At 52.6% G+C, this 57,671-nt stretch carries 49 protein-coding genes (1 of these 49 only partly in view); 22 read left to right on the top strand and 27 right to left on the bottom strand.

The window, feature by feature from the left end:
* From H6F94_RS00765 to H6F94_RS00785, 5 genes are all read right to left on the bottom strand, one after another.
* On the bottom strand, window positions 1-357 hold the 5' portion of the coding sequence (locus H6F94_RS00765) for a THUMP domain-containing class I SAM-dependent RNA methyltransferase (RefSeq protein ID WP_190800323.1). 768 nt of this gene lie to the left of the window's left edge; 357 of the gene's 1,125 nt are visible here — the first part of the coding sequence; it begins with the start codon at window positions 355-357; its stop codon lies off the left edge, out of view.
* Between the two features lie 226 nt (window positions 358-583).
* A complete protein-coding gene (locus H6F94_RS00770; RefSeq protein ID WP_190800324.1) occupies window positions 584-1,096 on the bottom strand; it encodes a hypothetical protein in 513 nt (170 codons plus the stop codon).
* A 107-nt stretch (window positions 1,097-1,203) separates the two neighbouring features.
* Window positions 1,204-1,656, bottom strand: a complete 453-nt coding sequence (locus H6F94_RS00775; RefSeq protein WP_190800325.1) for a Uma2 family endonuclease — start codon at window positions 1,654-1,656, stop codon at window positions 1,204-1,206.
* Between the two features lie 122 nt (window positions 1,657-1,778).
* Window positions 1,779-3,158 (bottom strand): hypothetical protein, encoded by a 1,380-nt coding sequence (locus H6F94_RS00780; protein WP_190800326.1) that lies wholly within the window; start codon window positions 3,156-3,158, stop codon window positions 1,779-1,781.
* 146 nt (window positions 3,159-3,304) lie between these two features.
* Window positions 3,305-3,574, bottom strand: coding sequence for a hypothetical protein (locus tag H6F94_RS00785; RefSeq protein WP_190800327.1), 270 nt, complete (start codon window positions 3,572-3,574; stop codon window positions 3,305-3,307).
* Window positions 3,575-4,467: 893 nt separating this feature from the next.
* Between H6F94_RS00785 and H6F94_RS00790 the strand changes: the two genes are divergently transcribed.
* On the top strand, window positions 4,468-4,689 hold the full coding sequence (locus H6F94_RS00790; protein ID WP_190800328.1) for a hypothetical protein: 222 nt from the start codon (window positions 4,468-4,470) through the stop codon (window positions 4,687-4,689).
* A gap of 113 nt (window positions 4,690-4,802) precedes the next feature.
* Here the strand turns inward: H6F94_RS00790 and H6F94_RS00795 are convergent, their stop codons facing one another.
* The 3 genes from H6F94_RS00795 to H6F94_RS00805 all read right to left on the bottom strand — a co-directional run bounded on the left by H6F94_RS00795 (window position 4,803) and on the right by H6F94_RS00805 (window position 7,248).
* A complete protein-coding gene (locus H6F94_RS00795) occupies window positions 4,803-5,465 on the bottom strand; it encodes a DUF3386 domain-containing protein (protein WP_242040916.1) in 663 nt (220 codons plus the stop codon).
* Complete coding sequence (locus H6F94_RS00800) at window positions 5,462-6,808, bottom strand: ATP-binding protein (RefSeq protein ID WP_190800329.1); 1,347 nt, start codon at window positions 6,806-6,808, stop codon at window positions 5,462-5,464. The genes H6F94_RS00795 and H6F94_RS00800 overlap by 4 nt, the downstream gene beginning before the upstream one ends.
* Window positions 6,809-6,912: 104 nt before the next feature.
* Window positions 6,913-7,248: an ArsR/SmtB family transcription factor gene (locus tag H6F94_RS00805; protein WP_190800330.1), complete on the bottom strand. Its 336-nt coding sequence runs from the start codon at window positions 7,246-7,248 to the stop codon at window positions 6,913-6,915.
* A 325-nt stretch (window positions 7,249-7,573) separates the two neighbouring features.
* On the opposite strand from H6F94_RS00805, the gene hemH reads away from it, so the two are divergent.
* From hemH to H6F94_RS00820, 3 genes are all read left to right on the top strand, one after another.
* Entirely contained in the window at window positions 7,574-8,764 is a 1,191-nt protein-coding gene (gene hemH, locus H6F94_RS00810; RefSeq protein WP_524537845.1) for a ferrochelatase, read from the top strand.
* 76 nt (window positions 8,765-8,840) lie between these two features.
* The gene (locus H6F94_RS00815) at window positions 8,841-9,056 is read left to right on the top strand and encodes a hypothetical protein (protein ID WP_190800331.1); all 216 of its coding nucleotides are present in this window, start codon (window positions 8,841-8,843) and stop codon (window positions 9,054-9,056) included.
* Between the two features lie 163 nt (window positions 9,057-9,219).
* A complete protein-coding gene (locus H6F94_RS00820; protein WP_199320101.1) occupies window positions 9,220-10,119 on the top strand; it encodes a DUF3386 domain-containing protein in 900 nt (299 codons plus the stop codon).
* Window positions 10,120-10,315: 196 nt separating this feature from the next.
* On the opposite strand, the gene H6F94_RS00825 is transcribed toward H6F94_RS00820, so the two are convergent.
* Window positions 10,316-10,591 (bottom strand): hypothetical protein, encoded by a 276-nt coding sequence (locus tag H6F94_RS00825; RefSeq protein ID WP_190800332.1) that lies wholly within the window; start codon window positions 10,589-10,591, stop codon window positions 10,316-10,318.
* Window positions 10,592-10,839: 248 nt separating this feature from the next.
* On the opposite strand from H6F94_RS00825, the gene H6F94_RS00830 reads away from it, so the two are divergent.
* Window positions 10,840-10,980, top strand: coding sequence for a hypothetical protein (locus H6F94_RS00830; RefSeq protein ID WP_190800333.1), 141 nt, complete (start codon window positions 10,840-10,842; stop codon window positions 10,978-10,980).
* A gap of 45 nt (window positions 10,981-11,025) precedes the next feature.
* On the opposite strand, the gene argZ is transcribed toward H6F94_RS00830, so the two are convergent.
* Together argZ and pruA are read right to left on the bottom strand one after the other, a co-directional pair.
* Entirely contained in the window at window positions 11,026-13,128 is a 2,103-nt protein-coding gene (gene argZ / locus H6F94_RS00835; RefSeq protein ID WP_190800334.1) for a bifunctional arginine dihydrolase/ornithine cyclodeaminase, read from the bottom strand.
* Between the two features lie 170 nt (window positions 13,129-13,298).
* Complete coding sequence (gene pruA, locus H6F94_RS00840) at window positions 13,299-16,268, bottom strand: L-glutamate gamma-semialdehyde dehydrogenase (protein WP_190800335.1); 2,970 nt, start codon at window positions 16,266-16,268, stop codon at window positions 13,299-13,301.
* A 537-nt stretch (window positions 16,269-16,805) separates the two neighbouring features.
* Here pruA and H6F94_RS00845 point away from each other — a divergent pair.
* From H6F94_RS00845 to H6F94_RS00865, 5 genes are all read left to right on the top strand, one after another.
* Complete coding sequence (locus tag H6F94_RS00845; RefSeq protein WP_190800336.1) at window positions 16,806-17,027, top strand: DUF4327 family protein; 222 nt, start codon at window positions 16,806-16,808, stop codon at window positions 17,025-17,027.
* A 191-nt stretch (window positions 17,028-17,218) separates the two neighbouring features.
* Window positions 17,219-18,208, top strand: coding sequence for a cyanophycinase (locus tag H6F94_RS00850; RefSeq protein WP_242040917.1), 990 nt, complete (start codon window positions 17,219-17,221; stop codon window positions 18,206-18,208).
* A gap of 278 nt (window positions 18,209-18,486) precedes the next feature.
* Window positions 18,487-21,258: a cyanophycin synthetase gene (gene cphA / locus H6F94_RS00855; protein WP_190800337.1), complete on the top strand. Its 2,772-nt coding sequence runs from the start codon at window positions 18,487-18,489 to the stop codon at window positions 21,256-21,258.
* Between the two features lie 63 nt (window positions 21,259-21,321).
* On the top strand, window positions 21,322-22,770 hold the full coding sequence (gene gltX, locus H6F94_RS00860; RefSeq protein WP_190800338.1) for a glutamate--tRNA ligase: 1,449 nt from the start codon (window positions 21,322-21,324) through the stop codon (window positions 22,768-22,770).
* A gap of 103 nt (window positions 22,771-22,873) precedes the next feature.
* Window positions 22,874-23,440: a hypothetical protein gene (locus tag H6F94_RS00865; RefSeq protein ID WP_242040918.1), complete on the top strand. Its 567-nt coding sequence runs from the start codon at window positions 22,874-22,876 to the stop codon at window positions 23,438-23,440.
* Here H6F94_RS00865 and H6F94_RS00870 read toward each other — a convergent pair.
* On the bottom strand, window positions 23,413-24,375 hold the full coding sequence (locus H6F94_RS00870; protein WP_190800339.1) for a lipase family protein: 963 nt from the start codon (window positions 24,373-24,375) through the stop codon (window positions 23,413-23,415). The genes H6F94_RS00865 and H6F94_RS00870 overlap by 28 nt on opposite strands.
* Window positions 24,376-24,463: 88 nt before the next feature.
* Window positions 24,464-25,240: an ABC transporter permease gene (locus H6F94_RS00875; protein ID WP_190800340.1), complete on the bottom strand. Its 777-nt coding sequence runs from the start codon at window positions 25,238-25,240 to the stop codon at window positions 24,464-24,466.
* Window positions 25,241-25,669: 429 nt separating this feature from the next.
* On the opposite strand from H6F94_RS00875, the gene H6F94_RS00880 reads away from it, so the two are divergent.
* The gene (locus H6F94_RS00880; RefSeq protein WP_190800341.1) at window positions 25,670-26,164 is read left to right on the top strand and encodes a P-loop NTPase family protein; all 495 of its coding nucleotides are present in this window, start codon (window positions 25,670-25,672) and stop codon (window positions 26,162-26,164) included.
* 89 nt (window positions 26,165-26,253) lie between these two features.
* On the opposite strand, the gene H6F94_RS00885 is transcribed toward H6F94_RS00880, so the two are convergent.
* Entirely contained in the window at window positions 26,254-26,571 is a 318-nt protein-coding gene (locus H6F94_RS00885) for a hypothetical protein (protein ID WP_190800342.1), read from the bottom strand.
* A gap of 301 nt (window positions 26,572-26,872) precedes the next feature.
* Here H6F94_RS00885 and H6F94_RS00890 point away from each other — a divergent pair, with 301 nt between their 5' ends.
* The gene (locus tag H6F94_RS00890) at window positions 26,873-27,217 is read left to right on the top strand and encodes a hypothetical protein (RefSeq protein WP_190800343.1); all 345 of its coding nucleotides are present in this window, start codon (window positions 26,873-26,875) and stop codon (window positions 27,215-27,217) included.
* Window positions 27,218-27,342: 125 nt separating this feature from the next.
* Here the strand turns inward: H6F94_RS00890 and H6F94_RS00895 are convergent, their stop codons facing one another.
* Window positions 27,343-29,016: an alpha-keto acid decarboxylase family protein gene (locus H6F94_RS00895; protein WP_190800344.1), complete on the bottom strand. Its 1,674-nt coding sequence runs from the start codon at window positions 29,014-29,016 to the stop codon at window positions 27,343-27,345.
* A gap of 425 nt (window positions 29,017-29,441) precedes the next feature.
* The gene (locus H6F94_RS00900; RefSeq protein ID WP_190800345.1) at window positions 29,442-29,945 is read right to left on the bottom strand and encodes a pyridoxamine 5'-phosphate oxidase family protein; all 504 of its coding nucleotides are present in this window, start codon (window positions 29,943-29,945) and stop codon (window positions 29,442-29,444) included.
* A gap of 1,119 nt (window positions 29,946-31,064) precedes the next feature.
* On the opposite strand from H6F94_RS00900, the gene H6F94_RS00905 reads away from it, so the two are divergent.
* Window positions 31,065-31,343: a hypothetical protein gene (locus tag H6F94_RS00905; protein WP_190800346.1), complete on the top strand. Its 279-nt coding sequence runs from the start codon at window positions 31,065-31,067 to the stop codon at window positions 31,341-31,343.
* A 219-nt stretch (window positions 31,344-31,562) separates the two neighbouring features.
* Here H6F94_RS00905 and H6F94_RS00910 read toward each other — a convergent pair whose 3' ends face one another.
* Window positions 31,563-32,171, bottom strand: a complete 609-nt coding sequence (locus H6F94_RS00910; RefSeq protein WP_190800347.1) for a response regulator — start codon at window positions 32,169-32,171, stop codon at window positions 31,563-31,565.
* Between the two features lie 547 nt (window positions 32,172-32,718).
* Between H6F94_RS00910 and H6F94_RS00915 the strand changes: the two genes are divergently transcribed.
* On the top strand, window positions 32,719-33,039 hold the full coding sequence (locus tag H6F94_RS00915; RefSeq protein ID WP_190800348.1) for a hypothetical protein: 321 nt from the start codon (window positions 32,719-32,721) through the stop codon (window positions 33,037-33,039).
* Between the two features lie 81 nt (window positions 33,040-33,120).
* Here the strand turns inward: H6F94_RS00915 and H6F94_RS00920 are convergent, their stop codons facing one another.
* Window positions 33,121-33,357 carry a helix-turn-helix transcriptional regulator gene (locus H6F94_RS00920; protein ID WP_190800349.1) on the bottom strand — a complete coding sequence of 79 codons (237 nt, stop codon included), beginning with the start codon at window positions 33,355-33,357 and terminating at the stop codon, window positions 33,121-33,123.
* A 699-nt stretch (window positions 33,358-34,056) separates the two neighbouring features.
* Between H6F94_RS00920 and H6F94_RS00925 the strand changes: the two genes are divergently transcribed.
* Window positions 34,057-37,764: a PAS domain S-box protein gene (locus tag H6F94_RS00925; protein WP_190800350.1), complete on the top strand. Its 3,708-nt coding sequence runs from the start codon at window positions 34,057-34,059 to the stop codon at window positions 37,762-37,764.
* Between the two features lie 163 nt (window positions 37,765-37,927).
* Here the strand turns inward: H6F94_RS00925 and H6F94_RS00930 are convergent, their stop codons facing one another.
* The 3 genes from H6F94_RS00930 to H6F94_RS00940 all read right to left on the bottom strand — a co-directional run bounded on the left by H6F94_RS00930 (window position 37,928) and on the right by H6F94_RS00940 (window position 42,431).
* Entirely contained in the window at window positions 37,928-39,040 is a 1,113-nt protein-coding gene (locus H6F94_RS00930; protein WP_190800351.1) for a YsnF/AvaK domain-containing protein, read from the bottom strand.
* Between the two features lie 306 nt (window positions 39,041-39,346).
* Entirely contained in the window at window positions 39,347-39,916 is a 570-nt protein-coding gene (locus H6F94_RS00935; RefSeq protein ID WP_190800352.1) for a type 1 glutamine amidotransferase domain-containing protein, read from the bottom strand.
* Window positions 39,917-40,691: 775 nt separating this feature from the next.
* The gene (locus tag H6F94_RS00940; RefSeq protein WP_190800353.1) at window positions 40,692-42,431 is read right to left on the bottom strand and encodes an aldehyde dehydrogenase family protein; all 1,740 of its coding nucleotides are present in this window, start codon (window positions 42,429-42,431) and stop codon (window positions 40,692-40,694) included.
* A gap of 320 nt (window positions 42,432-42,751) precedes the next feature.
* Between H6F94_RS00940 and H6F94_RS00945 the strand changes: the two genes are divergently transcribed.
* Together H6F94_RS00945 and H6F94_RS00950 are read left to right on the top strand one after the other, a co-directional pair.
* Window positions 42,752-43,009: a hypothetical protein gene (locus tag H6F94_RS00945; RefSeq protein ID WP_190800354.1), complete on the top strand. Its 258-nt coding sequence runs from the start codon at window positions 42,752-42,754 to the stop codon at window positions 43,007-43,009.
* A 51-nt stretch (window positions 43,010-43,060) separates the two neighbouring features.
* Window positions 43,061-45,454, top strand: a complete 2,394-nt coding sequence (locus H6F94_RS00950) for an endonuclease MutS2 (protein ID WP_206757705.1) — start codon at window positions 43,061-43,063, stop codon at window positions 45,452-45,454.
* 60 nt (window positions 45,455-45,514) lie between these two features.
* Here H6F94_RS00950 and H6F94_RS00955 read toward each other — a convergent pair whose 3' ends face one another.
* Both H6F94_RS00955 and H6F94_RS00960 read right to left on the bottom strand, forming a co-directional pair.
* The gene (locus H6F94_RS00955) at window positions 45,515-46,081 is read right to left on the bottom strand and encodes a lipopolysaccharide assembly protein LapA domain-containing protein (protein ID WP_190800355.1); all 567 of its coding nucleotides are present in this window, start codon (window positions 46,079-46,081) and stop codon (window positions 45,515-45,517) included.
* Between the two features lie 101 nt (window positions 46,082-46,182).
* Entirely contained in the window at window positions 46,183-46,809 is a 627-nt protein-coding gene (locus H6F94_RS00960) for a flavin prenyltransferase UbiX (RefSeq protein ID WP_190800356.1), read from the bottom strand.
* 119 nt (window positions 46,810-46,928) lie between these two features.
* Here H6F94_RS00960 and H6F94_RS00965 point away from each other — a divergent pair, with 119 nt between their 5' ends.
* From H6F94_RS00965 to H6F94_RS00975, 3 genes are all read left to right on the top strand, one after another.
* Complete coding sequence (locus H6F94_RS00965) at window positions 46,929-47,720, top strand: helix-turn-helix domain-containing protein (protein WP_199320102.1); 792 nt, start codon at window positions 46,929-46,931, stop codon at window positions 47,718-47,720.
* Window positions 47,717-49,033, top strand: a complete 1,317-nt coding sequence (locus H6F94_RS00970; RefSeq protein ID WP_190800357.1) for a glycosyltransferase family protein — start codon at window positions 47,717-47,719, stop codon at window positions 49,031-49,033. Before H6F94_RS00965 ends, H6F94_RS00970 begins: the two co-directional genes overlap by 4 nt.
* Window positions 49,034-49,113: 80 nt before the next feature.
* Window positions 49,114-50,586: an amidohydrolase gene (locus H6F94_RS00975; protein ID WP_190800358.1), complete on the top strand. Its 1,473-nt coding sequence runs from the start codon at window positions 49,114-49,116 to the stop codon at window positions 50,584-50,586.
* A 122-nt stretch (window positions 50,587-50,708) separates the two neighbouring features.
* On the opposite strand, the gene H6F94_RS00980 is transcribed toward H6F94_RS00975, so the two are convergent.
* The gene (locus tag H6F94_RS00980) at window positions 50,709-50,981 is read right to left on the bottom strand and encodes a hypothetical protein (protein WP_190800359.1); all 273 of its coding nucleotides are present in this window, start codon (window positions 50,979-50,981) and stop codon (window positions 50,709-50,711) included.
* Between the two features lie 84 nt (window positions 50,982-51,065).
* Here H6F94_RS00980 and H6F94_RS00985 point away from each other — a divergent pair, with 84 nt between their 5' ends.
* The gene (locus H6F94_RS00985) at window positions 51,066-51,248 is read left to right on the top strand and encodes a hypothetical protein (RefSeq protein ID WP_190800360.1); all 183 of its coding nucleotides are present in this window, start codon (window positions 51,066-51,068) and stop codon (window positions 51,246-51,248) included.
* Window positions 51,249-51,396: 148 nt separating this feature from the next.
* Window positions 51,397-51,882 (top strand): hypothetical protein, encoded by a 486-nt coding sequence (locus H6F94_RS00990; RefSeq protein WP_242040920.1) that lies wholly within the window; start codon window positions 51,397-51,399, stop codon window positions 51,880-51,882.
* 223 nt (window positions 51,883-52,105) lie between these two features.
* Here the strand turns inward: H6F94_RS00990 and H6F94_RS00995 are convergent, their stop codons facing one another.
* The 3 genes from H6F94_RS00995 to H6F94_RS01005 all read right to left on the bottom strand — a co-directional run bounded on the left by H6F94_RS00995 (window position 52,106) and on the right by H6F94_RS01005 (window position 57,050).
* Window positions 52,106-53,125 (bottom strand): glycerophosphodiester phosphodiesterase family protein, encoded by a 1,020-nt coding sequence (locus H6F94_RS00995; protein WP_190800361.1) that lies wholly within the window; start codon window positions 53,123-53,125, stop codon window positions 52,106-52,108.
* A gap of 454 nt (window positions 53,126-53,579) precedes the next feature.
* Window positions 53,580-56,231, bottom strand: coding sequence for a PAS domain-containing sensor histidine kinase (locus tag H6F94_RS01000; RefSeq protein ID WP_190800362.1), 2,652 nt, complete (start codon window positions 56,229-56,231; stop codon window positions 53,580-53,582).
* Window positions 56,232-56,372: 141 nt separating this feature from the next.
* Window positions 56,373-57,050: a response regulator transcription factor gene (locus H6F94_RS01005; protein WP_190800363.1), complete on the bottom strand. Its 678-nt coding sequence runs from the start codon at window positions 57,048-57,050 to the stop codon at window positions 56,373-56,375.
* Between the last annotated feature and the right edge of the window lie 621 nt (window positions 57,051-57,671).

Raw genomic sequence — 57,671 nt, forward strand, 5'->3', positions numbered from 1 at the left:
CTGGTCAACAATTGCATTTTTGACTTGGAGCGCTGTGAAATGAGTGTGGTTGAGCTGCTCATTTTTGCCGGTGGCATTCACTGCCAAGGTTAGGTCTGGTGTCAGGTATTTTGACCAATCAAGGGTCTGGATACCGCGATAGAGATCCTTGGCATCGTGGCAAGGAAACTCGTGCAGCTTCATTAGAATTCGGAACGGCAGCCTAGCCCACAAGTTGACGCGATAGAGCAGGGTGAGATCACCCTCAAAGGCAGCTCCACAAAAGCCTGGTTCTACAGAATGAGCGCCCAGTTGCTCTAATTCCTGAGCCGCGAGCGCTTCTAATCCCCGAGCAACCGTTGCAAAATACTGACCCATATCTGAAGTGTACTGTCCTCGGTGAGTGATGAATCGGCATAAAGGTGCAGTTGAGTGGATCTAAGCCAGCTTCGCATCTGCGTTAGGGGCATTCGGCAGTTCGCTCAGCCGAATTTCTAGATATGAAGTACATATAGCGTTATTTATTCTAAATAGCCAACCAAATATAGTTTTCAAGCTCAGATTTAGCTTGTTGGCAAAAGATAGGACTGCAAGTTTTTACGCTTCAATAGCTGCCGTCATCCTTAACTTCCCAATGCAAAAGCCTGGGTAGTTGTGTTACATCCAAGGCATAATTTCCAGTCCACAGGACAATCTCTAACAACAGTAGATTTTGAATCCAGGGCAACTCATCACCGAGATTCAGCCAGGTTAAGCCCTCATATAGCTGCCAAACGCGGTAAGGCAGGTATATGTATGGCACCATGACGAACACGACGGAGCGAAACTGACGAAGCGATAGACTTTCGCAGAGAATTTGCAGCACCAGCAGCACGAAGTACGACACCAGCACCAGCGCTACGCTGGAATAGCCTTGCCAAATGCTCCAAACAAGCCCCACTAGTGGCAATCCTATTCCCCCAATTTGCATAGTCAAGAACCAGACTTTGAACCAGTCTGGTAAGGGTTGCGGCAGGTCATAAGGTTTGGCATTTCTCCAGGTCCAACCTACTACTACTAGAAATAACGTAGCAGTCACAACAAAAAGGATGTTTTCGTAGAGAAGATTGAGAGGCATTGTACAGGAGAATGAATTTTCTCCTCATTCTACATATTTTGCAGCGATGGGAATGATCGCTGTACCCTTTCAGCCGAGTTTTCGGATGTGCAGCACGTATAATGCTTTTATTCTAAAAACCAACCAAATACAGTTTCCAAGTTCAGATTTAGCTCGTTGGCAAAGGAAGGAACTGGAAGTTTTTGCCCTGGCTCGTCAAATACTTCTGGTTGCTGCTTGGGAAGATAAACGAACACAGTTTGCTCATTTGGATCAATCAGCCAACCCATCTGAGTTCCATAGTTGAGACAGTGCAAGATATTCTTAGTTACTTTTGTTTGACTCTGGTCGAGTGACAAAATCTCGATGGTCCAGTCAGGAGTAATTAAAAAGGTATTGGCAATCTCGCCGTTGGTATCCCGTGGAATTCTAGCCCAAGTAAACACAGATATATCTGGAACGGTTGATCGTCCGCCAAAAGTGCAACGCAGCCCTGAAAATGCCCGTGCAATCTGTTTAGGTTTAAGGATTACATTAATGGCAGTAGAGAACTCAGTCCGAATTGTGCTGTGCTTACCCATTCACTTTATGGTGGTAGCCACGTGCAGATGAGCGTAGCAAAGCCTTGTTGCCTAAGCAAGTTCTTTCGCTCGTAGTGACTGCCTAGTTAGGGTACTTCTTATTCTTCTTGAGCTGTACTTGATCAACTGCTTTGCTGCTCTTCCGGCAAGGCTTGGGGCAAAGCTGGAAGCAATAATTCCTTCCAGCTGATAGCTGGGAGTGGAACCTCAGCCATACGAAGCTCGAAATCCAAAAGTGATGTCCGACCAGGCAGATTCTCCACCGCTTCGGAGACGAGTTCGCGGGCCTGCTCCTCATGTCCCTCACGGCGGTGCATCTCCGCAGAGAAGAGAGTTAACGCCACTTCCAACGTAGCCCCCACTTCCAATCCGTTTTTGGTGTAGCGCTGCTTGAAGTAGTCGCAACGCAACGTCTCAAACTCTTCAAGCGTCCACTCCGGCTTGTTATCTCTGAGCACGTGGAACAGCATACTCTCGATAGAGGGGGAAGCGAAGTCCCCAATATACTTGTCGAAAAATTGTTTGTAGTCGGGTTGATGATACGTAGGTGAAAAGTAGTGATGAAAGAGAAAATAGAGGGTTAGCAGAGGTAGGCGCTGCTCAGCTCTGGCAAGACTTGGCACCAACGTTTCGACTTTCTTGACTAAGGGTCGAACGTCAATAGGCACTACTGTGGTGAAAGGTTTACTGGTCAGGGTAGGGGTGACCTCTTGTAAAAAGCCGCCGAGATAACGACGTGCACTTTTATGGTCGTAGCTCGAACTCCGATTACCCCAGACCGTGAATGCCAGCGGCGCCCGAAAAGTGTTGGGCAGCTCTTTACGATAGTCAAGCGTTTCGCGCTCGCATTTTGGCGCACGAGCAACGAACTCACTGATGATGTGTCGTGCGATGCGGGCTAGGCCGTGAAACGTAAGAGTCGGCTTGCCCTCGACCCGAACGGTATCGACCTTTGATGGAACACCTGTGATATAACGTGGCAGTTCCAGAAGCCTATGCACATATTTGGAGCGGAACACGTAAGCCTGCTCTAAGGCTTTGGGCAAGTCACTACGGCGCACAGGTGAGGGCTCTCCAACAGCCTCTTCGCGAAAGAACGAAGGACTCAAATGCTCCAATGCGAACTCGCGATACCGCCTTGCTAATGCGAGATGTTCATGGGCGAGTAACACGTTGCGAACGTCTGCAGCGACGTCGGTACTAGCTCTGTCGAGTACTCTGTCAAGCGCAACACGTTTGCGCTGCTCGAAATCCTCCCAGGTCGGAGTGAAAGCGTCGAAGTCTTGACCGAGCGACTCAATGGAGGCCACGAGCAGCGCATAAGCAAGGTCTAAATCGTCAGCGATGCGATGTAAGCCATTAACATAACGGCGCACAGCGCGCATGACTGCTTTATAGGTGTGGCGATCCAGACTGACAAGGTCGCTGACGAACTTCAGCAAGCGTGCTCCGTCACTGTCTTGAGGCTCAATACGTGGCTCGAAGACACGAGCGACGTACATCTTGGGTGGATGTGGCACTCCTAAAGCGGCGTGTTGATCACGCGTTAATCGGCGTGTCCGCTCAAGATCGGACGTACAAGTGATGTTTAGGGCAAACGCAGCGACAGCGGCGAAATCTTGAACCAAGTAGTCAGCACCAACGCTGATCAAAAACTCTTGGTGCCATCAGGGCGAATCGCTTCCAGTTTCTCCTCTACCTCATAAAGCCACGGAAATACTTCGCCGGAAGGCTGCAAGATAGTTGTTGACATCAATGACCCAGCAGACGTCTCAAATGATGTCGGTAAGAGCGTTCCTCCATCAGACGTTTCAACCATGTGTTGTGACGGCGCATAGTTTCTATAGAGAACTGCACGATGACGCGTCACGTGGAGATTGTTGCTCGTGAAAAACTTGCCGGTGATGATCTGGAGCATAATACGCTTTAGTCGGATTGCACGACTTCTGGCTACCCGCTCAGAAAAGCGCTTCGCCTTCTTGTAAACGTCCCGTGCCCGTGCAGCAAACACAGCACTACAACAATGTACCCAATTTGAATTCTCCGTATATTACCCTCAGTAAAGTGGATGGGTTAAAGGTTTCAGCATATCTCTAGGCGAAAGGCTAGGAGTGTAAAGAGACAGCTTTCTTCTACCTGTTAAGGAAGCGGCAAGCTAGACGGCAACCCCTAGTAAAAAGAACCATAATCGAGCAGGCTTCTCTAAAAAGGTGCATACCGGTAGGAGCCTGCTAGTTTCAGGGCTACGGGAGCACGGATAGAACAGCTACTTTGCAGTCACAACGACTGGACTAACTGACGTAGGGACAGAAGGAGTTGACGTTACTTCCACACTTGCTGTCGTAAGGACACAAACTTATGTCCTTACTCCCGAACTTGTTGACGTTACTCCCAAACTTGTTGTCCTTACTTACGAACTTGTGGAAGTAACGTCAGCGGAAATTTTAGTTGATCTTTAATTTTGTTTACCTTTGTCATGGAGATTAGGTCAGGCTCTTGCTCCACTCGCCTCAGAAAATCCACTGAACTCTGATGCAAGTTTTCATTTGCTCACAAATTACGCTTGCCAAACCCTGAGCTTTGCCCTATTGTTTCTGTTCAGTCCAGTCTTGAAGCGCCGCCGAGGGTTGTTAGCGTCAACCCTGGGCGACTGACCTCTAGGTTGGTGTTTGCCAACCCAAAGGCTACGACGGAGTTTAGCACTGCGTCGCGGTTCACCCCATTCAAGCGGGTCAGGTGGGGACCTAAGAGAGGGAGCGAAGGGGCAATCTTCACTGGTTGCCCCTCAAAACCTATTGAGGATTTCCCTCCATGACTCAACTGTCTACTCCCGCATTTAGCGACAGCGATCTAAATATTCTGAAGGTCTTAATGCAGCGCTATAGCCTGTCTACCCTCGTCGCGGCTCTGAGTCGGATTTGCTTCTGGCAAGCAGAGCAAGCCGCAAGCCAACAACAAAACCGAGAAACCATCCGCGAATGGCGCGAGGATGCCAGCATCTTGAACAAAACCGTCGTTCAGCTCAATCACTAACCACAGAAACTACAACAAGCCCCCCAACCTCCGATCATGAGCTTCGCTCAGAACAATCGGGAGCCAGGGGGCTAGATCCACAACTTAAACCAGGACTTTAGAGAACCAGAATTTTAGAGCAACTGCAAGTTCGAGAAATTGAACTCCGTGGTGCTCTGGTTGCCCTTCTCATTCACATTGATAATTTGCTGCTTCATCAAGTAGTACTCGCCCACCTTCTCGTAGGCTTCCTCAAACTTCATCTGGCGGACAATATCATGCGTTTTCGGATTGCGGAAAACAGCCGTATATTCCTTAGAAATATAGCCTTCGCCCGTATCCTGAGACGCCAGGTGATTGATCACGAAAGCCATCGGCCCCATGACCCGACTCACCATCGAAATCTCCTTGCCCCGAACCTTATAGTTAGAGCCCATCGCATCACCCGACACCAGAATCTCAACCGCTCCAGTATTGTCGGTCTCGCCTAGATTAAAGCTGTTCTTGCCATGCGCCACATCAAAGACATTGCGCTTACGGTGCGTGACAATATCGCGTAGTTGCGTGTAAACCGACTCCTGGACTTTCTCGTCCTCAAAGCCGCTCACTTCCACGCTGTAATTGGCGTTGATTTGCACCTGGCCCCGATACACCTCATCGCCCTGCTTAACTTCAATATCAGCGCGATAGCCAGGGAAATCTTGGTCCCAAGTGTAGCGATTTTCGTAGGCTGCGCGGAACAGCTCACGAGCACTTGTTGGTTCTGTGGTCTCTGTGGTCAGAGTTGACTCGGTCAAGGGGAGCTCTCCTGTTGCTGTCTTGCTTTTACTAGTTTACGAATTCTGGCTGGATAACCCGGTTTTTGAACCTCTCGCGCCAAGACCCGGAGCAGATGAGCCTTGCTCAGAGGTTGGCCTTCCCCCGCCGCTAGCAATGCCGCCTCATGCCCAAACCTGCGAATCATGCCCCCTGACAACGGCAGCTGGGCCAGAAATTGCACAAACTCCGGGTCGCAGATTACGGCCCCCCCCTGCTGCCAAAGTTGCTGTCTCTGTAGAAGCGTGGGTTGGGCAAAGCTGATCGTGTAGTTCATCGACTGCCGCCAAGCCAAGGACAGACTCGCCAACGAGTGCACACTAAAAATGACCAGTCCCGGACCCAAGCTCGCTGCCCAGTTTGCTCCCAGCGGCTCCGTCAAATCAACCAGCTTAGAATCTCCTTTCCACAACCGCACCACAGAACCAAGCGCAGGTCGCTGAAGATCGCTCAGCGTATGGCACACCACCAGCGGCAATTGCAGATCTGTGGCCAGAACACCTGCGGCCAAAGTCTTGCCCGTACCGCTTGGGCCAACAAACAACGCCAAAGTTGGACCTGGCTCGCCAAGCTTAAGGGCACCCCGGACCCGCAGACAAATTTCCCGCAACTGGTCTTGAGTGCTGGTTGCAACCACCAGTTGGCTCCAACTCAAGGTCGGTGGCGGATCCAGCAAGGTCTGACCCAGCAACAGATCAGCAGCGGTGCGACTCAAGCGCAACGGCGAAACCAACAGTGAACTAGCCTCGCCAACCTCTATTAGACCCTCACGCAGCAAAGGCGAGGCACCACTGAGCAAGGCCCGTCCCTGCCGCCACTCCTCCTCAGAGCGACAGAACAACCGCAAGGCCAGATCTACCAGCGGTTGAGCACAAGTTTCATTTTGGAGATAGCTATAGAGGCGTTCATAACGGCGACTAAACTCTGGCGCCAGACACAGCAACGCCAGATTCTTCTCAAACACACTCAGTTTCAGCCGGTCCCGCAACTCTGGCAGCGCCAAGGCAATACCACGGCTACGACTCAGGCTGATCCGCTTATCCAGTAGGGTTTGAAATGTTTCTGACTCAACTTTCTTAGGCGTAGACTTGCGCAGGGGCAAGCCCTCTAAGTTGGCTCCATCGCCGCCCCGCTCTGCTGCCTCTGGGACCAAGATTAGTCCCTGCCACCAATGACTGCTGACTTTATCGGCACGGCCACGGGCAACTCGATCTACATTGCCAGTTTCCTTGCGTTGCCGAGCCACAGCCGCCATTAAGAGCCTATCCAGCCAGCCCAGTTCGGCTTTGAGGTACGCCCAGTTGTCCGAAAACGGCTCAATCAAGTGTAAGAGAAGCTTATAGGAAGAAACAGAAACGAAGTTCTGACCTTATCCTAGCGCTCCGATCCCCGTAGCTTGAGTGACCAAAGGCACGACTACTCGCGGAGCTAATGATTACGCACTGCACCGATGACCTTTTCCAGCTCCCGCGCCCTAGCAATATCCTCTTCAACTAGATCCAAACCCTGATCGATTAGCTTTGGCAGCCCATCGTGCCGCAAGCTGTAGTAAGCATGATGCCCCTCCCGACGCACCTTAACCAATCCACTGTTCTTAAGCACAGAGAGTTGCTGAGAGACATAGGATTGGCTGAGTTCCAAGCTGGAGTGCAGCTCGGTTACGTCACGCTCAGCAGTTGCCAGCGCTTGCACAATCCGGATCCGGTTGGGGTGGGATAAGGCAGAAAACAGATCGGCCAGATTCTCAAGAACACGGCTCGGCATTTTTAAATCACTCCCTATCCTTCTTCGCGCAAACCAGTGGGTATTTTGAACCAGGTCTCTTCAGCTAGGTTTCCCAAGCTGCTTTGAACTAGCTAAGGTGAGCCGACGGTTGCAGTGTATCCTGTTTGTATTATATGAATATTCAGAGCTTTGCATATGGAATCCTGCCTTTTTTCAGCTTTTCTGCTGATTTCTTAGAATCTCAAGTTTTCTATAGGTTTTTCTCAGAAATGTATGATTTGGCCCCGCAAGATTGCTGCACCTTGCTGAGGCGGCAAACACTTTGGTCATTTTTAGCTAATCTTAATAAGGAGTCACACAAACGGTGGCGCAGGTCATGGGTCATGTCGGTGTTCTTTTACTTAACCTGGGTGGACCAGACAGCCTGAGGGATGTTCAACCCTTCCTGTACAACCTGTTTGCCGATCCGGAAATTATTCGTCTGCCAGTGCCCGCTTTGCAAAAGCCCCTGGCCTGGTTGATTTCCAATCTGCGTGCCCCGAAGTCGATTAAGAATTATGAGCTGATTGGCGGGGGTTCTCCCCTGCGCCGCATCACTGAGGAGCAAGCGGTTGCCCTGGAGATGGCTCTACAGCGACGTGGGCAGCCGGTTAAAACCTACATTGGCATGCGCTACTGGCATCCCTACACCGAGGAAGCCATGGCGCGGCTCAAGCGAGATGGGGTTGAGCAGGTGGTAATATTGCCTCTCTATCCGCAGTTCTCGATCAGCACCAGCGGTTCTAGCTTCAAGCTGTTGGAGCAACTTTGGGCCTCTGACTCGCAGCTCGCCAAGGTTGGGCACAGCGTTATTCGCTCCTGGTACGACCGGCCTGGCTACATCAACGTGATGGCGAAGATGATCGCCCGCGACTTGGCTAAGTTTCCGCAGCCCGAACGGGTTCAGATCTTTTTCAGCGCCCACGGCGTACCCCGCAGTTATGTAGAAGATGCTGGGGATCCCTATCAGCGAGAGATCGAAGCCTGTGTAGCTTTGATCATGCAAGCGCTGCGCCAGAACCATCAAGTTCAGAACCATCACACTCTGGCCTATCAAAGCCGGGTTGGCCCAATCGAATGGCTGCAACCCTACACCGAAGATGCCATTGAGGAACTTGGCAATCGGGGTGTGAAAGAGTTGCTAGTGGTGCCCATCAGCTTTATCTCTGAGCACATTGAGACCCTGCAGGAGATCGACCTGGAGTATCGCGAAGTCGCTGAGCACGCAGGCATCGAGAACTTCCAACGGGTCAGCGCACTGAACACTGAGCCTGACTTTATTGAGGACTTGGCCGACCTGGTGCTAGAGACGTTGCGCGAGCCGCCTCTAACCCTGGCAGCAGCGAATAAGGGTCCAGAGCAACCGGTGCTAGAGTACCACGATGCCTGGAATTGGGGCTTCACAGCAGGAGCGGAAACCTGGAATGGCCGGTTTGCCATGGTGGGTTTTGTTGCAACTGCGCTGGTGGAAGTCGCCACAGGCCAGGGGTTCCTTCACTTCCTCGGTTTGATGTAAAACTGCCCTGTCAAAGCTTAGGGTAGGCAAAGCTCCGAGCAAACAAGTTTCGAGCAAACGTAGTCAGGAGACAATGATGGCTAGCACACAGAACCAAGGCAAGAGTGGTAACGCGGACCAGATCGTAGACGTGAAAGCACAACCAGTTCAAATCGAACCACAAAAGGAAACCCAAAAGTCTGACAGAGGAGCTCTCCAGTTGCGCAGCTTGCCGGAATATGTCCGCATTGAGCGCCCCATAGCTTCCAATGATCTGGGTGATGACTCTAACCTGATGGGTTACCTCGATTAGGCTTCAGCCAAATACCTGAATAGAACTTGAGCAGAAGGTCACCTTAGGGTGGCCTTCTGACGTTTTGAGAAAGCACTTTGAGAGCATTTTGAGCGCGCACTTTGAAAAAGTGAGACCAGCGTTTACGCTCAGCATCGGCAGTGAGATGGAAGCAGCCTAGAGGATGAGATCTCCACAATGGAGCCAAGCTCCTAAATCAAACCTGGCCTGCCAAAACATGCTGACCGTACAACGCCATTTACAGCCCCGTCTTCTGCGCTGGAGCCTGAGTTTGCTTTTGGCAACTTCTCTATGGTTTGGGGGACTGTTCGGGGGGTTATGCGGGGGGCTACCGGCAGCCTGGGCTCAATTGCCTGTCGAAATTCCTGAATCAGCTACCCCCACAGCGGCTCAAGACACCTCGGCTCGTGACCTATTTCGAGCTGCTTATGAAAACCGTTATACCTGGGATGAACAATTTCCGGGCTACAAAGCTGAGGTATCTCTGAAGTACGGTCAAGCGCTCTTTCACGGATTAGTTCAGGTCAATCCAGATCTCAGTGTTTTAGTCACCAACATCGAGAATGATACGGTGCGTCAGCTTGTCACTGAGCAATTACAAATGGAAGCGATCCATCGCAGGCGCGTACCCTTTGAGACGCTGCATGGAGAGCACAGTTTTCAGTTAGAAAATGCTGGCGATTCTAAGACGGTAGAAATCCGCGAAATCGGCGATCCAGCTAATGCCCGCTACAAATTACAAGGGACTGAGATTGCCCAAGTTAACCGCGTGATGGGCCAAGTCGCGGTCACTGTCGATACCTTGGGTTCAATCCAAACTCCAGAAGGCTATCTGGTGACTCATTACCAATCCAATTTCCGCGATGTCAAAACGGATGTGCCCTTAGGAGAAGATGATGTCCAAGACTTTTATGAGAAAGTCGGCCAATATTATTTGCTCACTAACCGAACCATTCGGCGCTCAGAAGCCAGTCAGACAGCTTCCAGTTCGCGCCCTAGTTCGCAAAATGATATTTTGATTCGCTTCAATGACATACAGCCCTTGTCGGAAACTAGGGCCTAGATCAAAGCCATAGATTGCAAACTGTAGAGAATCAACAGAACGATCAGCGTCACTGTTGCTCAATTTGAATTAAGCAGAATCCAACAGAATTAGCCATCAAACAACGGCTGGAAGCTTTTGCTTAGCAATCGTTCCAGCCGTTAGAATTTGGTTGAGATTTCAGAGCTTTAACTACAGCTCAGCAAGCGAACTGAGTTTAAACTTCCTGCTCTTCCCCATAGCGCACAGGAGTTTTGGTTTCTTCCAGGACTAATCGACAGTTCGGATTGCCTTTGAGTAGCGTGACCTGTAACCCCTCCATCAGCAGAGCCGGCAGCGACATAGCGGCGACGAGCTTGCGAAGCGGATCAGGCAAGAAAATCACAGCAAGACAAATCACGAAGGTCCCGACCGCCGCCAGCCAGCGAGTATTTCGTTGGATGCGGTAGCCACGGATCACTGCGTGCAGGTCTTTGATGTCACCGTCTCTCATAGTTCTCCTTGTGTCGACCAGGGGACCTGATGGGCATTAATAGCAACCCCCCCTAGGGGTGTAGAAAGAACCATACGGCCCCAAGACGATCTCTTTGCAGAGTTCTCATAAAACTTCACGTTCAGACACCATGCAGGCAGCATTTCTACCTTTTCATACTGTTTGACTTCTGACAGTACAAGCGATAGGATAGGTCTAGACGGTAAGAATCCAAACAGTCTAAGCCTGGTATAAACCCAGGAGGTCTTATGAACTCCTCTTTAAGAAAGCTCACGCTAGTCACTTTGTTTGTCCTGTCCCTGGCCTCAGCCGCTAGTGCCACCGTGCCAGAGGGTATTCGCACTGGGCCAACTATCCCTGCGCCTGTTTTAGAGCCCGCGAACCGTTAGCCCAAATGCCCAAGTCCCAAAGATAGATGAGGGCGCGAGTGAGGTTTAGACCATCACATAGGCATCGACCAGCTTGCGCAACTGCTGCACTAGCAGACTCAGGAACAAACCAACATCGGTGACCACACCAACCGATTCCACAGAGCCACGGTCAGCCAGCTTAGTGACAACAGCAGGGTTGATATCGACGCAGACCATCTTGACGCCAGCGGGGGTCATGTTGCCTACGCCAATCGAGTGCAGCATCGAAGACAGCATCAGGATCATGTCTGCGCCTTCGATCAGACGAGCGTAGTCAGCCTGAGCCTTGAGCAGGTCCATCTCGGTATCAGGCAGGGGACCATCATCGCGGATCGAACCAGCCAGGGAGAAGGGAATATTGTGCTTTACGCATTCGTAGAAAATGCCGGACTTGAGGATGCCCCTCTCCACGGCCTGGGCAATGTTGCCACAGCCTCGGATCGTGTTGATCGCTTTGAGGTGGTGGCGATGGCCGCCACGCACACTCACCCCCCGTTGCATATCCATGCCGAGAGAGGTGCCCATCAAGGCTTGCTCAATGTCGTGAACAGCGATAGCGTTGCCGCCCAACAACGCTTGCACATAGCCCTCCCGAACTAAAGAGGCTAGGTGCGTGACACCACCCGTGTGCACAACCACCGGGCCGGCGGTGACTACGACTTTGCCACCCTGGTCACGGATGCGACGCAGTTCCCAAGCGATCTGCTCGACCACCAATTCCACCCGGCGCTCGCTGGATACGCCGGAACCCATAAAGGTAAATTCCTGGCTCTTGCCATCACGGGATTCTGGTTTGCGAACGGTACGGATGCCATCCACACCGCAGATTACCTGCTCGCCAACTTCGAGATCACGCAGCAATTTGCAGTGCGCCACGGATCCCTGAGCAGTACGGCTCACCACAATCGCGCCGTCCATGCGTTGCCCTTGAACTTTCACCCACTCACGCTCAACCCGAACCTCGGTGGGGTAGATCGTAGTGACGTAGAAGTCCTCAGGTGCCACCCCAGCTTGGGTGACCACTTCCAGATTGATGTCGCAGACCTCGCGCTCTGGCAGCACTGCGCCCAGGTCGATGAGCTGGCTCATCAGGCGCTCCATCACATCATGGTCGGGCGCTGACACCTTAATTTGGGCTAAGGAAGTGCTCTGGCGCTGCTCGCCCAGATTGAAGTTAAGTACCTGGAAGCTACCGCCCCCTTCCACAATCAAATCCAGGGCCTTGCTGATCAGGCCAGAGTCCAACAGATGGCCTTTCAGTTCAATCGTACGGGCCTCCACTGCCGCCATGGCACGGGCTTCGGCGCGAACTGGCTCGGTCACGCGCAAGGTCAGACATTTGGCGGCACCCCCGGCCTTGAGAAACTCGGTCAGCGGCGTTTCGACAACCTCGAAGCCCGCTTCTACCAAACGAGCCTTCAGTTCCTCGCTAACTTTGTTTACAATAATCATCTGCCCAACATTGACGGCGTTGCAGGCGAAGTTCACAGCATCCGGCTCGTCAATAGCAATGCGCTTTTCAGGTGCCACACGCATCTCGATTAAACGGTTGGTGTAGGCGTCAAAGGCAGGTGGATAGTAGAGCAGATAGCCACCGGTAAGCGGACAGAAGCAGGTATCCAGGTGGTAAAAGCGCTCATCAACCAGACGCAGAGAAACCACTTCGATATCCAGCCATTTCGCCAGATAGGGATGGGAGTCTAGCTCCGAGCGGAAGCCGTAACCTGCCCAGAGCCAACGCCCTTCCCGGTCTAGTAGGGCATCCCCCGCGCCTTCAAAAGGCAGTTCCAAGGGCAACTCGTGAACCCTATAACCAGACTCGTTGAACCACTGCTTGAAATAAGGTTCTTCACCTTGACGCTCCTTATGGAAAAAGCGGCTGAGTACCACGTTGTCGCCCAGCACTAAGCCAGCATTGGCAGTAAATACCATATCGGGCCAGCCCTTCTCAGGTGTGACCAAATCGACTAAGGCACGGTCTTTGAGAACGTGGTAGAGCCCTTGCCACTGCTCAACCGCCCGCTCCTGCGAGGACTTGTGAACGTTCCCCTCCATCCAGGGATTGATTACATAGTCCACGTCGTAGTGGTCAGGCGCGCACATCAGAAAACGGATCTGGGAAGTCATGGGAAGATGCCAACTCGATAGGTGAATTAGAGACGTAAATGGGGGTTGCTGGAGGACGAAATCGCAGTGCTGAGCTGAGACCTTAAAAGATTTCCACAAGTTCGCAACGCTTGTGGAAAAACTGTATACAGCAGCAAATGACTAACTCAGCAAAGCACTACCGAAAGGCACTACTGATCTGCACCTTCAATCAGCGCAAAGCCTTGGCGCTGCGTGTTTTCGGTAATTGCTCGCGGTTCAAGAAATTGCAGGAGATAATCAGGGCCACCCGCCTTTGAGCCCACCCCCGAAAGTTTGAAGCCACCGAACGGTTGACGGTCCACCAAAGCCCCAGTAATACCTCGATTAATGTACAAATTGCCAACCTCAAACTCAGCACGAGCTCTGGCTATGTGCGACGGCGTGCGCGAGTACAAACCACCCGTGAGCCCATAGTCCGTGCCGTTAGCAATTTGCAGGGCCTCGTCAAAGCTGCTGGCTTTAATGACAGCTAGCACTGGCCCGAAAATTTCTTCTTGAGCCAGCATCGAGTCAGGTTTGACGCCCGTAAAAATCGTGGGTTTGACGAAGTAGCCAGTCTCAGGGACCGGCGCCTCCAGTACGACTTCAGCTTCTAGGCGACCTTTAGAGATGTAGTCCTGAATGCGGGCTTGAGCTTCAGCGTCGATCACAGGTCCAACTTTGGTGCCTGCCTGATCTGCCGGACCCACATTTAGAGAACGGGTCGCTTCAACCAAACGAGTCACGAAGGCGTCGTAAACCGGCTCCAGCACAATGGCCCGGGAACAGGCTGAACATTTCTGACCGGCATAGCCGAAAGCCGATTGCACGACCCCGACCACTGCCTGATCCAGGTCAGCGCTTTCGTCGATGATGATCGCGTTTTTGCCACCCATCTCGGCGATCACTCGCTTGAGGTGCTTTTGGCCGGGTTGGAGCACCGCTGCATCAGCGTAAATCTGACAGCCCACCTTCTGCGAACCGGTAAATACAATCAGATGCACATCTGGATGCTTCACCAGGCGCGGTCCAATTTCTTCGCCGATCCCAGGTAGGAAATTGAACACGCCAGATGGAATGCCCGCCGCTTGCAGCACTTCATTGAATTTGGCCGCAATCACGGAGGATTGTTCAGCTGGTTTGAACACGACCGTATTGCCCGCTGCTAGGGCTGCCACACACATGCCCACTGGAATTGCAAAGGGGAAGTTCCAAGGCGCGATGACCAGAGTGACGCCTCGGGGCTGATAGTGATACTCGTTGGTTTCACCGGGCACATTGCGGCTGCGTGGCGCTTGCAAGCGCTCCATCTCCTCACCGTAGAAGCGACAGAAGTCAATGGCTTCCGAAACATCGGCGTCCGCTTCGCGCAAGGGTTTGCCCACCTCCAGCACAATCCAAGCAGCAAGCTCCTGCCGACGCTGCTCCATCAGGTCAGCAGCTTTGCGCAGAATGTCCGCGCGCTGGGTGGCACTAGTTTGCTTCCAGGTCGTAAAGGCAGTCTTGGCTGCTTTCACGGCGGCTTCGGCCTGCTCCACACTGGCCAGACCCACTCTGCCCACGATTTCCTCTGGTTTGGAGGGGTTCACTGAGTCCAGATGGTCAGCCGTGGTCACAGCTGTGCCATTAATCCAGGGGTTGTAGGTCTGAGCTAAGCGGGCACGAACCTCTGCTAAAGCCTGCTCTGCCAGCTGACGCGGTTGGGCTTGAGAGAAATCCGAGTTAGCAGCGCCGTGAAAACCTACCACTTGCAAGCCGTGACCGTCAGTCTTTTCCATCACGGGAGGCTGGAGCAGTTCTTCGCTGGGGCGGCCTTCTTCCACACTGCGGCGCAAGAAAGAGTTATTGGCCGTGTTCTCCAGCAAGCGGCGGATTAGATAGCCCATACCGGGGATGAGCTCACCGTAGGGGCAGTAGATGCGCACCCGCTGACCCATATCCACACAGGCTTTAGCGAACTTGTCGCCCATGCCGTAGAGCATTTGCAGCTCGTAGCGACGCTTGGGAATTTGCAGTTCTTGAGCTGTGGCAATAGCGACGGCCAAAGAACGCACGTTGTGGCTACCAATTGCGGCCCACAGATACTCATGGTTTTCCAATAAACGGCGGGTTAGCGCTTCGTAATTGGCATCGGTGGACGACTTCTGGTTGAACACCGGCTGCCACCAGCCGTTTTGATAGGCCTTGATCGTTTCCTGGTCCCAATAAGCGCCTTTGACCAAACGCACTGTGACCGGGTGCCCCCGTTCCTTAGCCCAGGTGATCAGGCCTTCTAAATCCTGCTGCGAGTCGCGCAGATAGCCCTGCAAGGTTAGGCCGACATCAGTGCGCGTACGAAACTCGTCTTCAAGCAGGACTGACTTGAGCGTGCTCAGGGTCAGGTCCTTGTGGGCGTACTGCTCCATATCGAAGTGGACAGCTGTGCCCAATTCTCTGGCCCGCCGCAACAAGATGCGGATCTTTTCACTGACTTTAGCGGCACTGCTGGCAGCGTCTAGCGCGTCAAACTGCGAATAGAAGGCGCTCAGCTTGACCGAAACTTGCACCAGAGGCAACGGCTCCCCATCCGCCTCGTCAATTTGCGGCACTCGCGACCAGGATTTAGACGCTTGAGCGAGTTGCGCCATCAGATCGAGATAGCGATTGAGGTAGGACTCGGCCTCGACTTCGCTAATGACTGCTTCGCCCAGCAGATCCAGCGTGAAGGCCATGCGTTCTTTGCGCAACCGCTCAATGCTCTTGATTGCCTGTTGGATGTTGTCACCCGCAATATAGCGACGCGCCAGGGTTTCCACTGCAGTTGCCACAGTGGTCGCGGCGATTTGCCCGGTGGGCGAGTCGGGTTTGCTGAAATTGAGTAGGCCCTTGAGCCCTGGCACCTCCGCCTCACCCAGGTACTCCTGGAGATGACGGGCAATTTCTGCCTTACTGCGTAATGAGGGCAGGCCATCGACAAAGCGGAACAACTGTACCCGCAAACTATCGTTGCCCATCGCCCAGTTCATGAGCTTGTCATCCAAACGCATCTGGTCGCGGAGTGCTCCTAAGAAAGAACGCTCCCCCCGGGCCCCCTGCACCAAGATCGCCTGTGCGATCTCACGAGTTTTCAACTCGTAAGCACTGCCAACTTGCACAACCACTTCAGGATGCTCCTCGTATCAAGCTTTAGGAACGGCTAATCGACCAGCAATCAAACTGGTTCAACTGCGGACCAGCTACGCATAACGCAGGGGACTAGCACGCCGCAGATAATTCCATTATCCTCCCTGTCTCCTGACTCGTTAGCACCCTGGAAACATTAAGTAAACCTTAAGAAGACGAGATTATCCGGGCGCTTTGTCTAAGCCAAAACTATGATTTCTCTAAGTAGCAGAGCTATTTAAGCGCTGGGATACTGGTAGTTTCAGCCTCCTTCTCTAGGTAGATCTATCTATATTTTAACAAAACTTAATGTTCGTCCGATAGGGTAGGCGTGAAAATGAGTGAGGTTTAGTAGTCTTGAATACAGTAAGTTTTAATGAGTGCTTTTGCTTAGACAACTTGAAACCTCAGTAAGGAATTCAGGGTTGAAGCTCAGCAAGCTCTCTTAGAGGCAGTGTGAGGTTAGAGGCCAACCTTAGGCCTTAAGTTCAGAATTCTCTGGCCAGGATTATCGAGATCGCGAGGGTTATCCAGATATGGTGCAGTCTTTCCAGTTCTCTCTGGCGACAATACAAGATGAGGCTCGGCATTTAGTGGATGCCGGTGTCCTCAATCCTCGGCAGCCGATTCACGTGCTGTGCCAGTATTTCCCGGCTCGAGAGTGGCAATGGGTCGAGCGGGAATTAGAGTTGCATGACTATCTGCTACGGGACCGCCTCAGTGACTTGATGAGTCACGAGGAATGGGGGAGCGACTAGCTGTTAACTATCGCTAAACTGTCAGGGAATGCTCACTGTCAGGAAACGCTCAAGCGGTAGCTGCTTCGAGGTGGCTATGAATGGGTTATGAATAGATCAAAAGTCTGTTGGTACCCAATGAGTTGCGTGAGCCGCGTAGCCCGAGCGCTGAATAGGGTATTTTTTATAACTAAGACAACTGCGACGGCACATTGAAACAGCCTGGCTCACCAGACCGAGATCCTAGCTTGCCCGCTCAGGCTTGGAACAGGGGTATCCAGTCTGGAGGCCCACCTCTGCGCGAACGCCTAGAGCGGTTGATTAGACTCGCGTCCCAGCTCCCCAGCATGCCGCATTTAGAGGAACACAACACCTTGGAATCGCCCCTGAGCCCATCGCTCAAAGCTGCTGTCATGGCCATCGGCGGCGCGGAGGATAAGGTCGGCGAACGTAGCATCCTAAAGACCTTTTTTAATCGGGCAGGGGCAGCTGACGCTCGGGTCGCCATCATTCCTTCCGCGTCGCGAGAGCCGGAAATTATCGGTCAGATTTACCACCAGATCTTTGAGGAAATGGGGGCGAAATCCATCGATATTTTGGACATTCGCAATCGGCGCGAAAGCGAAGATCCGCGCATGCAGGAGCGCCTAGAAGACTGCACAGGAGCCTTCATGACTGGAGGCGACCAGCTGCGGCTGTGTGCTCTAATTGCGGAGACACCGCTGGCATTACAGATTCAGAAGCGAGTCCGCTCCGGTCAGTTAGTGCTGGCAGGTACGAGTGCTGGAGCCGCGGTTATGGGCTACAACATGATTTCAGGGGGAGCGAGTGGAGAACCACCGAATCGAGGGCTTGTCGATCTGGGAACTGGGCTCGGCATCATTCCAGAGGTGATCGTTGACCAGCACTTCCATAACCGCAACCGCATGGCGCGCTTGATGAGTGCGGTTGCTGCGTTCCCTGAACGCATTGGCATTGGCATTGATGAAGATACCTGTGCAGTCTTCGAAGGCGATGGCACGCTACAGGTTGTTGGCAAAGGAACCGTGACCGTTGTAGATCCGGGTGAAGTGTCTTACAACAGCCGTGCGCAGGTTGGCGAGCAAGACCCCCTAAGCATTTGCAACTTGAAGGTCCATATTCTCAGCCAGGGCGGTCGCTATAGCCTTTATAAGCGAGCCGTACTTCAGCAAATTATTTAGATCGAGAGCTAAATTTCTAGTTCAAACGGGAAATTCAGCTCCGTCATTTCGGTATTGCATTTTAGAGAAGATCAAACATGACAAACATATCCATGCCGCTTTTATGACCTAGGCATAGACATTTTGTGATCAGCAATTCAACACTTTAAAGCTGGTCCAATTAGGATCTACTTTTGTTCCCGGATTTCGTTACTTTCGTCACCATTTGAGCACTCTATGTCAGGTCATTATGACATGAAAGCACGAATGGCCCTGACCCTCCCCACCAGTAGGCTTACATGAAGATCCTCAAGATACAGACGCTGCGCGGTCCCAATTACTGGAGCGTCCGACGACATCAGATTGTGGTGATGCGTCTGGACCTGGAAGAGTTGGCAGAGAAGCCCTCCAATCTGATCCCCGGCTTCTATGATGGTCTGGTCGCAGTGCTGCCCAGCCTGATCGAGCATCATTGCTCGCCAGGTTGCCGAGGCGGTTTTTTGAGCCGGGTTGCGGAAGGCACGATGATGGGGCACATCGTTGAGCATGTTGCCCTGGAACTGCAAAGTTTGGCAGGTATGTCGGTGGGCTTTGGGCGGACTCGCGAAACCAGCACGCCGGGGACCTATCAAGTTGCCATCGAATACAAAGACGAAAAGGCAGGCCGTTATGCCGCCCGAGCCGCAGTGCGGCTGTGCCAGTCAATTATTGAGACGGGCTCCTATGAGCGCCAGGAGCTAGAGCAGGATACTAAAGACCTCCAGGAGATTTACAACGAGTCTCGCTTGGGGCCCAGTACTGAATCGATTGTGGCTGAAGCAGAAGCGCGGGACATTCCCTGGTTGGCCCTAAACAGCCGCGCCATGATCCAGTTGGGCTGGGGCGTCTATCAGCGTCGCATTCAAGCAACCCTATCCGACTGCAGCAGCATCCTAGCCGTGGAACTGGCTTGCGACAAGGAGGGCACCAAACGCATTTTGGGCGATGCTGGGGTGCCAGTGCCTCGGGGCACGGTGATTAACTATTTAGATGAGTTAGAGGAGGCTATCGCCGATGTCGGCGGCTTCCCAATTGTGATCAAACCCCTGAGCGGCAACCATGGGCGTGGGATCACGCTGGACGTGCAGACCAAGGCAGCGGCAAAAGCAGCCTTCGATGCAGCGCGCGATGTCTCAACTTCTGTAATTGTCGAGCGCTACTACACAGGGCGAGATCACCGGGTTTTGGTGATTAATGACCAGGTGGTAGCCGTTGCGGAGCGAGTGCCCGCTTTAGTTACAGGCGATGGCAAATCGACCCTAGAGGAATTGATCGAGCAAACCAACCAGGATCCACGGCGCGGCAACGGTCACGACAATGTTCTAACTCGCATTGAAGTCGACCGCCAAACTTGGGAACTGCTCGACAAGTACGGCTACGACCTGAGCACAGTTCTGCCTAAGGGCGAAGTCTGTTATCTCAAAGCCACCGCTAACTTGAGCACAGGCGGCGTTGCCATCGACCGTACTGACGTTGTTCACCCCGAGAACCTCTGGCTGATGCGTCGGGTTGCCAAGATCATCGGTCTCGATATTGCTGGCATTGACGTTGTCACCTCCGATATCTCTAAGCCCTTGCGCGAGACAGGCGGCGTGATTGTCGAGGTGAATGCAGCGCCCGGCTTCCGTATGCACGTCTGCCCCAGCGAAGGGATTCCGCGCAACGTAGCAGAGCCAGTGGTGAACATGCTGTTTCCACCAGGCGCGCCGAGCCGGGTGCCGATTGTGGCAGTGACAGGGACTAACGGCAAAACCACGACCACCCGACTGATCGCCCATATCTTTAAACAGACTGGCAAAGTGGTTGGCTACACCACCACTGATGGTATTTACATTGGCGATTATTTGATTGAGAAGGGCGACACCACTGGTCCCCAAAGTGCTCAGGTCATTTTGCAAGACCCCACGGTCGAAGTCGCAATATTAGAGACGGCCCGGGGTGGCATTTTGCGTTCTGGTTTGGGCTTTGACCACTGCAATGTTGGTGTGGTGCTCAACGTGCAAGCCGACCACTTAGGCATTGGCGACATCAACACGGTAGAAGACCTGGCTTACCTCAAGAGCGTTGTCGTTGAAAGCGCTCAACCTGATGGCCATGCCGTGCTCAATGCTGACGACCCGCTGGTGGTCGATATGGCAAACCGCGTCAAGGCTCGGATTGCCTACTTCAGCATGGATCCCAACAATCCAGTAGTTCGAGATCATGCGCGACGGGGCGGCCTGGCAGCGATCTATGAAAATGGCTATCTCTCGATCCTCAAGGGCGATTGGACCCTACGTATTGAGCAGGCTGTGAACATTCCCCTAACTATGGGTGGTCGCGCGCCTTTCATGATTCAGAACGCCCTGGCAGCTAGCTTAGCCGCCTTCGCGCAAGGGGCTCGCATGGAGGATATTCGAGCGGCTCTAGCGACCTTCAACGCCTCCGCTAGCCAAACTCCCGGTCGCATGAACCTGTTTGACATGGGAAGATTCAGCGCGCTGATCGACTATGCTCACAATCCCGCTGGCTACACGGCGCTGGGCAGCTTTGTCAAAAATTGGTCTGGTGAGCGCATCGGTGTCGTGGGTGGCCCTGGCGATCGACGCGACGAAGACTTAGAAACGCTGGGCAGGCTTTCGGCAGATATATTTGACCGAATCATTATCAAAGAAGCTGAATCCGATCAGCGCGAGCGCCCGACGGGTGATGCGGCTCGCTGGATCACCCAAGGCATCGAGACAGTGCTAGCCCAGGGCAAGCAGCCAGATTGCCGCTATGAGGTGATCTTGAACGAAACCCAGGCGATTGAAACAGCCCTAGACACGGCTCCAGACGGAGCTTTGGTCGTGCTGCTAGCGGCAGATATTGCTGGGGCCGTCAGCCTGATCGAAGCCCGTCAGCCAGTTCGGGGAGCAACCCCGTCGTTGTCCCCTGTAGCGCCTGCCCCCACGACTACCCCAGATAATGGCCAGCAGAACGGCTCAGAAAACGGCCAGCCAGCTTATAGCGAAGCGGTGGATCCTGAGGTAATCAGCTACTCACATCCCTAAGGCAAACGCGGTTAGGGGTTGGACGGGTAAAATCAGCAGGGTAAGCCCTCTCATTGAAGTGTTGTGACTGTTCGAGTCCGTATCGCTCCCAGCCCCACCGGCAACCTACACATTGGTACTGCCCGCACCGCCGTGTTCAATTGGCTTTATGCCCATCGGCACGGCGGCAAGTTTATTCTGCGCGTTGAAGACACCGACCGAGAGCGTTCTAAGCCTGAGTACACGCAGAACATCCTAGACGGCCTCCAGTGGTTGGGGTTGAACTATGACGAGGGGCCCTTCTTCCAAACGGAGCGGATGGAGCGTTATCAGGCTGCCATTCAGCAGCTGCTTGAACGGGGTCAGGCTTACTACTGCTACACCTCTGAGGCCGAGCTAGACGAGATGCGCGAAGCCCAGAAAGCTAGGGGCGAAGCACCTCGCTACGACAACCGCCACCGCCACCTCACCCCTGAACAACGGGCTGAGTTTGAAGCGCAGGGGCGCAAGCCAGTCATTCGCTTCAAAATTGAGGAGCCCCAGGAAATCAGCTGGAATGACTTGGTGCGGGGACCGGTTACCTGGAACAGCCGTGACCTTGGCGGCGACATGGTGGTTGCCCGGTCCTCAGACGATGGTTCACCCGGTCAGCCGCTCTACAACCTGGCCGTAGTGGTTGATGACATCGACATGGGCATCACGCAAATCATTCGTGGTGAAGACCACATTGGCAATACGCCTAAGCAAATCCTGCTCTATCAGGCGCTGGGCGCGTCGGTGCCGGAGTTTGCCCATACGCCGCTAATTCTCAACGCGGAGGGCAAAAAGCTCTCTAAGCGGGACGGTGTCACCTCGATCTTCGACTTCCGCGCGATGGGCTTTCTACCAGAAGCCCTGATCAACTACATGGTGCTACTGGGTTGGTCACCCCCCGATGCCCAAGAGCTATTCACGCTCTCTGAGGCTGCTACCAAATTTGATCTTGACCGGGTGAACAGCGCTGGGGCGCGGTTTGACTGGACGCGGTTGGATTGGATTAACAGCCAATACATTCACGCCCTTAGCCCAGAAGCTTTGGTAGAACATCTCATCCCCGTGTGGCAGCAAGCCGGTTATGTCTTCGATCCAGCGGCAGACCGATCCTGGTTGGAGCAGGTAGCCGCTTTGGTTGGCCCCAGCCTGACCCGCCTGCCGGACGCCGTAGAGATGACCCGCTATCTGTTCGTGCCGGAGCTGAGCTTGGATGCTGAGGCAACGGCGCAATGCCAGCAACCTGGTGTTGCTGGCGTCCTGGAAGCAGCTCAGGCAGAACTGAAGAATATAGAGGCGCTGACACCCGAGCTCGCCACCGAACTACTCAACCGCGTCACCAAAGATCAGGGCGTGAAAAAAGGACTGGTGATGCGCTCCATGCGCGCGGTCTTGACTAGATCGATGAAGGGACCAGACCTGTTGCAGTCGTTTATATTGCTGCATCAGCACGGCTTAGCTCTGCCCCGGTTGCAAGAGCAGATCTCATCCAGCGCCGCCTAGATATTAGGCGGTAATCAGGCGTAGAAGATATCTCGAAATATCAGGCGCAGGTCTGTCTAACACCTGCGCCAAGCGTCAAGAAAAGAGTCCTAGAGGTGAGGAGATGAATTTGGCTGGTCAATTTAGCCTAGTGAATTCAGTGCCCTGGTTGCTTGGCCTGGGGCTTTTGGGGCTGCTCAATAGTAGCGATCTGGGGAGCAGTGCTCTGGCGCAATCCTCAGCTCAGGAAAATGAGCCCAATGTTCTATTTCGGAATGTCTCGCTTAGCCCTGGCTTTCGGCCTGATCCGAGCAAGCTGCATGGCTTGAGTGGAGGTGCGATCACGGCTAGCACCAAAGCAGGCAAAGCCACGACAGAGACTGGTCCCTGCAATGGCTTTGTCGATGACCGGCCTGACCATGAGCTAACGTTGTCCAGCGCCTTTAATTACTTGAACCTGCGGGTGCGCAGTACCGGCGATACCATGTTACTGGTAAAGGGACCAGGAGGAAGTTGGTGCAACGATAATGCGGCAGCCACACCTACAGCCACGACTACAAATATCAATCCGGCGATTAGTGGCCGCTGGTTACCTGGAACCTACCAGGTTTGGATTGGCTCTAAGCAGCAAGGCGAATATTTGCCCTACGTTTTAGAAATTACTCAGTCGCCGGTACCTATCCAGCCGTAACGAACAACAGCAACCTCTGGTGTTTTACCCAGGTTATTTTCCAGGTGCTTGGCGTACTTGGCAATATCGTGGTCTTTGAATCCATCCGTTCCCGGCTTTAGGAAGTCGGACATACGGCCCTGGACATTGGCCAAGAAGTTATTCCAAAAGCGAATGTCCTGGTGAATTCTGCCCTTGGGGTCGATATAGAGAAAGGTGCCGACGTGGCTATAGCCAAAGGAGCGGGGTGGCACTCGGGTCACTACATCATTGTTGTGAACTAGGCGAAAAGTTTGCGCTTTGAAGTCATGGTTAAATGTGTCAGCGAAGGCTTCATCGACAGCTCGCGGCGAACCAAAAGTGTAGAGCCCTGCAACGGGCCGTTTGAGGCCAAACCGCAGTCTGGCTGTGGCCAAAGTTGCCAGAGCACCACCTAAGCTGTGGCCTGTAATCCACAGCGATTGGTTTTTATCCTGAAACGCATCTAGGGTCGTCATCACCCTTGGCCAAACACAATCCAGGGCTTCTAAAAAGCCTTCATGGACTTTGCCAATCTTGGTTTCTTCTTTGAAAGCAACGCCAATATTCGTCGCCCAATCATTGCGGTCGGTCGTGCCACGAAACGACAGAACAACAATTTGATCATTAGCCGCAACAAACGCTTGAGTATCTTGGTCTTCGCAGAATCGAACCCGCTCTTTGGTGAAGCCCCAAAGCTTGGTTTGGGCATCAATTGCTGGCGAGTCGCTATAGGCTAGTTGGGCCGCTTTAGCTAAACAAAACGCATTAATGGGGCTGTAATCAACTGCCTGAGCCTCAAACTGCGAATAAAGCATTGAGGTAGGAGAATAGGTCATCGTTTTACCCAGAATGAGAGGTGAGGTAGCGTCAGGCAGAACAACAAACAGGATGCCCCAGCGTACGCGCTCCGATTCCAGGCTGCTGAGCCTCGTCACGAAATTTAAGATGAGCTGAGAAATGGGTTGTTCTAGCTACAGCCAATATAAACTGCGAACTAAAACCTGTGGACAAACTCGCCTAAGCCTAGGGCAAGATCAGCTGTTGGGCTTGATTGAAATACTGGCGGTACAGCCCCTGGGTCAGCAGCAGTGTGGTAATTAGGGTTGCCAAGGCCAGTATGAACATAATCAGCATTTGATAACCCACAGCGAAAACCGGGCGCACTCCGCCTAACAACTCACCTGCAAGAAATCCTGGCAGGGTCACTACACCGATCACCATCATGGCGTTGAGCGTAGGAATCAGCGCCATGCGAATTGCCTCGCGTCGATATTGCGCCACGGCCTGTTCTGGGGTTGCGCCTAGAGAAAGATGAGTCTCAACTTCGACGCGGTTACGGCTAATTGCCTGAGTTAAATGCTCGCCTGCAATGGCTGCGCCATTGAGGGCATTGCCCAGAACCACAGCGGCAAGCGGAATCACCCACTGAGGTTCGGCCAAAGAGCCAGGCTGGATCACTAGCAATAGGGTGTAGAGCAGCGGGAGCAGCGTCCCTAGAAAAATCGAACTCCAGACCAGCGGCAGCACCATTGGCACCTCTTTGCCAATCCGGTTACGCGCTTCTAGAGCCGCAACAGTGAGCAGCACCAACAGCACCAAACCCACAGCCCAGGGTTGATTCAAGGCAAACACGAACTCCAGCACATAACCTACGACTAACAGTTGCAGGATGGTTCGCCCCGTAGCCACAGCCAGGCTCCACTCCAGGCCCAAACGCTGCCAGAACGACAGCCCCAAAGCGATGACCATCAGCCCCAGCGCTAGCACTAAGCGCCCCAAATCCAGCTCGACTGTATTCACTGTGGCTCCTGACTGCTCAACCTGTCTACCATTTTCTAATACCCCTGTTTCTCTACATACCCCTGTCTCTTTGCCAGAGTGGTGAAGAGGGCTGTGATTGGCTTGCCGCTGTTGAGACAAATAAAATCGTGCTGAGTAAAGCAACCAAACTCCAGATTTCGAGCTTCTTCATAAGGTGAGGTATGGGCCTATACGAAGGGTGCTCCCAGAGTAGTCTCCCTGCCTTTGGCAAGTTGTAGCACTCTAATCTTGACTTTTGGCGAAGTTAAGCAGTTATGTAGCTTAAATTACTAGCCCTAAGGAGCTAGGCCCAAACCTGCCAGAACTTGGGAAGGAACCCCAGAGTCATTTGTCCCCAACCTGAAACTTGAGAGCCCGACCAACAGTCAAGTTGTTAGCGTTGTAAAGTGCCCTTAAAGGAGATGGCTCATGTTTTCACTCAAACCACTGGCAACAGCGCTACTTTCAACCGGCTTACTGGTGCTGCCAGTTGGGGCGGTTCCCCTTAAGACGGCACCGAGCCCTCAGACTCAATTAGCGCAGACTCCATCAACTCCGGCCCCAGCTCGACCAGCCCCTCGCAGCACCACACCACAAGCAGCAATCGAACGCTTGTTTCGGACGCCGGATCTACAGTCCACCTGGTTCGACCCTAGCTTTCTACAGCGGGTACCAGTGGCACAGTTTCAACGGTTTATTACCGGCTTTAAGTCCTGGTTGGGCAATTACCAATCTGTTCGGGCTGATGGCAACAATTTCCTCGTTGTGTTCGAGCGTGGCTCGATTCCGGCAGCTGTACGCCTGAATCCCAGAGGGCAAATTGTGGGGCTAGGGTTTGAGTGCCCTCGGTCTACATCTGTGCCTTTGAATCAAGCTCCGCCAGAACTCCGGCAGATTCTATCAAGCTGTTCCGAATTACGTTAGAGCCTAGGTTGAGTCAGCCGGAGATGAGCGAATTGCAACACTCGTCTCTGGCGACTCTGCTTTTTTCGAGTTTTTTCAGCTCAAGCTCACTAAAGCTTGTCAACAAGTTTCTCAGCGGCAGTCCGTGCTCCCTGCTTGAGTTTTTGGACTCCAGCCTGCAATTCTTGCTTCGCTTTCTTGGCTGCCTTCTTGGCTTGCTTCGCTTTCTTGCCTTTTTTGTCTTTGTTCTTCTTGTCTTTGTTCTTCTTTTTCTTATCTTTTTTCTTCTTATCCCCTGAAGCTGCGCCCACCAAACCATCAGGTAATAGGTGAGCAGCTACGCCTTGAGCGACAGTTTCAGTGAGACCTTCAGCGATGCCAGAAGCCATTATTCTGGCAACAGCTTTTGTTTCATCACTTAGTTGCATAAACCCCTGCCTTTAATCTGTTATTAACGGTGTTTTGGCTTGAAATCTTAGCAACCAAAATAGATCCCAGCGTCTGCTTAAAGAGGTAGTCAAAAGGCTAGAGCATTCGCACCCCCTGCACAGCTTCTGGGTCCAGAAGATTAAGTTAATAAAACTCTAGATTAGCTCACCATCATGAGCATAAATACACGCTGAGAAGCTTTTTTAACGAGTTTTTCAGACCTTTTTAAATCCCCCTTGAGAGGCTTTTTGAGGTTTTGCTTGCTTTGTAAAGTTACCTGATAACAACAGCACAGGGCCAATGACTCTTAGTCCCTTACAAGTCGCTACTCTGTTTGAGTTCCTGAATCGCTTTGCTAGCTACGAGAACCTTCAGCCTGGTGGAGGACCACCTGGTACTTTAAGCTTTGTGTTGGCGTTAGCAGATCTTGATGTCGAATTAGTCGTTTATGTTGGGGATGACTTTCGCTATCAGCTCTTTCGAGATGAAGCAGAAATTTTTGAGCCGCAACCGATTGAGTCGCTAGATCATTTATTCGACCTTTATCAAAAATTGGCGGCCCTGGCGGTGGATGAGGGTGCAGATATTGGTCAGGTAGATGCTCTGCTGGCAGAGGAGCGCGAGCGCTCTAAAACACCGGCGTGAGCAAGGCGAAGTGAAATTTAAGCCTGTAACCTACAAGAGCCTGTAGCCAGCCAGAAAGGGTTGAGTTGAAGGTACGAGTTGAGAGCACGAGTGGAGAATTTCAGCTCAACCCAAACGGCAGATCACTACTGGGCAGCTGAGGACTGGGTTACTGAGGATTGGGTACCCACTAGTTGTCCCAACGCTTGGGTGAGACGTTGCAGAGCCGCTGAGGTGTCTTGTTGATCGAGATGGACATCAAGGATGCAGAAACTCTCGGTATGCGCTTGGCTTTCGAGGAGTGCGGTTTCTAGCTCATCTTCGGTCCAAACATCGAAGCCTCGGCCTGCCCCTAGTACCTCTGAAAGGCTGCTGTAGCGCCAGAGCAACAGGTCGTTGAAAGCGCCATCGAGCATCGGGCGTTCTGTGCCATAACCGCCGTTGTTCAGCACAATCACGATGGGATTGAGCCGATAGCGAGCAATGGTTGATAGTTCCATGCCGGTCATTTGGAAGGCACCATCACCGACTAGCACCAGTGGACGAGTGTTGGTGTTGGCAAACTGCGCGCCAATGCTAGCAGGAACGGCAAAACCCAGAGAAGCGTAATAGGCAGGTGAAAGGAATCGGGTTTTGTCATGGACAAATAGATCGGCTCCAGCAAATAGCGCATCGCCGACGTCAGCAATCACAATCATGTCGCTGCTTAAGAACAGGTTCAGCCGCTTAAAAAGTCTTGCAACGGTGACTGCCTGTCCGGAAACTGGAGCGAAGGCGATTGGTGGCTTGGAGTAGTTGGTAATTTTCAGGTCTCGACGCTGGATATCAGCCTGGATTAGACCCTGTACAAAATCTTGTAAGCGAATATCTTCGTAGTTGTGGAACTGAATTGAGGTTTTCTCGCTGGTTACATAAATTGAGTGTTTAGGATCTAGCTGGGCGGTAAAGACGCCGAGATTGAGGTCGGAGAGAAAGGCCCCCAGCATGATCAGGCAATCGCTAGATTCTACATATTGTCGGGTGAATTCGTTGCCCATTGCCCCCTCGTAGAGGCCGATATAGCTGGGGTGTAATTCGCTAATGACGGACTTGCCCAGAATGGTTTCGGCAACGGGAATATTAGTTTTTTCAGCTAGTTGGAGCAGGGCTTCCTGTAGGCCAAAGCGATGCAGCTCAACGTCAGCTAGAATTACGGGCTTTTCAGCAGCATTAATCAAGTTAACTGCTTCTTTGAGAGCTTCGGCTAGGGTGTTTGGGTCACTGCTTTCGGGTTTTTCAACTCTTTGATAATCGGGATTGCCAGGGATGTTGACCATGTCGCGGGGCAGTTCGAGATAGCCGGGGCGTTTGTAGCGGAGAACGGCGGCTATCACGCGATCAATTTCAGCAAAAGCGGTGTTGGCATTGTCCAACACCGCAGAGGCAATCGTGAGTTCTTGAAAGACTTTGTATTGGGTATCAAACTCGCGTACTTTATGATGCAGCAGTGGGTTTTTGATACGCTCGTTGGTGCCCGGTGCACCGCTAATCACGATCACGGGGGATTTTTCAGCGAAGGCTTCGGCTGTGGCGTTAACTACTTTTAAGCCGCCAACACAATAGGTGACACAAACGGCACCCAGGCCGCGCAAGCGAGCATAGGCGTCTGCGGCAAGTCCTGCGCCTTGTTCGTCGCAGGTGTTGATGAATTGGATGGCGCTGTCTTCTAAAAGTTTGTCGAAACCGAGCACGAAGTCGCCAGGTACGCCAAAAACATGGTGAACGTTGTGTTCGTAGAGTCTTTGGATTAAATAGTTGCCAACGGAAACTGCGGTTTTCATGCAGTCCTTCCTCCTGTCAAGCAGTGAGTGTGTAGGCTGAATGCAGATGAATATTGAAGGGCGCAGGACGTATTCGGCCCTTCTTATAGAGGCGTAGCGCTTCTGTGGAGTAGCGAGTTTGGAAGCGATGATCTCAGTATACTTCTAACCTACTGACTGACTAGGTCTAAAGAAGCTGTCCCACTGAAAATCATTAAGAAGCTTAACAGTGCAGTCAAGCTCCCTAGTTTTTTAGATTTTTAGATTTTTGAGCGAATTTCAATCAAGGCTCGGCAGGTGAGCCTTGATAAGACGTGATCAGGTTTATAACTTTGATAAAAGTTAACTGCACTGATTGAAGAAGGTGGCAGTACAAATAGGCGAAGCTTTTACTGCATGCAAACTGCTAGTTCTTACACCGGCTTTGGGCTTGATCTAGGTGGCGTTTATGAGGATAGATCTTCGTCCTCAATCAGGTCATAGGGATCCTCGTCAGATATGACTGCGAGTAGTTCGATGAGGCCAGCAATCTGCCCGGTTGGGACATCTCGGTATTCTGCTTTTTCTACGCTGAGTTTAAGTAAGGCGAGGTTGGGTTCGTCTAATTCTGCGGGAAACCAGGCCTTGTGGTCTGGTTGCCAAAAGTCTTGGAGTTGGCGACGATCCTGGAAGAGTTGGGCCGCGCCTGAGACTGAGACGTAGTGCTGTTGGGTTGAGGCGGGGAAGCTAATGGTGACTTCATGGTTGTCTTCGATTTCTGCCAGTTTGTCTGAGCTGGCATGGATGAAGAAGTAGAGGTCGCCGTCGAACTGGACTTGCCTGCTGATGCACATGCGGCAACTGTGGACGCTGCCGTTGCCATCAACTGTGACTAACATGCAGAAGTCGATGCATTTCACGATGTCGTGAAGGTGCTCGATTTGTTCTTGACGGTCTAGCTCAGTGCTCATTAGTGATGCTTTCCCTGATCCTTTGTTAACTCAAATCAAATTCAGGCAAGTCCTATGGTTTGGAGTTAGAACCTTGCTGAAGTTTATGATTTGATCAATATTTGCTAGGCGATGCTCACCGAGCTAGTTGGATCTTAGTGAACTTTCAGCAATGGCTTATCTGTCGAAAGGTTGAGAGGCTATTGTTGACTTGTGTGTACTGACTTAAGTTCAGAGATTACCTAACAAAGATATACACAAACATGCAGAGATGTTGTTATGTAGTTCTGCTAGCGAAAGAGCACAAAATCAAGGCTTTATAAGTCTAAATAAATAACGTTGTCCTGTTGTTGCTAAAGCAAGAGGTTATAAGCAGAAGTAAAGACTTGCACCTTGAGAAAGATCATTAATTGGTCGAGTTGCTCATATAAGCCGAGTTCTGCGGTTTGAGACTCGTTGAGGGTTGTCTCACAGTTCCTAGCTAGTAATTCGCGCAGGCGACCTTGAGCTTTGTCTGAGACTTTAAAGTCTAGAATCCGCTGTGGCCTTGGTTGAGTGAGCTAGCAGACTACTACAGGGCTAAGCAGACTATTTTGCCCTGATATTTAGGTGTGGGGCGAAGACACAACTCTCTTAAGAGATAGTAGCCGCAACAAGACCACTTAAGCGGTGAACAGAAGTGACCAGAAGTGTATTGCTGCTTTGTATCTGGCTTGGGAGCACTCACGGGAGAGACGCCAAATGCATAGGGGAGGCTTGCATCTCATGATATTTCTTCAAGGATTAACCCTAATAGCGGATTAGAAGGTCTCTCTTGGGGAGAAGAGATATTTAGAAGCTTTAGGCGTTAGCTTCTAATTCAACAAACCAGAGGGTTTTGCTCAAATAACAAAGACAATCGAAAGACTTACCCAACGTTTTATGACAGTATCAGCCTTCTAATTAGCTTAAAAGATATCTCATATCACCAATGGCTTCAGGATCTCTGCCTTAAGGGAGGAGCTTCAAGTAGGGGATATTGCCTACTGTATATGAGCGATATCAGCATGCGCTAACTTCGGTTCAATCAGCGTTGCTATAACCGCTTAGCTTCAAGTTAGCTTCAAAGTAATCTGGGTGAAAACAACTGGAGGAAAGGGCATGCAACCGGAATCGTACGAGCAGAATAGCCTTAACAGCAACCATGACCTCAAGTCGCCTCAAAATGAATATAGCGAGGTAAGGCAAGATATTGAAGACATGCAGCAGGAGCTTCAGGAAACACGAAGTGAACTTGGTGATATGCGTTCTGGCCTACAGCAAACCCGGAAAGATCTACAGACATCTCGACAAGAACTCAGAAAAAGGCTGGACAAATTAAACGGCTTAAAGGATGGTTCTTCCACCAACCCTGTAAAAGATGAATGTGAACAGAAATAGAGCTAACTAATCTTGCATCTTAAAGTTGAGCTTTAGAAATCTGACATAAGTGAATACCCCCTGTTCCAATAAGGATTGGGGTGCTTTAAAACGATTAAGAATAGTGCTCTTGCCAACATTTTTAGTAAATGACAGCAGATTTGCCCTCCCAAAGGAGAAACTTAGACTCAAACTTCGGCTAAAAAAACTGCCAGCCACAACTTCTGCTTCAAACACAAACTACAATAAGCTCCCAACATCGTAGATTGGCGATGTAACTGGCTTTGCTAACTTGAGATGCTGCCGAACAATAGCTTCAAGTTCCCCAATCATGTAGGGCTTGCGGAGATAGTCATCACAGCCTGCTGCGATGGCTTGCTCTCTGTGCCCAAGCATTGCCTGCGCTGTCACTGCTATCACCGCAATTGCAGCAGTACTTGGGTCTCGTCTTAGTTGACGAACCACTTTGAGTCCATCATCACCTGACAATTTTAGATCTAACAGAACTAGGGCTGGTTTTAGACGCTGAACGAGATCGATGGCTGTCTGAACGTTATTTGTGCAAGCACAAGCACAGCCTAAACAGCTCAAGATTTGCGTTGCTAAAAACAGGTTGTCCTCATTATCTTCAACCACAAGCACTAGCGGTTGTTTCCCAACATTGCTTTGTTTAGGGTCAATGTCTGACATATCGACTCTTGTCCCTCGTTCAATGCCGCAATCATAACAGCATTTTAAAATAACCAGTCTTTTGAAATAAATCTCGTAACCCATGGCCGATTTAACATAAAGTGTACATTGTTCACAATCGCCGAAAGCTAAGCTGTGAGCAGATCCCGGCAAGTCCATGCTGTGAAACTTCAAATAAAATACTGATACAAGTGGTGCCTGCAAGATCAAGATAGTTCAGAGCTACGTGTCTAAATCTTTAATGAGCACCAGTAAGATTAGAGAGTTTCATAAATTTCTTTTTACTGCTTCCGATTTTTGCGCTTTAGAACAAACAGAATAAACTGATGATTTTCAAGCTCCATTGGTTCTTCTAGTGGTTCTGACTTCTAGCACAGAAAAGGCTCAAGCCGTTATGCTCAATACCCAAGTTGTGACTATTACTAACGCATCTTTTTGTAGTACAGACGGAGTATCTTACGAATTCAATGGACTGAGCGATGTTTTGGAACCGCTCAAACACAGACAGTACAGTTCAGATATTTAACTTCCTACCTCGAAGCAAGCCAGGTAATAGTCTAGAGAACCTAGTTTCAACAATGGCTGAGGTCAGGTGTGACGAGCTCATGAGGGTAATGACGCTATCCCAAAACTCAACTCTGTGGTCTGGGCAGAGCTGCTGAAGCTTTTCCGCATCGCCAACTGTCATCCCCATCTCTGACCCCCAATGCTGAGAGTCATTGCGGCTATCCTCAGTCTATTGCCAGCTGCTCGGCGTCTCCTGGTCGTTGGGAGGAAATACCTATTGATGTGGCGAATATTGTTGCGCTGCTGGCAAATGTCATTGCATTACTGGCAAACGCTACGACATTACTGGCAAATTTATTTTTTTACTGGCAAATGTTACGACATTAGTGGCAAACCTCGTAGCGTTACTGGCAAACGCTACGGCAATGGTGGCAAATTTTTATCTGAAGTAACCTCTGAAACCAATTTTCTAAATGAGAGTTACAAATCAAAGCTCACCGGCCCCGGCGCCTTCCCTTAGCAAGGGGAGGTTAGGAGGGGTTAATGGGTGTCAATTAGAAAGTAAGTGGGTTGGTATAAAACCCCAGCAGCCAGCCCGTGATCAATCCTCCTCCTGGCTTTCAGGCGGTCCGAAGTCATCAGGAAGCTCATCAATTGTGCATTCCAACACTTTGAGCAAAATCCTGACTTGACGGATGGTGAGCCTCGGTATGGCTCTCCCCTTCTCCCAGTTGGCGACCGTATCGTCTGTGACTCCTAACGCCTGAGCTAACTCTCTCTGGGTGAGCTGCTGAATAGCTCTCAGTCTCGCGAGCGGTGATTTAGATTTTCTAGCCATCCAGCCCTAAGAGATTTTCCCTAAAGTGGTTTAGGATTTTCTTGCAGGAATCCTGAATTGATTTAGGAAACCAATACACGATGGAAGGCAGGCACCTATAGGCCCAAACAAGGTGTCTAAGGTGAATCTGTCCTTTCCTCAGTAGTTTCTCATTCGCGGCGCTTCACTGCCACCCATTACAAGCATGGGGGGTCAGCTTAGCGCGTCTTGAAATCAGCAAGGACATCTAATGAACGACTCTGACTACTCCCGATTGAACCCTTGGGCCATCGTGAAGCGTTCGCCCAACCTCATTCGCAGCACCGTTATGCCCGTTTTTGACACCGCGCCGATGCCGATGGACACCTCAAAGCCCTCCAGCGCACCATGCCCGAAGTTCAGTTTGAAGTTGTCTGGGATGCCATCGAAGACCGCAGCGAACGATCATGAACCCAGTCCTGGAAATTCCCTAGTTTTATGAAAGTTAAAACGGGGGCCAAAAAACGCGCCAAGCCGCGATATTCACTAGCTCATAGTCAGCTCATACGTTTTCCTTAAGCCAAGTCAAGAATGACCTACAGAAACCAGTCTCAGAACACAGGCACCCCATACGTGCCTAGCAGATCCCGTCTCTAAGCATTCGTGCCAAGCTAACGGAAGCTGCCGCTCAAAAAGCTGGCGTTCAATTTGCCTTGCTCATGAGCACAGTTTGAGACTGCCATGAACCTGAAAACCTGCCTTCGGAACCTTAGCGCTGCGCTCAATCGTCTAGACGAGCCAGACACTCTTTTCCAGCAACTAGTTGACCAATTGGCTCAGGCGCTCTCAGCAGACTGCTGTACTCTGTGGCGTTTGGAAACCGAACAGTTCGTGTTGCAGTACCAAGCTCAACTGAACGGAGCAGTTCTAGAACCCTGGCCAGAGCCATCCTTCTCACTCTCAAGCTGGAACGAGGGCTATCAACACCTGCGCCAGCAGCAAATCCTACGAGTGAGCATCAACAATCGCCGCAGGCAGAATGTCCAGCTTTTGCCCCCCAAGCTTCAGTGTCAGGGCTTTCTGGGCATTCCCATCTTTGCCAAAAACCAATTAGTCGGCTTTCTAGGACTTTGCAAACTCCACCAACCGCTAGCCTGCAAACCCGCTCAGATCTCTTGCCTACGAGAACTGGCCGAATTAACCGGCGTTGCCTTGAGTCTGACCGACCTATTGCGGCAAGCCCAGACTGCAACCCCAAAACCAGAACCAGAGTCAGAGCCAAAACCAGCAGCTTGTGATGGACTTAGCGGTTGTCTGTCAATGGAGCAAGCGCTACGGCTCAGTGAAGCCCGTTACCGCAACATCATCGAAGGCCAGACGGAATTAATTTGTCGGCTGGGACCAGACCTTAGAGTAACCTTCGGCAATGAGGCTTACTGTCGCCAGCACCGTAAGTCAACAGCAGAGATTATTGGTCAACACCTGTTGACTGAGGTTCCAGAAGAAGAGCATCAGTATTTGCTAGATCACTTTGCGTCTCTGGGCAGGGATAAGCCAATTGATATTTCGATCAATCGCGTCATTAGTGCCCAGGGCAAAACTCGCTGGTATGAGTGGACGGACCAAGCCATTCTCGATGAGCAAGGCAACTTAATTGAATTTCAATGCGTTGGTCGAGACATCACAGAGCAGAGACAGGCAGAAGAGAAACTACGCATTAGTGAAGCCCGTTACCGCGCTATTGTCGAAGACCAAACAGAACTGGTCTGTCGCTTTACACCCGATGGCAACCTCACGTTTGTCAACGATGCCTACTGTCACTATTTCAATAAAAGCCTTGAGGAACTTATTGGTATTTATTTTGCTTCCTTCGATCCACCGGCACAGCTTCAAGAAGTAAAAGAGAACATTCGCAATTTGACACCAGAGAAGCCAACATCAATTATCGAAGAGTATTTTGTAACCAGCACTGGCGAAGTTCGTTGGCAGGAATGGACGGACAGAGCGCTTTTCAACGAGCAAGGCCATTTAGTCGAGATTCAGTCGGTCGGACGAGACATCACCAAGCGCAAACAGGCCGAGCAACAACTGCATCAGCTCAACGCCGAGCTAGAGCAACGGGTGGCTGAACGGACCGCTGCATTGCAAGCGAGTGAACAGCAGTACCGTCGCATGATCGAAACCACAATCGAAGGGGTTTGGATTATTGATGCCCAAAATCACACCAGCTTTGTGAATCCTCAAATGGCCGAAATGCTGGGCTACAGCGTAGACGAAATGCTGGGCAGATCTCTATTCGACTTCATGGACGAAGCAGGCCAAGCTATTGCTGTTGTTAACCTGGAGCATCACCGTCAAGGCATTGGAGAACGGTACGATTTCAAGTTGCAACGTAAAGACGGCTCTGAGTTGTGGACGATTGTTGCTGCCAACGCAATTTTTGACCCGGCAGGGCAATACGCTGGCGCTTTGGGCATGATCACAGATATCACTGACCGCAAAGCAGCCGAAGCCGCGATTGCCAAGCTCAATCAGGAATTGCAGCATCGAGTCACTGAATTGCAAGCTTTATTCGACGTAATTCCAGTTGGCATTGGCATTGCCGAAGATCCCAAATGTCAACAGGTTCGAGTCAATGTTACAGGTGCAGAGCTATTAGAAATTTCTCTAGAAATCAACTCCTCCTGCACTCCCCCACTTGAGACACCGCCCTCCTTCAGGTTTTTTAAGCAAGGGCGGGAACTCCAGGGAGAAGAAGGCGTGTTGCAACAAGCCATCACTTGGGGACGCAAGATCCGGGACGAAGAAGTTGACCTAATCAAGGCAGATGGCAGCGTTGCTAACCTCCTGTTCCATGCGGCTCCCTTATTGGATGAACAAGGTCAAATCCGGGGAGCAGTCAACGCCTTTATAGACATCACCGAGCGCAAGCGAGCTGAAGAGGTGCTCAGAACCCAGGCTCTGGTGCTGGAGCATATGGCCGAAGGTGTCGCGATTATCGACCACATCGAAAACACCATCTACTTTACCAACCCAGCCTTTGATGCCATGTTCGGCTACGAACGCGGCGAACTACTCGGCAAAAAAGCACCAGTTCTCAACCCCTACCCTCTCGACGAAGACCCTGAGTTCATGAGGGAACTGATCGAGAATTTGAACACCTTTGGCTTTTGGACGGGGGAGTTCAGTAACTGCAAAAAGGACGGCGCTCTGTTTACTACTCAGTCCCGCATGAGCCTGTTGGAGATTTCGGGCAAGCAGTACCGCATCTCAGTTGAAGAGGATATTACTGAGCGCAAACAGATCGAGGAAGCACTCCGGCAGAGCGAGCAGAGATTCCGTCAGCTAGCCGAAAACAGCTCGGAGCTGTTTTGGTTATCAGGCATAGAACCTGGGTCCTTGTTGTATGTCAGCCCTGCCTACGAGAAAATCTGGGGCCGTTCTCTCGAGAGCGTCTATGAGCAGCCCCGGTCTTGGTTAGAGGCTATTCACCCTGACGACCGCGAGCATGTGGTTTCTAAATTTCAGCAACGGGCCAACGGCGAAGCAACTGATGTCGAGTATCGCGTTGTGCGTCCTGATGGTTCTGCTTGCTGGATTTGGCACCAGAGTTTCCCTATCTACGACGAAACAGGGCAGTTGTACCGTTTCGGAGGCATTGGTGTCGATATCACCGAGCGCAAGCGAGCCCAGGCTCTAGAGCAAGCCAACCGGGAATTGCAACAGGCCAATGCCAGTCTCAGCCGTTTAGAAAAAATTAAGACCGAGCTGGTTGCCACGGTCAGCCACGAAATTCGGATGCCGATCACGAATATCTACACCGGCATCTCTGTCCTCAAAGATCTGCTGCCGCCGATTAGCCCTGAGGCCAGAAAAATGCTGAATCTAATCGAAAGTGAAGCTCGGCGTCAGGTGCAGCTCGTCAATAGCCTGCTTGATTTTTCTAAGCTTGACTCCGGCACTTATCGCTGGCGAGAAGATCCAGTTGACCTCAAAACAGTCCTCTTGCAAGCAGTTCAATCAACTGCTGTTCTCTACGAAAGCCGCCACGTCCAACTGCACTGCTCCTTGCCTGAGACTATTCAGGTTCTAGGCGACGCCGAGCGTTTGGTGCAACTAGTGGTTAACTTGCTCGACAATGCAGCCAAGTTCAGCTCTGAAAATAGGGGAGTCTGGCTCAGCCTCAGACGCGAGGGTAAGCACGGTGTGGTCTCGGTTCGGGACCAAGGGCCTGGTATCCCTGCCCAGCAGCAGGTTGCCGTATTTGACCTGTTTAGCCAGGTTTACCATATCAGCGGCAAGCGCCCCCAAGGTATTGGCTTAGGCTTGCACTTGTGTCGTCAGATTGCTCAACATCACGGGGGTAATCTCAGTGTCGAATCTCGTCCAGGCAAGGGCAGCACCTTCAAACTCACCCTGCCTCTACTAAGTGAGAAGCCAGATACGTGAGGAGAGCCCAAGGCGTGAGGAGCCTTAAGCGCCTGACCTATCTACATGCAAATAAACCTAGCTCTATACAAATAAAAGCTAGAGGCTTGGCATTGCCAAGCCTCTAGACTGTCGATGTGTCAGGGTTTGGCAATGCCAAACCCTGACCTAATTGCTCTAACCTTTAACGACGCTTGTCGGGGGTTCCATCCACGCGGGGGTTACCGTCAGTCGTGATGTCTAGACGTTCGCGGCGGATCTGCTCTTGAGCCTCAACGGTTTCGTGCTCAACTTCCTTCTTGATCCTGACTTCTTCACGCAGGATTGTTTCCTTGTGGATGTCAGGTGTCTCTTCGTAGACTTCTACGCGAGCCACTTCGCCTTCGCGGAAGTTTGCTTCGCCGGGGGTTACAGCCCTCGTGTCTGTGGGCGTTACCCGCTCAATCACGACCCGCTCCTTCTCGACGGGTACTGAGACTCGGGTTGTTTCAGTCTCAACGTGCTTACCAATTGCGACTTCGCCAGTCTTCACCCGAGTTTTGTCAGCAACCAGGCGCTCTTCGTACAGAGTGACGTCTGCATTTGAGCCGACTGGGGTATTAATCTGGGGTTGGGGCGGGATTGGCGGCTGAATGACGGTTGCCCGGTCGGTCGTTACCCGGTCTGTAGTTGTCGCTGTCAAAGGCGTAACTACATCTGCACGGCGGTTGCGCACTTGGTAGCTGCCTTCAGGCGCGTCGTATACACCCAAATCTTGGACGCCAGCGTTACGTAGAATTGTCGCTGCTTGCTCTACTTCGGCGCGGTTACCTTCGACCATCACTAGATAGTCACCACGCTCGACTCGGTCTTGGTAGGCACGAGCTTCTTTTTCAGGAATACCCAGTCCAACCAAAGCTCCTACCAGGCCACCGGCAACCGCACCAATACCTGCACCCGCAGCAGTGGTTGCCAATGCCGTACCTAGAGCCCCTGCGGTCATGACTGGACCAATACCTGGGATTGCCAGAGCACCAATGCCCACCAACAAACCAGTTAGACCACCCAGGACACCACCCGTCGTAGCGCCGGTTGTAGCACCCTTGTCAGCCTTATTGCCTTTTTTGCCCTTGCCACCGACATCGCGGATATCGGTTACTTCAGCGCCCGCAATCTGCTGACCCTGAGCTGAGTCGCGGGCAACGATGGAAATATCGTCCATGGCGAAGCCAGCAGCCCGAAGATCATGCACAGCCCGCTCTGCTTGGTTGTAGCTGGGGAAAATACCAACCGCTCGTTTGTAATCACCAAGAGCCATTATTTTTTCTCCTATTTATATCCAACACTGCACCCATTCATGGTGGGCATTCAAGTAGTAATCTTCATCGCTCTTTTGGTAGTTCATACCCTAATCCAAAGAGGTAGAAAGCTGAAATTTAGAGAACGCGAAATGCTAGTTTCTAGAAATAGGAACCTGCAACAAAAATCCGCAATACCTTTAGGAGTCTGCAGTTGTGTGCCCCTAAAGGTATAGACTCAGAAAATCCTGTCAAATTTAGGCTCTAATGCTGGTCTTACAACTCCCTGAAATCCAAAGCGAATCCAAAGAGAAAAAGAAACCAAATTACGCTGAGCGACGCTGCTCTTCGTGCACACCTTCAGCAAATTCTTCAACGATTTTGCGATTGAAAGCTGGGATATCTTGAGGATTACGGCTAGTGATCAGCCCTTTATCAACTACCACCTCTTGATCTACCCAATTTGCCCCTGCGTTTCTGAGGTCCGTCTGCAAGGAAGGCCAAGAGGTCACTGTCCGACCCTTGACTACACCCGCTTCAATCAGCGTCCAAGGACCATGGCAGATCGCAGCAACCGGCTTACCTGCCTCGAAGAAGGAGCGGACGAATTGCACAGCTTTGTCCTGAATTCGCAATTGGTCAGGGTTAGCGACACCGCCGGGCAGCAGCAGCGCATCATAATCATTTGGGTTAACGCTGTCTAGAGGCACATCGACCGGAAATTGGTCACCTTTGTCAAAATGATTCCAGCCCTCGACTGTATCGCTCTTGGGCGAAATGATTTGGGTTTGAGCCCCAGCTGCTTCGAGTGCCTGCTTTGGTTTGGTGAGCTCTACTTGCTCGAAGCCATCTGTCACCAGAATGGCAACTTTTTTGTTGGTAAGTTCCCGTGGCATTTTTAACTCCTCTTTAGCTCTTGTTCAGCGCTCGTGAGCTTTTTTTGAAACTAGGTTTTCAGCTTTTCTCACGCAGCTTTTCCTGCACGACTTTTATCACTGGGCTGGAATCTAAATTGATGACCGTCTTGCTCTATCAGCTCTACTCTCTAGAGACTCACAATGCTCAGGATTGCGATTCTATGTGACCCCATACCCTGCTTCTAGCAAGTTCTTAGTCATGCCTCTCTCCATCCGTTTCCGAGCTTAGACAGATAATCTTTATTCATACCTAGAAACGCTATATAAGGCCGTATTCTTAGGTAGTTCACTAGATAAAAAAAGTCTGAGAGCGAAAGTCCGAAATCAGAAAGCCTCAGATATCAACGCGAGATATCTGCTCCCTTGGCTTCTCACCGTGATAACCCTAGCTAACAACGATTGTTACCACCCTCTCTCTAAGGGCGTAGACTCCCGTCAGTTGCCCTGGAGCACCACACTAGTTGATGCGCTAATGAAACAAGGGACTTGGCAATGCCGAGCCCCTATTTTGCTTATTAGACCCATTGTGCTTATTACGCCAATTGATAGGTTGATGCTGATAAAATGTTAATGATGTAGATTCCGGCTCTACTTGCAGAGCTATACGCCCTTTTATAGCTTGTTGCCTATGTTTTCCTAGATCAGTCTATGGCAAGAGATTCTATATCTGTATCTGAATTTTGGTCATTATCTGAAAGTTTCCAGATAGTTTCTAGATAGTGATAACTGTTGAGCTGTTGCGCAGAGCAGGTCGCTATCCTCTCAAACCTGCGGCTAAAACACTCATGATTTCAGGCAACAGGGATAATCCCTTCTTACTGACTCGGGCCACTTCCAAAGCCAGCAAACGTTTTCCTAACTGCCGCAGATTTTTATGATTAGCAAACCAGGCGGGGGTCGGTTGAATGCGGAATGGTGCCCAGAGTATTGACTTCTGCGGATGGTCAAATAAGAGCGTATTGTGAACAGTGCCACGACCCGACTGAATCTCGGTTAGAGGCTGGCCTGGAAACGCACCCCAACTGGTCACCATCAGGCCATACAGAACCCCAGACCAGACATTAATGCCAATGCCGCCGTAGCGTAGGTTTGCAATGGCCCGGTCCAGTCGTCCTGCATGTTTTTTGGCAGTAGTCGGATCGATCAGAATTGTGCAAGATAGCGTGCCCCAGATGCTGGAATTAGCGAAGGCTACAGCCTGGTCTAGAAAAGCCTCCGCCTCAGCAACTGGCAAAGGCACTTCAGTCAGCACCCCACAAAATGCCTCTTCGTTCAGTGCGTATTCGCTAGCTTGAGGTGGCACATTTGGGATCAAGGTCCAAGGCACCACTTCCTCACTGCCAGGGCTTAAAGCCTCGGCTTGCGGGTAGCGTGCCAAAAATGCCTGATACCGCTGGTGGGCACCGGGGTAATAAGCCTTGCGCGGCGCAATTGCCGCCAGCTCTCGCCGGAGTTGAGCTAAGAATGCTTCACGCTGCGGCCAGCCCTCAGCCGTGACCAGAACCTTGGCTGCGGCACAGTTAAAACTGGCATTATGTACAACCATGCTGGCAACTTGGCGCGCTTGAAAGGCAAGGTCAGCCTCAGACCACTGCCCTGGCACCACCAAAACTGGCGTCACACAGCCCAGCTCAGAAGTAATAGGCTTATCAAGCTGGGGCGTCTGAGTTGATTTACGTGCCTGCTGTTCTTGGCCAGTACTGCCCCAGACAATGGCATCATGGGTTCGCTGCGAGCCAGTAATGTGAATGCTCTCAATTTGACGATGGCTACACAGATAGCTGCCCAACTCCGCGCCGCCGTAGGCGATGCCTAAAAAACCCGCTTCAATCAAAGGCGCAAAACTAGCCTCCAGCCACGGCCCCAGATACTCATTCACCGGGTTCAGTTTGAGAAGGACCACCTCGTCCTCCACAAACAACTTGTGCAAAGCATCGAGAGGGCCAATCGAAGAGATGTTGCCCGCGCCCAACACTAGCGCCAGTTTTCCCGAAGTTCTTTTCTGGCGGTAAATCGCCCCCTGGCTACTGGGTTGGCCCGGCTCCAGCCAAATCTGCGCTTCAAAACCCAGCCAGACCAAGCGGTCAAGCCAATCCTGAGGGAATACACGCACCACGGCTTGGCCATCAGGGCGATGAGTCAGCTGCCCATCAACTTGTCCCGTTGGTTGCCCCTCAGATTGCTTCTCGGATTGCCCTTTTGATTTCAAGCTGGCTTGGAGCAGCCGTAGATACATAACTGTGCTGACCGGACCCGTCAGCCACTCTTCGCCAGCCAGAGGCGCTTGGGAGTCCAGACCTTTAGCTTGACAGCAGGCATCCACCCAGGGCTCAGCCACCGCCTCAACTCGCTTCAAGCAAGCTTCTAGGTACGCTAGCCGCTCCGGAATCGGCACTTGCAGCCAGGCGTCTTTACGACGGCTCAACTGGCTGAGCATTGCCTCTAGCCGCTCTGAGGAAGTCGCAACTACCGCAGCTGTTTGAGAAGCGCTCATCGTAACCTCACTGAGTCAGCATTAGCGCCGCACATGATTAGCGTCGCACGTGGACTTTAGCATTCGTCTTTGCAGGCAGCAGGCGTGTCTCTCAAAGGTGCTCTTCTTAAAGGTGGCCTATGGAGCGCTCTCCAGTTTATGAGCCTCTGACTCAAGCGAGGGCTAAGAGGGCTAAATTGATGACCTGATAATGCCTGACGCATCATGGTCTGCATTGCATGGCCTGCATTCTCCTGGGTTTATTCTGGTTTCTACGCAGTCCGGGACGAAAAACGCAATACTTGGGGCAATAACCTTGGGGAAACAACTTGCCTGCGCCTATGGATGCCTTCAGTGCTCAGCCCCCCACCTGGACTGAGAAAGCAACCCACGCTCGCGGTTTTCAATGTCCAACTTGCACAGCTGAGTCAGTTGAAGCTGTTGCCGTCTGGCTAAACCGTCGTTCTCCAGTGCTTACCGAGTTGGGGCGGCGCAAGTGGCAGGAGTTCTATCAGTGCCGTTGTGGTTGCGTGTGGTGGGGCTGGAGCGATGAGCGACCGCCTAAAGAGCCCTTGCGTCGTCCCAATGCACCGGAATGATCCGGTCAGAATGATTAAGATGAAATAAGCGCTCTGCCTAAGATTATTTCTCTGCCTCCCATCCAGTTCGAAGCCCTAGAGCTGTTGGAGTGGCCCCGCCTGTGCCAGCACCTCTCAACCTTTGCTGCAACTAAACTAGGCTCTGCTGCTGCCCGAGGACTGCCCCTACCGGCAACTCAGGCCGACAGTGAGGCCCTCCTCGCTCAAACCCGTGAAGCAACCACCTTAGAGAACCGTCTGGCCAGTGGCTTGCCGTTGGAAGGCATCCACGATATTGGTGCAGCCGTCGCCCGTGCTGGCATTGGTGGCACCTTGGGCGGTGAAGAACTAGCTCAGATCGCCGAAACCCTCGGCGGTGTGCGCAATCTGCGCCGTGCCCTAGACGACCAGGAAGACATGCCAGTGCTGCAAGAGTTGGTGTCCCACGTGCGCACCTACCCAGAACTCGAGCAGGAAATCCACCGCTGCATCGACGAGCAGGGGCGGGTGTCAGACCGAGCCAGTGACAAGCTAGCGGGTCTGCGCGAGCGGCTGCGGCAGGTGCGCGACCAGATTTATCAGACGCTCCAGAATCTGATCCAGCGCAAGGCCAATGCCATTCAGGAGAATCTGATCGCCCAGCGCAGTGAGCGCTTTGTGATTCCGGTGAAAGCGCCTCAGAAGGATGCAGTTCCCGGTATTGTGCATGACGCTTCAGGTAGCGGCGCCACGCTCTACATTGAGCCTCATGCCGTCGTGCCCCTCAACAACCAACTGCGCACCCTAGCCCGGCAGGAGCAAGCCGAAGAAGAGGCTATCCGAGCTCGGCTCTCAGGCCAGGTCGGGGAGGTGCAGGAAGACCTTGAGCATTTGCTGTTTGTGGTTACGGCAGTTGATTTAGCTATTGCTCGCGCCCGCTATGGCCTGTGGCTGGGAGCCAATTCACCTCGCTTTATTGCCAGCGACGAGTCGATTGTGCTGCGCCAGTTGCGCCATCCCTTACTGGTCTGGCAACAGCAGCACGAACGGGGCAACGCCGTCGTACCCGTTGATCTGCTGATTCGACCGCAGATTCGCACCGTGGTGATCACAGGCCCGAATACAGGCGGCAAAACAGTCACCCTCAAGACTTTGGGTTTGGCGGCTTTGATGGCCCGCGCTGGTCTGTTTGTGCCAGCCCGAGAGCCCGTCGAATTGCCCTGGTTTGAGTTTGTGCTGGCTGACATCGGCGACGAGCAATCGCTGGAACAAAGCCTCTCGACCTTCTCCGGGCACATCCGCCGGATTAGTCGCATCCTGGAGACGATGACCGACCAATCACTGGTGCTGCTAGATGAGGTGGGCGCGGGAACCGACCCCAGTGAGGGCAGTGCGCTAGCCACCGCCTTGCTGCAAGAACTAGCCGAGCGCAGCCGTCTCAGCATCGCCACCACACACTTTGGCGAACTCAAAGCCCTGAAATATCAGGATGAGCGCTTTGAGAATGCTTCTGTCGAGTTTGATGATGTCAGCCTGGCTCCAACCTACCGGCTGCTGTGGGGCATTCCCGGTCGCTCCAATGCGCTCACGATTGCGGGCCGGCTGGGCATGGGCAGCACGATTCTGGAACGGGCTCGCGGTTATGTGGGCAGCAGTTCCGAAGCCGTGAATGACGTGATCGCGGGTCTGGAAGCACAACGACGTACCCAAGAAGAGCGGGCTCACGAAGCCGCGGACCTACTCGCCAACACCGAGCGTCTCCATCGAGAAGTTGCCAATCGAGCAACCGCTCTGCGCGAACGCGAACGCCAGCTTCAGCAACAACAAGAGCAGGCGATCGCTCAGGCGATTGCCGAAGCCAAATCAGAAATTGCCAAGGTGATTCGGCGGTTGCAAAAGGGTACCCCCACCGCCCAAGATGCTTCGGCGGCAACCGAGGCGCTCAATCAAGCTGCAGCCAAGTTTCTGCCTTCCCAGCAAGCGCCACCCAAGCGCAAGCCCAGCTACCAGCCGCAAGTGGGTGAGCGAGTGCGTATTCCTCGCCTGGGGCAGGTTGCCGAGGTTCTCAGTTCTCCAGATGATGACAACGAGCTGACCGTGCGCTTTGGCCTGATGAAGATGACAGTTTCTTTGTCAGACATTGAATCGCTAGACGGCCAGAAGCCCGAACCCACTGCCAAAAAAGAAAAAGCACCGCCTCCGCCCAAAGCCACCGAGCTACCACCTGCGGCAGCAGAACCAATCATCCGCACCTCGCACAATACCCTCGACTTGCGTGGCAGCCGTGTATCTGACGCGGAACTGATGCTTGACCGAGCCCTGGCAGAAGCGAGTGGCGCGCTGTGGATTATCCACGGTCACGGCACGGGTCGGCTGCGGCAAGCTGTCCAGGATTTTCTCAAGCAATACCGCCGCGTTGAGCGCTATGAGTTTGCCGAACGGACTGACGGCGGCACTGGCGTCACAGTTGCTTACCTAAAACCATGAATTGGGCTCCGTGCATAGTCCCTAATCCCTAATCCCTTGGCTTCAGCGCAAGCACTGGTACTACCGGCGATAGCGACGGCTGGAATCGTCGTCATCAAAGTCGTCGAAGTCATCGAAGTCGTCAAACTCTTCGTCCGGCGGCACTCGTTCAACTTTGACGTCTTTGACTTCCCGGTAGCCGTCGTCTTCCTGACGAGCGGTACGGGGGCCAGAGCGGTAGGTGCCATCCGAAGCGCGGTAGACCTCGGTATAGTTTTCGCGCGTAGGTTCAGGTTCGGGGGCAGCGTAGCTGGGATTGGGAGCCTGCTGAGTTTGCGCCCACTGCCAAGTATTGCTGCTCTTCCCCTTGCCGCCTTCTAGCTCCTGCACTCGGGCGCGCAACTCGTCGATTACTTTGGCCTGTCGGCGGTCCTGGCCGCGTCCACCACCCATCGACCACAGCAGCCCCAATAGCAGCGCCACCAATACGCCCAAGGCTAAGGCACCCAGCACCGCTACCGACAACGGCACCGGCAGCAAACGACTGCCCAAAAACACCAGCGACACCGCAGGCGAACGGTTCTGGTACATAAACAGCCCCAGGCTCACAACGAGCAGCAAGAGCGGAATCAGGCGAACGGCAGGCATAGGCTAACGCGGCAACAGGGCACAGCCCGCAATCAGGTCTCACCCTCATTATCCTCCGCCCGTACGCCCCACATCTGGTTCTGCCTCTGGCCTCAGTTAGCCTAAAGCTCGGAGCGGCCCTGCCAACGCTGGATCAGCGCATTGTCAATGTCAAACTGGTCCAGAGCCCGGGCTACCACAAAATCCACCAGGTCTTCGATGGTTTTGGGTTGGTGATACCAGGCGGGGATAGCTGGTACAATCCGCGCCCCTGCCTCTGCTAGAGCTGTGAGGTTGCGCAGGTGGATCAGGCTGAACGGCGTCTCGCGGGGCACGACGACTAGCTTGCGTCCCTCTTTGAGTTGCACGTCGGCAGCTCGTTCTAACAAATCTGAACTCAGTCCCCCAGCCAGCTTGCCAATGGTGCTCATGCTACAGGGAATCACCAACATACCCAGCGTGCGGAACGAACCACTGGCAATCGTTGCGCCAACATCACCCCAGGGGTGACAGGTGAGCTTACCGCCCTGCTCTTGGGCTTGGTCGCGCCAGAACTGAGCCTGTTGCTCCGGCTCGATGGGCATGCGGGTGTTGTACTCAGCCTGCCAGACCATTGCCGCGGCGCGGGAGGCGACCACCTCGACTGGATAGTCAATGCTCAGTAAAAACTTTAGAGTGCGGACAGCGTAGATTAAGCCAGAGGCTCCGGTGACGCCAAGAATCAGCGGGTAGCGAACAGCGCGAGTCAACAGAACCTTCTCAGTGATTGCCTATCCGCATCCTAGCCTGATGCTAGCGGAGTCTGGGCGGAGCCTGGCCGCATTGCCTTGCCCTAAAGACCGCTAAGCTGAGCATTAGGCTGTTGCGCATGATGTTAGTGCGCATGAAGGGCGTCGCGCATGAATTCTGTGGTGCACGGGTGGAACTAGACCGAACGGCCTGCTTACTGAACCTTATGCAACAAGCTGAGATCCCTAGCTTGAGGGATCTCAGCCGTCGAGCTGGCGTGTCGCGCCGCAGCCTAGATCTGCTGCGTCAGGGCCAGATAACGCGACTGCGGGTCGAGCAAGTGCTGAGCTTGAGCCAGGTGCTGAAGCTGTCGGTACAGGAGTTTTTGCAGCAGTTCAGCCCAGATGCCTTGCCCCAAGACGAGGCAGCCACTCAAACAGCAGGTGTCAAATCCGAGCCCGTCAAACCTGAGCTAGCCAAGTCCGAGCCAATCAAACCTGAGCCAATCAAACCGGATCCGGCCAAACCCGATACTGAGCTGTCTATTGAGCTGGCAAGCTTGCGCAGCGAGTATGAACGCCTTCAGGCACAACTGCAAAGCCAGCAGCAGGACTTGGAGCAGCAGTTCCGCACTCAAACTCTACAAGCGCTGGAATCCCTACTGCTGCAATGGCCAACTGCCGCCTACGCAGCGACTAAAAACCCTCAAGCTCCTGCTAAAAACCTGCTGCCAATTCTGCGTCCGCTGGAGCAACTGTTGTCAGATTGGGGCATTGAGCCGATCGGTGAGGTGGGTAGCGAAACGGCCTTTGACCCGCAACTGCATCAGCTTGAAGGGGCGGCTCAGCCAGGGGACTCGGTACGCGTGCGCTATGTGGGCTATCGCCAAGGTGACACCCTGCTCTACCGGGCGCGAGTGAGCCCTGTATGAGTTCCCCAGTCGATATTTTGATTCTCAGTAACGGTCCGGGCGAGTTGGCGACTTGGGTGCAGCCAGTGGTGCGCGAGTTGCGGCAACAACTAGGCCAGGACCGGCAGCAGGTACGCGTTTCCGTGGTGCTCTCGCCCTGTCCCCACGCCAGCGGTCAGGAAGCCAAAATCGCTTTGGGCTACGCCGAAGTGGATCGGGTGCAGGGGCCAGAGCATTTTGTCTCGTTTCTGCTGCTGGGTCGAACCCGAGATTGCCTAACCGGCAAGCCCTGGTCCTGGCGCAAGCAGGGCGTAGTGCTGTTTCTGGGTGGCGACCAGTTTTTCACCCTCGTAGTTGCACGACGACTGGGCTACCGCAGTGTGGTCTATGCCGAGTGGGAAGCGCGCTGGCAAGGCTGGATTGATGCCTTTGGGGTGATGAGCGCCAAGGTATTGCGCAAAGCTCAGTATCCAGAACGGCTGACCGTAGTGGGAGATCTGATTGCTGAAGCCGCTAACCTGAACCCGGAGCTAGAGGCAGACGTGCAAAACGGTCTGGCTCTCCAGCCCGATGCTGAACTCATCGGTTTACTGCCCGGTTCCAAACCAGCCAAGCTGGCCCAAGGCGTGCCCCTGATGCTGGCGGTTGCAGACCAGATCGTCCAAACTCATCCCAAGGCTCGCTTTGTTATCCCTGTGGCTCCCAGTTTGCAGCCGGAAAGCCTGGCGCACTTTGCCCATGCCAAACGCAACCCGGCGATGGCTTTGATAGGCGGTACATCGGGCAAGCTCATTGCTCAAGGCTCAGGGCTAGCCTTTGAAACCGCAGCTGGTAACCGCGTGGACCTCTGGACTGGTTCACCGGCCTATGCCCTACTGTCCCAATGCCGTCTGTGCATCACCACAGTAGGAGCCAACACAGCAGAGCTAGGGGCATTAGCGGTACCCATGCTGGTAGTGGTGCCTACCAATCAACTAGATGCCATGCGAGCTTGGGATGGCTTACCCGGTCTGCTAGCCAATCTACCTGTAATTGGCACTTGGTTCGCCAAACTGATCAACCGGCTGATGCTGCGGGCCTTGCGTCGTCGTCAGGGTTTGCTGGCTTGGCCTAATATCTGGGCAGGCGAGCCGATTGTGCCCGAACTGCTGGGCCACTTAACCCCCGAACTGGTCAGTCAGCACGCCCTGCAACTCCTAAATGACCCTACACAGCTCAGCCAGATCCGCGAACGCTTGCGTCAGGTGCGCGGGGAACCCGGGGCCGCTCACAAGCTGGTAAACCTGGTAGTGGCTCAGCTTCCAGGTGCCCGAGCCAGTAATCGCTTGAGCTAACTTGGCAGACTGTTAAGGGTATGGGAGGCTGGTTGGCAGCAGCCAGGTCATCAGGTTTCGTTCGGAGCAAGCTCGTCCGCATGATTACGATCCAGAACGCACTCATTGCTGTTGGCGTTGGTGAAGATGGCGCCATTGACTACCAGACCGCCACAGTTCAAATTCAAGAAGACCGCATCGTCGCCATCCAACTCGACAGCGCCAATGGCAACAATCAGAACGGGCTAGAGTCCAGCTCAGAGTCTGGTGGCGAAGTGGTAGATGGCCGCGACAAGCTGCTGCTGCCGGGTTTTGTCAACGCGCACACCCATTCGTCTGAACTCTGGCAACGGGGCTTAGTCCCCCCGCTGCCCCTGGAACTGTGGATTGCCGACCTCTACGATTTCACGCCCCTAGACCCTGAGCAGGTCTACCTGAGCGCTATCGGCACCGCAGTCGAAACTTTGCTGTCTGGTGGCACCAGCGTGGTCGATCACCTGGTCCTGATTCCTGGCCAAGAGCGGGAAACCGTAGCTGCGGCAGTGCGGGGCTACCGCGAGGTCGGTATTCGCGCCTTCATTGGCCCGCTGATTCAAGATCAGTCCCTACCAGCAGGCATTCCCACTAAGGGCACTGAGGTGCAGGTTGCAGATTACCTGCGGGCGACCCAGGCCACTCTGGAACTGATGGCAGATGTGGTCAGTGCTCACCATCGACCGGAAGAGGGCATCAGCGTTCTGGTGGCACCCACTGGCATTCAGTTGTGCTCGGATGAGTTATTTCAGGGCTGCATTGAACTCAGCAACCAACACAACCTCTGCCGTCATGCCCACCTGCTAGAAACCCGCGCCCAACAGTTGCTGGCTCAAGAGAAATATGGTTGCTCCGCAGTCGAGCACCTGGAGCGGATCGGCTATCTAGGCGAACGCACCTCGCTGGCGCACTGTGTCTGGCTGTCTGAGGCCGATCTAGAGATTATGGCCCGGACACGCAGCACGGTTGTGCACAACCCCTTAAGCAATCTGCGCCTGGGCAGTGGTATTGCCCCCGTGCTCAAATACCGGGCTCTGGGGGTCAACGTTTCTTTTGGCTGCGATGGTGCCGCCAGCAACGACGGGCAAGACATGCTGGAAGCAATCAAGATCGGTTCGATCCTGCATAACATTACTGACCCCGACTACCACAACTGGATTACCCCGTTCGAGGCGATCCAGATGGCTTCGGCGGGAGGGGCCAAGGGCTTGGGGCTCGCTGACCAGATGGGCTCACTGAGCGTTGGTCAGAAGGCTGACCTTGTGCTCTATGACCTCAATAACCTATCTCTACTGCCACGTACTGATCCGGTGGGCTTGCTGGTGCTGGGTCGTCCCACCAATGTGGTTCACAGTGCCTGGGTGGATGGCAAACAGATTGTTACTGCTGGCAGCGTGCAAACCAGCAGCGTGGAACGTCTGCGCGAAGAATTAATTCGCTATAGCGGCTACCACAAAGATCGGACGGTTCAGGGCCGCCCGTTAGTTGAGGCTCGCTACCGCGAGGTGATGGGCTTACCGCTCGTGCACGGTTATTCCTAGCAGGTTAGTCCACCAGTTGGGCTAGCTGGTGGACTGACTCACTAAATTAGGCCGCTAAATTAGCCCGTTAGATGGGCTCACTCATTGGCTTGCGATCTAGCTGCCTGCCTAGATCAGGACCTCTAACCTACGGGGCAAGGAGCAAAATCAACCGCCAGCTCAGCCTCAGCCTGGCTGACGCCATTGGGCTGGAGAATCACTGAGCAACCATCTTGAACACCCAAGGCAAACTCTCGGGATAAGGCCATGCCAGCCACCAAGTTGGGGTAGTCGAAGCTAATGACTTCCTCCGGCTCACTGTCAGTGCGACAGAGCCCTCTAGCGTAGTGGTAGCCGATGGTAAACCCCTGCTCGTACAGAGCAATTTGCACAGGCGAGAACTTCAGCTTATCCATGACGAAGGCTCCATAGGGGCTCGGGCGCAGTCTCGGGGCACAGAAGTGAGCTGAGCTCAAGATTCCAATTACTGAATAAGAATAATGAGTGGCTTACCTGCGAATTCTCCAGATATCAAGCAGGAGCTTCAGTGTCCAGAATCACCAGATAACTCCGGTCTGATCACACTGCACCGGGTTCAACTGGGGATTCAACCGGAGATTCAACTGGGGGTACAGCTGAGGTGGCTGCCCGCTCAACGAACTATTCAGCAAACAATTAACTGACAGCGAGAAGCCTAACAAAGAACTCTAGGCTGAGAATTTAGCAGCTGCCAGCGTTCAAGGTCTAACTGCGGGCGGTAGCTGTATTCAATTGCGTCACTATCTGCCCCCAGTATTCGCTATTCGTATTGGCGATTAGAGGACAACAAGCATGAACACGATGAAGCGCAGGTTGATGACTAGCGTATCGGTTTTGGCCTTGGCGGTTGGCATCGGTGGTGTTGAGTGGCGAGCGACTTCGCCTGCACAAGCTCAAGCTTGCACAGCGTTGGCTGTGGTTGGCGGCCGCGGGACTCAGGTACGCAAGACAGTTTCTCCAGCGGGCACGTTAGTCACTGGCAATAACTGGAATACAGATTTTGCCGTGCCTAACGGGAATCGCTTTCGACGGTATACAGTCACGATTTTGCCGGAGAATGATGGCCAGTACAACATTCAGATGTACTTGAAGTACAGCAACGATACGAGCGATCAGTTTTACAACCAGAACAACGTGCGACTAACTCGCGGCAGACGCTTCTACGTTTCCGGTCAGCCCCGCGATAACAGCAACCAACCGTATCAAGTCAACGTTTATGTCGGCGGCACTGTAGCCCTAGGGAATACCTATACGGCTTCGGTAGTTGGCTGCCGTTAAGTAGGTTGCCGGTGACAACTCCCTAACTGCTGACTATTGACTATTGACTACTGAACCGCTGGCAGAGAGCCGTTGCAAGCGCTTAGCTTGACTAGAGCTGAGCCGGTAATTGAATGGGTCATCCAGGCTAATATTTCAGTTCGCTTAGGAGCCTCTCAACCGACTCAAGCGGTTCTAAAGTTGTTATGCCTACTTGTTATGCCCAATTGCCATACCTAATTTTCTAGCGTAGGCCCCGCTGAGCCAGAATTTCCAGCAGCACGTCGGGAAAATCGGTGATGATGCCATCGGCACCCAAGTCGATCAGCCGGTTCATAATCGTCGCTTTGTTCACAGTCCAGGGCACAACTGGAAAACCAGCCTGCTGAATCTCGTGAACCGGCTGAATGAAATCCCGCGACTCTGGCAACAGGGTTTCAAAGTTGGGCGAATAGCGGTCAATAAAGCCTGCTGCCCGTAGCAAGCCAGCAATATCCGGCTGATGCCGTCGGAAATCCAGACCTGCCAGAAATGGGGAGGCAATGCCCATGCGGGAGAGCAGGGTTCCCGGTCTGCCACGACGCTGGCGTACCAGAGCTGCCGTTTGAATCTTGGCATTCAGCTGTTTGACCGCCAGGAGCACTCGCCAGTCGAAAGACTGCACCGTGACTCGTTCCAGCAGCCCATACTCTTGCACCAGATTCACTATTTTTTGGGCGAAGAATATTGGCCCAAACGTGTCGCGTGGACGCAACGGATTAATCTTGCACTCGATCGTGTAACGGGCCTGAGTTTTGGGGAAATAACGAGTCTGATACTCAAAAACCTCGGCAAGCGTCGGAATATGCTCACCAGGGGACAGTAGCTGCATCGGAAACTGCACTGGGTCGGGGTTGCGCGAACCGCAATCAAAGGCTTGCACCTGCTCCAGGGTCAGCTTACGAATCAACAAGCGGGGCCGACGACGGACGGGTGTGCCATCGGGGTGAAGGCAGAGCTTGGCGGGAATTTCTGGGTTGTGGCAGACCACCAAGACGCCATCAGCGGTCAAACCCGTATCTAGTTCCAGGGCATCGACCCCTAAGCTCAAAGCCAGGTGAAAGGCAGCCAGGGTGTTTTCTGGGCGCAGGCCCCTGGCACCGCGATGCCCTTGAACTTCGAAGTAGCGTAGATCAGCCTTGCTCTGCTGCGTCCTGCTCAATTCAGATTTACGCAATCGAGAACGTTTTAAACGTCTCGTCAAAAAGCTAATCGGGCGAGCCATTCCTCATTTCTCCACCACACCTCCTCCAGCCTAATGAACGAAGGTGAACTGGATGTTAAGTCTGAGGTTAAGCGAAAGATTCTGAGCCCTGTAGGGAATAAAAAGAGCAGAGGGGAAAACTATCCCACCTCTGCAGCTCTACTATCGCAAGGAAACGCTACCCTGATGGTTCAGAAGCGCTAGGTTGTGGCCCTGGCGTTTCTTGGAAGCCTGGGCCTAGCAACTGCATTGCCCCGACTGCCATAGGTTCATGCTATGCCAGCTCTCTCTATCTTGGGGAAGATGCTCAGCAGATTTACGCAATCTTTAACGCAGGGTTTACTCCCGCTTCAAGGCTTTAGTGATTGGGATCAAGCGTGCCCGCAATCTACAGCTATTTCTTCTCAAGTTCTCTCTGAAAGTTAAGCCCCTGCTGAGGCATTCCTCCCAAATAGTTCTGCCTTAGGGATTGGGATTAAGGTTTTGTGCTGAGCAACGGCAACCTCACTTTGAATGTACTGCCTTGCTCTAGCTCTGTCTCGACTGTAATTCTGCCACCGTGATGGTAGACAATTTTGCGGCACAGGTAGAGCCCCAAGCCCACTCCCTGAGGGCGATTGCCGCTGGCTTGGGGAAGCTGGCTGAATAGCTCGAAGATAAGTTCCTGATGCTCGGCAGCGATGCCTGGTCCTTGGTCGCGCACAGCGACAACCGCTTCCTGAGCTTCAATTTCCTTACCTTCAATGCTCAGCTCTAGACAGACCTGGCTCTGGCTAGGACTGAATTTTGCTGCATTATCCAGCAGGTTGATCACCACCTGAGCCAAACGGTCCGCGTCCCCCCAGACTTGCACCTGGGGTTCTGCTAAGGGGCGTTGCAAGCTAAGCGCACGGCTCTCATAGAGAGCACGCGTGGCCTGAATGGCTTGACAGAGAACGCGATTTAGATCGACAGCTTCCTCGTGCCAGCGGTAGGTACCCGAGTCAAGCTTAGAGAAATTGAGCAACTCATCAACCAGTCGGGTCAGACGGAGCGATTCGCTATTGGCAATCTCCAGAATCTCTCGGTTCCGAGGCTCCAAGGACACCGAAGATCTGAGAACGGAGACTGCTGTGGCGATAGTCGTGATCGGCATCCGGATTTCGTGACTGACCGCAGCCACCATCTCAGATTTCAGTTTTTCTAAACGAGTGAGGTTAGTATTCGCCTGTTGCAGTTCCCGATTGGCTTGTTTGAGGGCTTCTGTGCGATTACGCTCGGTGGTATCGCGCCAAGCCACGGCAAAGCCGTCTCCTAACTTGGTGGCATTGACATCAAAGGAGCGAGTGAGGCATGGATTGCCATAAACATCGCGATAAACTAAAGCCTCTTTGACCAGGGATTGACCTGTTTCAACCACCTGGCAATAGTCATCAAAAAGCCCCATTTCCCGATGACTGGGGAACAGTTGCAGCAACCTCATGCCCACTTGCTGCTCTCGGCTCAAGCCATTGTGAACACAGGCAGCAGCGTTGACATACTCAACTCGGAAATCCACAATCTGCCCTGACGGGTCGCGAATCGCTGCATAGATGCCGAAACAATCTAGTAAATTCTCAACTGAAATTCGGAAGCGCTCTTCACTGCTTCTGAGTTCTGCTTCTGCCCGTTTGCGCTCAGTGATGTCCTCGGCAATGCCGGCAATTCGCTCGAGCTGACCCGTCTCGTTGCGAATGGCAAATGAGTGAGCACCAATCCAGCGAACGTCTCCATCTGGACGCACAATTCGATACTCAAGGTTGAGTTTGCCTTTGGCTCCCAACTCACTTTTAAATGTAGACAAGACGCCCTGACGGTCATCAGGATGAATGGTCTCGAGCCAGGAGTCAGGTTGCTCGTACAAACTTTTGCAGGTGCGGCCCCATACCTCTTCATAGGCTGGGCTGACATAGAGTTGCGTGCCGTCTACAGACTTCAAGAAAAAAACTTGACGAATGTTTTCGGCTAACTGGCGAAACTTCTCCTCACTGGCCGCAAGGGCCGCAGTTCGTTCGCAAACCCGCTGCTCCAATTCAGTGTGCAATAAACGGGTTTGTACCTCGGCTTGCTTGCGGTCATCAATGTTGCGGATAATCGCTAGAACTTCGTCCTCGCCGCTCACCACGATGCGAGCTTCTTCATAGCGAATAGTGCCACTGAGCAAAATTTCATACTCAAAAATCTGGGTTTCACCCGTCAAGAGGGCCTGCTCAACGTAGTGCATCCGCGTACGGGCCAGCTCATGCGGCAATACATCGTACTCGTTGCTGCTCACAACCTGGTCATCCGGCAGGAGCATATCGAACTCCTTAGACCGCTTGAATTCCAGGTAGGTACCATCTCGGCTAAGTCGCAGCATGAGATCGGGAATTGCGTTGAGAATGGCTCTATTTTTCGCTTCGCTTTTGCGTAGAGCTTCGTTCAGCTCTGCCAGTTGTTCGGTTCGGTTCAGCTGTTCGCGCTTGACCCAATCCCTGTAGGTGCGAAAAAAATCAGCCAAACTAGGCTCCATTGCGAAGAGAGGACCAAGGTGTTTCTGGGCCCGTTGATCCGCTTCATAGGTGATTTCAGGATGGGCTTCCATCCAGCCGTGACAAGTTTTGATATAGGCAATAAAAATGGCTAAATGCTGATAGTTGACAGGTCCTAAAAGGTCACGTAACCGATTGCGGCAATGGTCAGCTTCAGTAGACTCCATCGCAACAAAAATAGAGCAAGCCAATAAGCTTTCTTCCAGCACCGAATCAGTCTCCGGCCACCTGCTTAGAGCACCTGGTATCTCAGCCAGTAGCGCGAGGTGTTGTTCAATCTCTACAGGCAGCGGAGGGGGTGCCTGTAACAAGGCCAACACAGCCTGCGCACTCATACCGAGGGGACGCAGGCTGCAACTGTGGCAAATCAGGCAATAGGGAACAGTGCAGTAGCGCGAGAGATAAGCAGACAGCTTTTCTTTAAACAGAGTTGGTAGCGGACTCTGTAAATAAGCCAAGAGTGTCTGTTGCCATAGATTTTCTAATACTTGAGGATTTTGCTGTGCTGGCTCAAAAAAGGGAGGAACAAAGCCGAGATAAGCTTCGATTTCTAGCCAAATTTGTTCGCTAGTTCGCATCTGATCAGGTCCTCTAATAAGCCAAAGCTAATTTGTTTTAGGCAGTGCTTTCGGTTGAGACAGCGAGGACACCCTGTTGAGATTTGAGATTAGAAACTCAAGATTCGAGACTAGAAATTCAAGACCAAAGACAAAACAAGCTCAAATCAAACTATGCTCATGGGCGAACTGAATAATCGATTCTCGACGAGGCAAGTCCAGCTTGGCGCGGATGCTGGCCACATGTCCCTGCACGGTGCGCCTGGAGATGTACATCTGGTCTGCAACTTCCTGATTGGTCAGGCCACGAGCGACCCACTGGAAAACCTCTTGCTCCGTCGGACTCAAGTTCGCAATTGGGGAGCCTGCCGCTAGGGAGTCTGGTAACAGGCCGCCTGCACGGAAAAGCGACTGGGCGCTTGCTCGCTGACGAGTGGCCCGGATAATTTCTGACTGCATCCGTCGGACTCGCTCAATCGCGTTCTCAATACGGACGATTAACTCTTCAGTCACGAAGGGTTTAGTCAAGTAGTCATCTGCACCGAGGCGCAGGCCAGCCACTCGCTCTTGAGGCTGGGTACGGGCAGACAGAAAGATAAAGGGCAGCAGGTCAAGGCCCAGATCCTGTCGAACCCGACGACAAAGCTCTAGGCCGTCACAGCGCGGCATAGCAACATCGGCAACAACAATATCAGGCAACTGCTCTGACTGTTGCTTTAGAAGTTCGAGGGCTTCTAGTCCGTCCTGCGCTGTCTGAACCCTATAACCGCGTCCCTCCAGTAACGCTCTTAAAACGGCAATAAAGTTAGGGTCATCATCTACAATCAACACACGTTTCATAGGCACCCTTGCGGATTAGACAAGTGCCCAGCAAGATCAGCAGAAGTGGAGTCACAGTGCGCTGGACGGCAACCCTTATCTCTAAAGGCTAGCCTCCGGCGAAGACAAAAAAACACTTCTCGATGTTAGCAATGCTACAGGCTGAGTACTGCAACTGCTGTCATGAAGTCCTTGAATCTTTTAAGGCATACGTAATATTCACCCTGATCTTTAAGACTATACAAACCACAGGAGGTAAATACTCAGGTGCTCATACCTAAAAATTAGGTACGGCGCGCAGTAAGGTGCCCCAGAATGTGCAAGTAGGCTAGATCGATTCTTAATCTTGATCAATTAATGCACCAGTTTGCGCTAAAAGCTTTGCAGATATGCCCCATCCTCTCTAGAGTCGCCGAAAGGGAGCTGGCAAAAGGAGACTCTAAAAAGATGGCTCTAGTACCAGTGCTCTAGTACCAGTGCTCTAGTACCAGCGCTTCAATACTGGGTAGCTTACCCTCTGTTACCCACCAGACTAAGCACTACCTGCCTTACAAGGCTATGTATGAGATACGTGAAAAATAGGTTTAAGAAACGTTTTTCCTCAGCAGGTTGGCGGCAGGTCAGCTCAAGACGGAGTAAAGA

It is taken from the genome of Leptolyngbya sp. FACHB-261 (assembly GCF_014696065.1).
Taxonomy (GTDB): domain Bacteria; phylum Cyanobacteriota; class Cyanobacteriia; order FACHB-261; family FACHB-261; genus FACHB-261.

What these genes read in the sequence shown, in the direction of transcription:
- H6F94_RS00895 (WP_190800344.1), bottom strand. Translation starts at nt 29,016, where the DNA reads ATGAAAACCGCAGTTTCCGTTGGCAACTATTTAATCCAAAGACTCTAC.
- H6F94_RS00900 (WP_190800345.1), bottom strand. Translation starts at nt 29,945, where the DNA reads ATGAGCACTGAGCTAGACCGTCAAGAACAAATCGAGCACCTTCACGAC.
- H6F94_RS00915 (WP_190800348.1), top strand. Translation starts at nt 32,719, where the DNA reads ATGCTGAGAGTCATTGCGGCTATCCTCAGTCTATTGCCAGCTGCTCGG.
- H6F94_RS00880 (WP_190800341.1), top strand. Translation starts at nt 25,670, where the DNA reads ATGTTTTCACTCAAACCACTGGCAACAGCGCTACTTTCAACCGGCTTA.
- H6F94_RS00805 (WP_190800330.1), bottom strand. Translation starts at nt 7,248, where the DNA reads ATGCCGAGCCGTGTTCTTGAGAATCTGGCCGATCTGTTTTCTGCCTTA.
- H6F94_RS00920 (WP_190800349.1), bottom strand. Translation starts at nt 33,357, where the DNA reads ATGGCTAGAAAATCTAAATCACCGCTCGCGAGACTGAGAGCTATTCAG.
- H6F94_RS00780 (WP_190800326.1), bottom strand. Translation starts at nt 3,158, where the DNA reads ATGTACGTCGCTCGTGTCTTCGAGCCACGTATTGAGCCTCAAGACAGT.
- H6F94_RS00775 (WP_190800325.1), bottom strand. Translation starts at nt 1,656, where the DNA reads ATGGGTAAGCACAGCACAATTCGGACTGAGTTCTCTACTGCCATTAAT.
- H6F94_RS00965 (WP_199320102.1), top strand. Translation starts at nt 46,929, where the DNA reads ATGATGTTAGTGCGCATGAAGGGCGTCGCGCATGAATTCTGTGGTGCA.
- H6F94_RS00990 (WP_242040920.1), top strand. Translation starts at nt 51,397, where the DNA reads ATGAACACGATGAAGCGCAGGTTGATGACTAGCGTATCGGTTTTGGCC.
- H6F94_RS00980 (WP_190800359.1), bottom strand. Translation starts at nt 50,981, where the DNA reads ATGGATAAGCTGAAGTTCTCGCCTGTGCAAATTGCTCTGTACGAGCAG.
- argZ (WP_190800334.1), bottom strand. Translation starts at nt 13,128, where the DNA reads ATGACTTCCCAGATCCGTTTTCTGATGTGCGCGCCTGACCACTACGAC.
- H6F94_RS00940 (WP_190800353.1), bottom strand. Translation starts at nt 42,431, where the DNA reads ATGAGCGCTTCTCAAACAGCTGCGGTAGTTGCGACTTCCTCAGAGCGG.
- H6F94_RS00845 (WP_190800336.1), top strand. Translation starts at nt 16,806, where the DNA reads ATGGTGCAGTCTTTCCAGTTCTCTCTGGCGACAATACAAGATGAGGCT.
- H6F94_RS00885 (WP_190800342.1), bottom strand. Translation starts at nt 26,571, where the DNA reads ATGCAACTAAGTGATGAAACAAAAGCTGTTGCCAGAATAATGGCTTCT.
- H6F94_RS00790 (WP_190800328.1), top strand. Translation starts at nt 4,468, where the DNA reads ATGACTCAACTGTCTACTCCCGCATTTAGCGACAGCGATCTAAATATT.
- H6F94_RS00910 (WP_190800347.1), bottom strand. Translation starts at nt 32,171, where the DNA reads ATGGACTTGCCGGGATCTGCTCACAGCTTAGCTTTCGGCGATTGTGAA.
- H6F94_RS00975 (WP_190800358.1), top strand. Translation starts at nt 49,114, where the DNA reads ATGATTACGATCCAGAACGCACTCATTGCTGTTGGCGTTGGTGAAGAT.
- H6F94_RS00905 (WP_190800346.1), top strand. Translation starts at nt 31,065, where the DNA reads ATGCAACCGGAATCGTACGAGCAGAATAGCCTTAACAGCAACCATGAC.
- H6F94_RS00935 (WP_190800352.1), bottom strand. Translation starts at nt 39,916, where the DNA reads ATGCCACGGGAACTTACCAACAAAAAAGTTGCCATTCTGGTGACAGAT.
- H6F94_RS00770 (WP_190800324.1), bottom strand. Translation starts at nt 1,096, where the DNA reads ATGCCTCTCAATCTTCTCTACGAAAACATCCTTTTTGTTGTGACTGCT.
- H6F94_RS00985 (WP_190800360.1), top strand. Translation starts at nt 51,066, where the DNA reads ATGAGTGGCTTACCTGCGAATTCTCCAGATATCAAGCAGGAGCTTCAG.
- H6F94_RS00785 (WP_190800327.1), bottom strand. Translation starts at nt 3,574, where the DNA reads ATGCTCCAGATCATCACCGGCAAGTTTTTCACGAGCAACAATCTCCAC.
- cphA (WP_190800337.1), top strand. Translation starts at nt 18,487, where the DNA reads ATGAAGATCCTCAAGATACAGACGCTGCGCGGTCCCAATTACTGGAGC.
- H6F94_RS00955 (WP_190800355.1), bottom strand. Translation starts at nt 46,081, where the DNA reads ATGCCTGCCGTTCGCCTGATTCCGCTCTTGCTGCTCGTTGTGAGCCTG.
- H6F94_RS01005 (WP_190800363.1), bottom strand. Translation starts at nt 57,050, where the DNA reads ATGAAACGTGTGTTGATTGTAGATGATGACCCTAACTTTATTGCCGTT.
- H6F94_RS00945 (WP_190800354.1), top strand. Translation starts at nt 42,752, where the DNA reads ATGGATGCCTTCAGTGCTCAGCCCCCCACCTGGACTGAGAAAGCAACC.
- H6F94_RS00820 (WP_199320101.1), top strand. Translation starts at nt 9,220, where the DNA reads ATGAGATCTCCACAATGGAGCCAAGCTCCTAAATCAAACCTGGCCTGC.
- H6F94_RS00825 (WP_190800332.1), bottom strand. Translation starts at nt 10,591, where the DNA reads ATGAGAGACGGTGACATCAAAGACCTGCACGCAGTGATCCGTGGCTAC.
- H6F94_RS00865 (WP_242040918.1), top strand. Translation starts at nt 22,874, where the DNA reads ATGAATTTGGCTGGTCAATTTAGCCTAGTGAATTCAGTGCCCTGGTTG.
- H6F94_RS00970 (WP_190800357.1), top strand. Translation starts at nt 47,717, where the DNA reads ATGAGTTCCCCAGTCGATATTTTGATTCTCAGTAACGGTCCGGGCGAG.
- H6F94_RS01000 (WP_190800362.1), bottom strand. Translation starts at nt 56,231, where the DNA reads ATGCGAACTAGCGAACAAATTTGGCTAGAAATCGAAGCTTATCTCGGC.
- H6F94_RS00830 (WP_190800333.1), top strand. Translation starts at nt 10,840, where the DNA reads ATGAACTCCTCTTTAAGAAAGCTCACGCTAGTCACTTTGTTTGTCCTG.
- H6F94_RS00815 (WP_190800331.1), top strand. Translation starts at nt 8,841, where the DNA reads ATGGCTAGCACACAGAACCAAGGCAAGAGTGGTAACGCGGACCAGATC.
- H6F94_RS00995 (WP_190800361.1), bottom strand. Translation starts at nt 53,125, where the DNA reads ATGGCTCGCCCGATTAGCTTTTTGACGAGACGTTTAAAACGTTCTCGA.
- H6F94_RS00930 (WP_190800351.1), bottom strand. Translation starts at nt 39,040, where the DNA reads ATGGCTCTTGGTGATTACAAACGAGCGGTTGGTATTTTCCCCAGCTAC.
- H6F94_RS00925 (WP_190800350.1), top strand. Translation starts at nt 34,057, where the DNA reads ATGAACCTGAAAACCTGCCTTCGGAACCTTAGCGCTGCGCTCAATCGT.
- H6F94_RS00890 (WP_190800343.1), top strand. Translation starts at nt 26,873, where the DNA reads ATGACTCTTAGTCCCTTACAAGTCGCTACTCTGTTTGAGTTCCTGAAT.